This is a genomic window from Pseudomonas reactans (genome assembly GCF_013385825.1).
In the GTDB taxonomy this organism is placed as follows: domain Bacteria; phylum Pseudomonadota; class Gammaproteobacteria; order Pseudomonadales; family Pseudomonadaceae; genus Aquipseudomonas; species Aquipseudomonas reactans.
This window is the reverse complement of the sequence record NZ_JACAPG010000023.1, coordinates 160,396-218,066: the sequence shown is the minus strand read 5'-3', so window position 1 is coordinate 218,066 and position 57,671 is coordinate 160,396. Positions and strand designations below refer to the sequence as shown.

Annotated in this window: 50 protein-coding genes; 27 read left to right on the top strand and 23 right to left on the bottom strand. The window is 61.4% G+C overall.

What is annotated here, in order from left to right; genetic code table 11:
* The first annotated feature begins 32 nt into the window (after nt 1–32).
* The 7 genes from aspA (at nt 33) to HX868_RS27445 (ending at nt 12,365) form a co-directional block, all read left to right on the top strand.
* On the top strand, nt 33–1,457 hold the full coding sequence (gene aspA, locus HX868_RS27475) for an aspartate ammonia-lyase (RefSeq protein ID WP_028618519.1): 1,425 nt from the start codon (nt 33–35) through the stop codon (nt 1,455–1,457).
* Nucleotides 1,458–1,872: 415 nt separating this feature from the next.
* On the top strand, nt 1,873–3,318 hold the full coding sequence (locus HX868_RS27470) for an alanine/glycine:cation symporter family protein (RefSeq protein ID WP_177005007.1): 1,446 nt from the start codon (nt 1,873–1,875) through the stop codon (nt 3,316–3,318).
* A gap of 76 nt (nt 3,319–3,394) precedes the next feature.
* The gene (locus tag HX868_RS27465; protein WP_177005006.1) at nt 3,395–4,372 is read left to right on the top strand and encodes an asparaginase; all 978 of its coding nucleotides are present in this window, start codon (nt 3,395–3,397) and stop codon (nt 4,370–4,372) included.
* Between the two features lie 50 nt (nt 4,373–4,422).
* Nucleotides 4,423–5,415, top strand: coding sequence for an AraC family transcriptional regulator (locus HX868_RS27460; RefSeq protein ID WP_177005005.1), 993 nt, complete (start codon nt 4,423–4,425; stop codon nt 5,413–5,415).
* 153 nt (nt 5,416–5,568) lie between these two features.
* Nucleotides 5,569–6,606, top strand: a complete 1,038-nt coding sequence (locus HX868_RS27455; protein ID WP_177005004.1) for a histone deacetylase family protein — start codon at nt 5,569–5,571, stop codon at nt 6,604–6,606.
* Complete coding sequence (locus HX868_RS27450) at nt 6,603–7,694, top strand: polyamine ABC transporter substrate-binding protein (RefSeq protein WP_177005003.1); 1,092 nt, start codon at nt 6,603–6,605, stop codon at nt 7,692–7,694. The genes HX868_RS27455 and HX868_RS27450 overlap by 4 nt, the downstream gene beginning before the upstream one ends.
* A 90-nt stretch (nt 7,695–7,784) precedes the next feature.
* A complete protein-coding gene (locus tag HX868_RS27445) occupies nt 7,785–12,365 on the top strand; it encodes a dermonecrotic toxin domain-containing protein (protein WP_177005002.1) in 4,581 nt (1,526 codons plus the stop codon).
* Here the strand turns inward: HX868_RS27445 and pdxR are convergent.
* Nucleotides 12,362–13,900: a MocR-like pyridoxine biosynthesis transcription factor PdxR gene (gene pdxR, locus HX868_RS27440; protein WP_177005001.1), complete on the bottom strand. Its 1,539-nt coding sequence runs from the start codon at nt 13,898–13,900 to the stop codon at nt 12,362–12,364. The genes HX868_RS27445 and pdxR overlap by 4 nt on opposite strands.
* A gap of 87 nt (nt 13,901–13,987) precedes the next feature.
* On the opposite strand from pdxR, the gene HX868_RS27435 reads away from it, so the two are divergent.
* The 3 genes from HX868_RS27435 to HX868_RS27425 are packed head-to-tail and all read left to right on the top strand — an operon-like array spanning nt 13,988 to nt 15,751.
* Nucleotides 13,988–14,626 carry an FMN-binding negative transcriptional regulator gene (locus tag HX868_RS27435; RefSeq protein WP_177005000.1) on the top strand — a complete coding sequence of 213 codons (639 nt, stop codon included), beginning with the start codon at nt 13,988–13,990 and terminating at the stop codon, nt 14,624–14,626.
* Nucleotides 14,623–15,069, top strand: coding sequence for a GNAT family N-acetyltransferase (locus HX868_RS27430; protein ID WP_095014044.1), 447 nt, complete (start codon nt 14,623–14,625; stop codon nt 15,067–15,069). Before HX868_RS27435 ends, HX868_RS27430 begins: the two co-directional genes overlap by 4 nt.
* Before the next feature lie 10 nt (nt 15,070–15,079).
* Nucleotides 15,080–15,751 (top strand): GNAT family N-acetyltransferase, encoded by a 672-nt coding sequence (locus HX868_RS27425; RefSeq protein WP_177004999.1) that lies wholly within the window; start codon nt 15,080–15,082, stop codon nt 15,749–15,751.
* Nucleotides 15,752–15,792: 41 nt separating this feature from the next.
* Here HX868_RS27425 and HX868_RS27420 read toward each other — a convergent pair whose 3' ends face one another.
* The gene (locus tag HX868_RS27420; RefSeq protein ID WP_025854446.1) at nt 15,793–16,068 is read right to left on the bottom strand and encodes a helix-turn-helix domain-containing protein; all 276 of its coding nucleotides are present in this window, start codon (nt 16,066–16,068) and stop codon (nt 15,793–15,795) included.
* A gap of 415 nt (nt 16,069–16,483) precedes the next feature.
* Here HX868_RS27420 and HX868_RS27415 point away from each other — a divergent pair, with 415 nt between their 5' ends.
* Nucleotides 16,484–17,776 carry an autotransporter outer membrane beta-barrel domain-containing protein gene (locus HX868_RS27415; protein WP_177004998.1) on the top strand — a complete coding sequence of 431 codons (1,293 nt, stop codon included), beginning with the start codon at nt 16,484–16,486 and terminating at the stop codon, nt 17,774–17,776.
* Nucleotides 17,777–17,850: 74 nt separating this feature from the next.
* On the opposite strand, the gene oadA is transcribed toward HX868_RS27415, so the two are convergent.
* Nucleotides 17,851–19,659 carry a sodium-extruding oxaloacetate decarboxylase subunit alpha gene (gene oadA / locus HX868_RS27410; RefSeq protein ID WP_016978661.1) on the bottom strand — a complete coding sequence of 603 codons (1,809 nt, stop codon included), beginning with the start codon at nt 19,657–19,659 and terminating at the stop codon, nt 17,851–17,853.
* Between the two features lie 11 nt (nt 19,660–19,670).
* Nucleotides 19,671–21,086, bottom strand: a complete 1,416-nt coding sequence (locus HX868_RS27405) for an acetyl-CoA carboxylase biotin carboxylase subunit (RefSeq protein ID WP_016978663.1) — start codon at nt 21,084–21,086, stop codon at nt 19,671–19,673.
* Nucleotides 21,087–21,282: 196 nt separating this feature from the next.
* On the opposite strand from HX868_RS27405, the gene HX868_RS27400 reads away from it, so the two are divergent.
* A complete protein-coding gene (locus HX868_RS27400; protein WP_177004997.1) occupies nt 21,283–22,257 on the top strand; it encodes a LysR family transcriptional regulator in 975 nt (324 codons plus the stop codon).
* Here the strand turns inward: HX868_RS27400 and HX868_RS30960 are convergent.
* From HX868_RS30960 to HX868_RS27390, 3 genes are all read right to left on the bottom strand, one after another.
* Complete coding sequence (locus HX868_RS30960) at nt 22,187–22,384, bottom strand: PA3496 family putative envelope integrity protein (protein WP_246355601.1); 198 nt, start codon at nt 22,382–22,384, stop codon at nt 22,187–22,189. The genes HX868_RS27400 and HX868_RS30960 overlap by 71 nt on opposite strands.
* Before the next feature lie 250 nt (nt 22,385–22,634).
* Entirely contained in the window at nt 22,635–23,501 is an 867-nt protein-coding gene (gene hexR, locus HX868_RS27395) for a transcriptional regulator HexR (protein WP_003177007.1), read from the bottom strand.
* Between the two features lie 161 nt (nt 23,502–23,662).
* The gene (locus HX868_RS27390) at nt 23,663–26,536 is read right to left on the bottom strand and encodes an EAL domain-containing protein (RefSeq protein WP_177004996.1); all 2,874 of its coding nucleotides are present in this window, start codon (nt 26,534–26,536) and stop codon (nt 23,663–23,665) included.
* Nucleotides 26,537–26,783: 247 nt separating this feature from the next.
* Here HX868_RS27390 and uvrD point away from each other — a divergent pair, with 247 nt between their 5' ends.
* From uvrD to HX868_RS27375, 3 genes are all read left to right on the top strand, one after another.
* The gene (gene uvrD, locus HX868_RS27385) at nt 26,784–28,967 is read left to right on the top strand and encodes a DNA helicase II (protein ID WP_038845478.1); all 2,184 of its coding nucleotides are present in this window, start codon (nt 26,784–26,786) and stop codon (nt 28,965–28,967) included.
* Between the two features lie 260 nt (nt 28,968–29,227).
* Nucleotides 29,228–30,100 carry a Tim44 domain-containing protein gene (locus tag HX868_RS27380; RefSeq protein ID WP_016978669.1) on the top strand — a complete coding sequence of 291 codons (873 nt, stop codon included), beginning with the start codon at nt 29,228–29,230 and terminating at the stop codon, nt 30,098–30,100.
* Nucleotides 30,101–30,236: 136 nt separating this feature from the next.
* The gene (locus HX868_RS27375) at nt 30,237–30,644 is read left to right on the top strand and encodes an SMI1/KNR4 family protein (protein ID WP_017739032.1); all 408 of its coding nucleotides are present in this window, start codon (nt 30,237–30,239) and stop codon (nt 30,642–30,644) included.
* A gap of 101 nt (nt 30,645–30,745) precedes the next feature.
* Here the strand turns inward: HX868_RS27375 and HX868_RS27370 are convergent, their stop codons facing one another.
* Nucleotides 30,746–32,503 carry a cation:proton antiporter gene (locus HX868_RS27370; RefSeq protein WP_016978671.1) on the bottom strand — a complete coding sequence of 586 codons (1,758 nt, stop codon included), beginning with the start codon at nt 32,501–32,503 and terminating at the stop codon, nt 30,746–30,748.
* 289 nt (nt 32,504–32,792) lie between these two features.
* On the opposite strand from HX868_RS27370, the gene HX868_RS27365 reads away from it, so the two are divergent.
* Nucleotides 32,793–33,275, top strand: coding sequence for an acyl-CoA thioesterase (locus HX868_RS27365; RefSeq protein ID WP_016978672.1), 483 nt, complete (start codon nt 32,793–32,795; stop codon nt 33,273–33,275).
* On the opposite strand, the gene pdxY is transcribed toward HX868_RS27365, so the two are convergent.
* On the bottom strand, nt 33,276–34,148 hold the full coding sequence (gene pdxY / locus HX868_RS27360) for a pyridoxal kinase PdxY (protein WP_038845473.1): 873 nt from the start codon (nt 34,146–34,148) through the stop codon (nt 33,276–33,278).
* A 117-nt stretch (nt 34,149–34,265) separates the two neighbouring features.
* On the opposite strand from pdxY, the gene HX868_RS27355 reads away from it, so the two are divergent.
* On the top strand, nt 34,266–34,658 hold the full coding sequence (locus HX868_RS27355) for a DUF3301 domain-containing protein (protein ID WP_016978674.1): 393 nt from the start codon (nt 34,266–34,268) through the stop codon (nt 34,656–34,658).
* Here the strand turns inward: HX868_RS27355 and HX868_RS27350 are convergent.
* From HX868_RS27350 to dksA, 4 genes are read right to left on the bottom strand one after another with little or no spacing between them, the layout of a single operon-like run.
* Complete coding sequence (locus HX868_RS27350) at nt 34,652–35,614, bottom strand: CobW family GTP-binding protein (protein ID WP_177004995.1); 963 nt, start codon at nt 35,612–35,614, stop codon at nt 34,652–34,654. The two genes, HX868_RS27355 and HX868_RS27350, sit on opposite strands and share 7 nt — an antisense overlap.
* A 44-nt stretch (nt 35,615–35,658) precedes the next feature.
* The gene (locus HX868_RS27345; protein ID WP_095014053.1) at nt 35,659–36,303 is read right to left on the bottom strand and encodes a DUF1826 domain-containing protein; all 645 of its coding nucleotides are present in this window, start codon (nt 36,301–36,303) and stop codon (nt 35,659–35,661) included.
* Nucleotides 36,303–37,511, bottom strand: a complete 1,209-nt coding sequence (zigA, locus tag HX868_RS27340; protein ID WP_177004994.1) for a zinc metallochaperone GTPase ZigA — start codon at nt 37,509–37,511, stop codon at nt 36,303–36,305. Before zigA ends, HX868_RS27345 begins: the two co-directional genes overlap by 1 nt.
* A gap of 27 nt (nt 37,512–37,538) precedes the next feature.
* Nucleotides 37,539–37,943 (bottom strand): RNA polymerase-binding protein DksA, encoded by a 405-nt coding sequence (dksA, locus tag HX868_RS27335; RefSeq protein WP_177004993.1) that lies wholly within the window; start codon nt 37,941–37,943, stop codon nt 37,539–37,541.
* A gap of 127 nt (nt 37,944–38,070) precedes the next feature.
* Here dksA and HX868_RS27330 point away from each other — a divergent pair, with 127 nt between their 5' ends.
* Nucleotides 38,071–38,439: a glutamine synthetase gene (locus tag HX868_RS27330; RefSeq protein ID WP_177004992.1), complete on the top strand. Its 369-nt coding sequence runs from the start codon at nt 38,071–38,073 to the stop codon at nt 38,437–38,439.
* Here HX868_RS27330 and HX868_RS27325 read toward each other — a convergent pair.
* A complete protein-coding gene (locus HX868_RS27325) occupies nt 38,436–39,638 on the bottom strand; it encodes an N-acetylmuramoyl-L-alanine amidase (RefSeq protein WP_177004991.1) in 1,203 nt (400 codons plus the stop codon). The two genes, HX868_RS27330 and HX868_RS27325, sit on opposite strands and share 4 nt — an antisense overlap.
* 130 nt (nt 39,639–39,768) lie before the next feature.
* On the opposite strand from HX868_RS27325, the gene folE2 reads away from it, so the two are divergent.
* From folE2 to HX868_RS27285, 8 genes are read left to right on the top strand one after another with little or no spacing between them, the layout of a single operon-like run.
* A complete protein-coding gene (gene folE2 / locus HX868_RS27320) occupies nt 39,769–40,659 on the top strand; it encodes a GTP cyclohydrolase FolE2 (RefSeq protein WP_177004990.1) in 891 nt (296 codons plus the stop codon).
* Nucleotides 40,656–41,324, top strand: coding sequence for a metal ABC transporter ATP-binding protein (locus tag HX868_RS27315; protein ID WP_177004989.1), 669 nt, complete (start codon nt 40,656–40,658; stop codon nt 41,322–41,324). The genes folE2 and HX868_RS27315 overlap by 4 nt, the downstream gene beginning before the upstream one ends.
* On the top strand, nt 41,324–42,190 hold the full coding sequence (locus HX868_RS27310; RefSeq protein ID WP_177004988.1) for a metal ABC transporter permease: 867 nt from the start codon (nt 41,324–41,326) through the stop codon (nt 42,188–42,190). Before HX868_RS27315 ends, HX868_RS27310 begins: the two co-directional genes overlap by 1 nt.
* 11 nt (nt 42,191–42,201) lie before the next feature.
* Nucleotides 42,202–43,080 carry a metal ABC transporter substrate-binding protein gene (locus HX868_RS27305; RefSeq protein ID WP_177004987.1) on the top strand — a complete coding sequence of 293 codons (879 nt, stop codon included), beginning with the start codon at nt 42,202–42,204 and terminating at the stop codon, nt 43,078–43,080.
* A complete protein-coding gene (gene hisI, locus HX868_RS27300) occupies nt 43,077–43,490 on the top strand; it encodes a phosphoribosyl-AMP cyclohydrolase (protein WP_016978685.1) in 414 nt (137 codons plus the stop codon). The genes HX868_RS27305 and hisI overlap by 4 nt, the downstream gene beginning before the upstream one ends.
* Nucleotides 43,487–44,047, top strand: a complete 561-nt coding sequence (locus tag HX868_RS27295) for a gamma carbonic anhydrase family protein (RefSeq protein ID WP_028618554.1) — start codon at nt 43,487–43,489, stop codon at nt 44,045–44,047. Before hisI ends, HX868_RS27295 begins: the two co-directional genes overlap by 4 nt.
* Nucleotides 44,048–44,050: 3 nt before the next feature.
* Complete coding sequence (locus HX868_RS27290; RefSeq protein ID WP_177004986.1) at nt 44,051–45,388, top strand: dihydroorotase; 1,338 nt, start codon at nt 44,051–44,053, stop codon at nt 45,386–45,388.
* A gap of 11 nt (nt 45,389–45,399) precedes the next feature.
* Complete coding sequence (locus HX868_RS27285) at nt 45,400–46,218, top strand: His/Gly/Thr/Pro-type tRNA ligase C-terminal domain-containing protein (RefSeq protein WP_177004985.1); 819 nt, start codon at nt 45,400–45,402, stop codon at nt 46,216–46,218.
* On the opposite strand, the gene HX868_RS27280 is transcribed toward HX868_RS27285, so the two are convergent.
* Nucleotides 46,202–46,723, bottom strand: a complete 522-nt coding sequence (locus HX868_RS27280; RefSeq protein ID WP_016978689.1) for a DUF3617 domain-containing protein — start codon at nt 46,721–46,723, stop codon at nt 46,202–46,204. The genes HX868_RS27285 and HX868_RS27280 overlap by 17 nt on opposite strands.
* A 130-nt stretch (nt 46,724–46,853) precedes the next feature.
* Here HX868_RS27280 and cls point away from each other — a divergent pair, with 130 nt between their 5' ends.
* Nucleotides 46,854–48,293, top strand: coding sequence for a cardiolipin synthase (cls, locus tag HX868_RS27275; protein ID WP_177004984.1), 1,440 nt, complete (start codon nt 46,854–46,856; stop codon nt 48,291–48,293).
* A gap of 121 nt (nt 48,294–48,414) precedes the next feature.
* Here cls and cfaB read toward each other — a convergent pair whose 3' ends face one another.
* From cfaB to hflK (HX868_RS27235), 8 genes are all read right to left on the bottom strand, one after another.
* Nucleotides 48,415–49,599: a C17 cyclopropane fatty acid synthase CfaB gene (gene cfaB, locus HX868_RS27270; RefSeq protein ID WP_038845439.1), complete on the bottom strand. Its 1,185-nt coding sequence runs from the start codon at nt 49,597–49,599 to the stop codon at nt 48,415–48,417.
* Between the two features lie 87 nt (nt 49,600–49,686).
* Complete coding sequence (locus HX868_RS27265) at nt 49,687–50,475, bottom strand: HvfC/BufC N-terminal domain-containing protein (protein WP_177004983.1); 789 nt, start codon at nt 50,473–50,475, stop codon at nt 49,687–49,689.
* Nucleotides 50,466–51,311 (bottom strand): MNIO family bufferin maturase, encoded by an 846-nt coding sequence (bufB, locus tag HX868_RS27260; protein WP_038845437.1) that lies wholly within the window; start codon nt 51,309–51,311, stop codon nt 50,466–50,468. Before bufB ends, HX868_RS27265 begins: the two co-directional genes overlap by 10 nt.
* Before the next feature lie 65 nt (nt 51,312–51,376).
* A complete protein-coding gene (gene bufA2, locus HX868_RS27255; RefSeq protein WP_016978693.1) occupies nt 51,377–51,631 on the bottom strand; it encodes a BufA2 family periplasmic bufferin-type metallophore in 255 nt (84 codons plus the stop codon).
* A gap of 116 nt (nt 51,632–51,747) precedes the next feature.
* Nucleotides 51,748–53,634, bottom strand: a complete 1,887-nt coding sequence (locus HX868_RS27250) for a cation-translocating P-type ATPase (RefSeq protein ID WP_177004982.1) — start codon at nt 53,632–53,634, stop codon at nt 51,748–51,750.
* Complete coding sequence (hflK, locus tag HX868_RS27245) at nt 53,631–54,665, bottom strand: protease modulator HflK (protein ID WP_177004981.1); 1,035 nt, start codon at nt 54,663–54,665, stop codon at nt 53,631–53,633. Before hflK (HX868_RS27245) ends, HX868_RS27250 begins: the two co-directional genes overlap by 4 nt.
* Complete coding sequence (hflC, locus tag HX868_RS27240) at nt 54,662–55,651, bottom strand: protease modulator HflC (RefSeq protein WP_177004980.1); 990 nt, start codon at nt 55,649–55,651, stop codon at nt 54,662–54,664. The genes hflK (HX868_RS27245) and hflC overlap by 4 nt, the downstream gene beginning before the upstream one ends.
* Before the next feature lie 12 nt (nt 55,652–55,663).
* Nucleotides 55,664–57,568: a protease modulator HflK gene (gene hflK, locus HX868_RS27235; protein WP_177004979.1), complete on the bottom strand. Its 1,905-nt coding sequence runs from the start codon at nt 57,566–57,568 to the stop codon at nt 55,664–55,666.
* Nucleotides 57,569–57,671: the final 103 nt, after the last annotated feature.

Sequence of the window (57,671 nt, the reverse complement as noted above, 5' to 3'; positions counted from 1 at the left end):
AGTTCCGGGTCCCTATCGAGATGATTTCCGTCATGTCCTCTGCTGCATCATTCCGTACCGAAAAAGACCTGCTTGGCGTACTCGAAGTACCCGCTCAAGCGTATTACGGCATCCAGACCCTGCGAGCGGTGAACAACTTCCGTCTCTCGGGCGTTCCGATTTCGCATTACCCGAAATTGGTGGTCGGTCTGGCAATGGTCAAACAAGCGGCGGCTGACGCCAACCGCGAGCTGGGTCAGCTCAGCGAAGCCAAGCACGCTGCCATCAGCGAAGCCTGTGCCCGTCTGATCCGCGGCGATTTCCACGAAGAGTTCGTGGTGGACATGATTCAAGGCGGCGCCGGCACTTCAACCAACATGAATGCCAACGAAGTCATCGCCAACATCGCGTTGGAGGCCATGGGCCACAACAAGGGCGAGTACCAGTACCTGCACCCGAACAACGACGTGAACATGGCGCAGTCGACCAACGACGCCTACCCAACCGCGATCCGCCTGGGTCTGCTGCTGGGCCATGACGCGCTGCTGGCCAGCCTCGACAGCCTGATCCAGGCCTTCGCCGCCAAAGGCGTCGAGTTCGGCCACGTGCTGAAAATGGGCCGCACCCAATTGCAAGACGCCGTGCCGATGACCCTCGGCCAGGAATTCCGCGCCTTCGCCACCACCCTGAGCGAAGACCTGGCCCGCCTGAAAACCCTGGCGCCAGAGCTGTTGACCGAAGTGAACCTGGGCGGCACCGCCATCGGCACCGGCATCAACGCCGACCCACGCTACCAGGCCCTGGCCGTGCAACGCCTGGCCACTATCAGCGGTCAGCCGCTGGTGCCAGCAGCCGACCTGATCGAAGCCACCTCCGACATGGGCGCCTTCGTGCTGTTCTCCGGCATGCTCAAGCGTACCGCCGTAAAGCTGTCGAAGATCTGCAACGACCTGCGCCTGCTGTCCAGTGGCCCACGTACCGGGATCAACGAGATCAACCTGCCGGCCCGCCAGCCAGGCAGCTCGATCATGCCCGGCAAGGTCAACCCGGTGATCCCGGAAGCCGTGAACCAGGTCGCGTTCCAAGTCATCGGCAACGACCTGGCCCTGACTATGGCAGCCGAAGGCGGCCAACTGCAACTGAACGTGATGGAGCCGCTGATCGCTTTCAAGATCTTCGACTCGATCCGCCTGCTGCAACGCGCCATGGACATGCTGCGCGAGCACTGCATCGTCGGCATCACCGCCAACGAAGCGCGCTGCCGCGAACTGGTGGAGCACTCCATCGGCCTGGTCACTGCACTGAACCCGTACATCGGCTATGAAAACGCCACCCGCATCGCCCGTATCGCCCTCGAAAGCGGCCGCGGCGTGCTGGAACTGGTGCGCGAAGAAGGCTTGCTCGACGACGCCATGCTCGACGACATCCTGCGCCCCGAAAACATGATCGCTCCACGCTTGGTCCCGCTGAAGGCCTAAGCGTTTGTTGCACCGCTCACCAGGTTGAGGGACTAGACACCTCTCACCTTTTGAGGGCCTGAAGGCTCGTTCTTCAGGCCCTTTTTTTTGCTTGTAGGAGCGAGCTTGCTCGCGAAAAACGGCAAGACACCACGTCCATCCAGGAGGTACGCATTATCGTTCACGACCTTCGCGAGCAAGCTCGCTCCTACAAACCTTTAATCGACTCGGGCAGACGGATCACGTTCGCCTAGGTATAGTGCCGCCCCTCTTCGCGTCTGCGGCCGTCGGTAACGAGGCCCGGATACAGCGCGAAACCGCATGAATAACAACCCGCAAAAGGATTGGGGTCGAACTGCCGCGCACTGCCTGGTGCCATGCGGCGTGGTCGGACCGTCCTGCGTTTGCCATTAGAAAAATCAGCGAGGAACACTCCATGCTCGAAGTCATCAACGACTTCCTCTCAGGGAAAGTACTGATCGTGCTCATTGTCGGGCTCGGCGGTTATTTCACGATTCGCTCGCGTTTCGTTCAACTGCGTCACTTTTTCCACATGTTCTCGGTGTTCAAAGACAGCCTGAAGAGCAGCTCCGACCAGCTCAGTTCCTTCCAGGCGCTGATGCTCAGCCTGGCCGGCCGCGTGGGTGCCGGTAACATCGCCGGTGTCGGCATTGCCGTGACCCTGGGTGGCCCCGGTGCGGTGTTCTGGATGTGGGTCACCGCGTTGGTGGGCATGTCGTCGAGCTTCATCGAGTGCTCCCTCGGCCAGTTGTACAAGCGCACTGACGCCGAAGGCACCTACCGTGGCGGCCCGGCCTACTACATCCAGCACGGCCTGCAGAAGCGCTGGCTGGGTATGGTCATGGCGTTCCTGCTGCTGGTGACCTTTGGTTTTGCGTTCAATGGCCTGCAAGCCCACGCAGTGACTCACTCGCTGAACAACGCCTTCGGCCTCGACACCACCTACACCGGCCTTGCGCTGGCTGTATTGCTGGGCCTGGTGTTCATCGGCGGGATCAAGCGTATTGCCTCGATTGCCGACCTACTGGTGCCGGTCAAGACCCTGGTGTACATCGCCGTGACCCTGTATGTGATCGTGCTGCAATTCGACCACGTTCCGGCCATGCTCGCGACCATCGTCAAGAGTGCTTTCGGTCTCGACCAAGCCTTCGGTGGCCTGGTCGGCAGTGCAATTATCATGGGTGTAAAGCGCGGCGTATTCGCCAACGAAGCCGGTCTGGGCAGTGCGCCTAACGTGGCGGCAGTAGCTTCTGTAGAACACCCGATTGCCCAGGGCGTGGTCCAGGCGTTCAGCGTGTTCCTCGATACCTTCGTGATCTGCACCTGTACTGCGCTGCTGATCCTGCTTTCCGGCTTCTACACCCCAGGCTTTGAAGGCGACGGCATTGCCCTGACCCAGAATTCCCTGGCCGCTGTGGTCGGCGACTGGGGCCGCATGTTCATCTCCGTGGCCCTGGCGTTGTTCGTGTTCACTTCGATCATGTACAACTACTACCTCGGCGAGAGCAACCTGCGCTTCCTGGTCGGTAACAACCGCAAGGTGCTGATGGGCTACCGCGCACTGGTGCTTGTGTTGATTTTCTGGGGCTCCATCGAGAACCTGAGCACCGTGTTCGCCTTTGCTGACATCACCATGACCATGCTCGCGTTCGTCAACCTGTTCGCCCTGGCGTTCCTGTTCAAGATCGCCATGCGCATCCTGAACGACTACGACAACCAGCGCGCAGCGGGCATAAAGACCCCGGTGTTCGATTCCAGCCAGTTCCCTGACCTGGACCTGGACCGCAAGGCCTGGCCGGCCAATCCGGTAAAACCGGAAGCGGCGCCATCGGCAGAGCTGAACGCTCAAACGCAACGCTAAGCGTAGATAGATGACACGCCGCCTCGCCTTGGGCATGCTCTGGGCCCGGCGGCGTTTTTCGTTCAGGAGAATCTCAATGTCAGCATCCAACAACGTCATGGTGCTCTACACCGGCGGCACCATCGGCATGCAGGCCAGCGCCAATGGCCTGGCCCCCGCATCCGGCTTCGAAGCCCGCATGCGCGAACAGCTTGCCAACGAGCAACTGCCCAACTGGCGTTTTCGGGAAATGTCGCCACTGATCGACAGCGCCAATATGACCCCGGACTACTGGCAGCGTTTGCGCACGGCCGTGGTCGAGGCGGTGGATGAAGGCTGCGATGGCGTACTGATCCTGCATGGCACCGACACCCTGGCCTACAGCGCGGCGGCCATGAGTTTCCAATTGCTCGGCCTGCCTGCGCCAGTGGTGTTTACCGGCTCGATGTTGCCCGCCGGCGTGCCCGACAGCGATGCCTGGGAAAACGTCAGCGGCGCGTTGATTGCCCTGGGGGCAGGCCTGGCGCCCGGCGTTCACCTGTATTTCCATGGCGCACTGATGGCGCCGACCCGCTGCGCGAAGATCCGCAGTTTTGGCCGTCATCCGTTTGCCGCATTGCAACGCAACGGCGGCGTGACCCAGGCCGATGTAATCCCGGCGGCGCTGCATTTTCGCCAGCCGAAAGCGTTGGCCAATGTCGGCGTGCTGCCGCTGGTGCCTGGCATTGCTGCCGCGCAACTGGATGCGCTGATCGAAAGCGGCATCCAGGCACTGATCCTTGAATGCTTCGGCAGCGGCACCGGGCCAAGCGACAACCCCGCGTTCCTCGCCAGCCTGCAACGCGCGCAGACTGAAGGGATTGCGGTCGTAGCCATCACCCAATGCCATGAAGGCGGCGTAGAGCTGGACGTCTACGAAGCCGGTAGCCGCCTGCGCGGCGTGGGCGTATTGTCCGGCGGCGGCATGACCCGGGAAGCAGCGTTCGGCAAGCTCAATGCGCTGATCGGTGCCGGGCTCGCTACCCAGGAAGTCCGCCGCCTGGTGGAGCTGGACCTGTGCGGCGAGTTGCACTGAGCGGCATGTAACTTGCTCCTCTTCCAGCCATCCCGTGGCTGGAAGACTCTATGTTGCACTCCCACCTCACTACCCTCAACGCCGTCTCGCTGGTCATTAATGCGTTCAAGGCCGAAGGCTTGCCCGCTGAAACGTTGCTCGCGGGCAGCGGCATTTGCGCCGCGGACTTGAGCCGCGCCGACGCCTGCATCACCACCAACCAGGAGATGCGTGTATGTACCAACGCAGTCGCGCTGCGGCGGGATATTGGCCTCGAATTGGGCCGCAAGATGCATGTGTCGTCCTACGGCATGCTCGGCTATGCCCTGCTCACCAGTGCCACCTTCGGTGACGCTTTGCGCCTGGCGCTACGCTACCCGGCGCTGCTGGGAACACTTTTCGAGCTGAGCCTGGAAAACGACGGTGAGCGTATCTGGCTGACTGCCGCCGATTACCGGGAAACGCCCGCGCTGGAAATGTTCAACGTCGAATTCTGCCTGGTTTCGCTGAAACTCATCTGCGACGACCTGCTGGGCCAGTCGCTGCCGTTACTCGGTGCGAGTTTCGAATACAGCGCGCCGGACTATCACGCGCGCTACCACGAGTGCTTCGCGTGCTCGCTGCATTTTGAAGCCAGCGCCAACGCCTTTGCGTTTGATAAGCGCTGGCTCGACCAGCCGCTGCCACTGGCCGACGCCGTCACCCATCAAGCCGTGACCGATCGCTGTCGCAAGCAGAACCTGGAGTTCACGGGGCGACAGGCCTGGCTGGGTCGAATCCGCCGTCTGCTCGCCGCCCAGCTTCACGCCGCGCCCGGCATTGAAGGTTTGGCTGAGCAGATGAACTGTTCCGCGCGAACCTTGCGTCGGCATCTGCACGACTTGGGCAGCAGCTACCAAGAACTGCTCGACGAGCTGCGCTTCGACCGCGCCAAACAGTTGCTGGGGCAGGACGAGCTGCCAATCTACCGAATCGCGGAACAACTCGGTTTCAGTGAAACCGCCAGCTTTCGCCACGCATTTGTACGCTGGAGTGGCGTGGCCCCCAGTCAATTTCGCCCCTGACGCATCGCAATGGCGCGCCGATGCGCGCTAACGGGGCGAATTGCGGACACACAATTTGGCCGTATTTATCCCCTTTTGGCCGCTCTTGCCGTTCTCTTAAAACCGCCCCACCGCAAGACTGCATTGACTGACAAAGCTTGCGGAGAACAACAAATGCTGACGATCTACTCAGACGATCACCACCTGCACCACGGCCGTTGTGAACTGATGGACGGGCAACTGATGCCCTGCTTCGAAATGCCCTCGCGGGCCGATCACGTGCTGCAACGGGTAAAAGACCGCGAACTGGGCCCGGTCCACGCCCCGCAGGACTTTGGCTTGGCACCGCTGCAACGCATCCACAGCCGCGACTACCTCGACTTCTTCCAAGGCGCCTGGCAACGCTGGACCACCTACGGCCAGGACGGCGACCTGTTGCCCTACACCTGGCCCGCCCGTACCTTGCGCCGTGTGTTGCCCACCAGCCTGCACGGCCAACTCGGTTACTACAGCTTCGACGGCGGCGCGCCGATCACCGCCGGCACCTGGCAAGCAGCGTATAGCGCGGCGCAAGTGGCGCTCACGGCGCAACAGGCGATCCAGCAAGGCGCGCACAGTGCTTTCGCGCTGTGTCGCCCGCCAGGCCATCACGCTGCCAGCGATTTGATGGGCGGTTATTGCTACCTCAACAACGCCGCCATCGCCGCCCAGGCCTTTCTCGATCACGGCCACCAGAAGGTCGCGATCCTCGACGTCGACTACCACCACGGCAACGGCACGCAGTCGATCTTCTATGCGCGCAGCGACGTGCTGTTCACCTCGATCCACGGCCACCCGGAAGCAGAGTTCCCGTTTTTTCTCGGTTATGCCGATGAGTTGGGCGAAGGTGCAGGTGAAGGCTTCAACTTCAATTACCCGCTGCCGGCAGGTTCCGGCTGGGACCAGTGGAGCACAGCGCTTGAAGAGGCCTGCGCCGAGATTGAACGCTATGGCGCCGACATCATCGTCGTGTCCCTGGGCGTGGACACCTTCAAGGACGACCCTATCTCGCAGTTCAAACTCGACAGCCCGGACTACCTGGCGATGGGCGCACGTATCGCCCGCCTGGGCAAACCCACGCTGTTCGTGATGGAAGGCGGCTACGCCGTCGAAGAAATCGGCATCAACGCCGTTAACGTCCTCGAAGGTTTTGAACAAGGATCAGCACCATGAAGATGCTCAAGTACGTTGCCCTCTGCGCTGCCGTTCTCGGCGGCGCGGCCCACGCAGAAGAGAAAACCCTGCGGGTCTACAACTGGTTCGACTACATCACGCCCAAGGCGCTCGAAGACTTCAAGACACAAAACCCTACGGTCAAATTGGTGTACGACATCTTCGATACCAATGAAGCCCTGGAAGCCAAACTGCTCACCGGCAACTCCGGCTATGACGTGGTAGTGCCGTCCAATGTGTTCCTGGCCAAGCAAATCGAGGCCGGAGTTTTCCAACCGCTGGACCGCAGTCAATTGCCCAACTGGAACCACCTCGACCCCAAGCTGATGAAGCTGATCGAAGCCAATGACCCGGGCAATAAATTCGCCGTGCCCTACATGTACGGCACCATCCTGATCGGCTTCAACCCCGACAAGGTCAAGGCAGCGTTGGGCAGCGACGCACCGGTCGACAGCTGGGACCTGATATTCAAGGAAGAGAACATCAGCAAGCTCAAGCAATGTGGTGTCGCCCTGCTGGACTCGCCCTCGGAGATCCTGCCCCTGGCGCTGCAACACCTGGGCCTGAACCCCAACAGCAGCAATCCCAAGGACTATGAGAAAGCCGAAGCGCTGCTGATGAAGATCCGTCCGTACATCACTTATTTCCACTCGTCCAAGTACATGGCCGATATCGCCAACGGTGACATCTGCGTGGCCGTCGGCTATTCCGGCAGCTTCTCCCAGGCCGCCAACCGCGCCAAGGAAGCCAAGAACGGCGTGACCGTGGACATGCGCCTACCCAAGGAAGGCGCGCCGATCTGGTTCGACATGCTCGCCATTCCCAAAGGTGCGAAAAACCCGCAGGACGCCTACACCTTCATCAACTACCTGCTGCAACCGCAGGTCATCGCGCCGATCAGCGATTTTGTCGGCTACCCCAACCCGAACAAGGATGCTACCGAGCAGGTCGATGCAGCGATCCGCAACAACCCCAACCTGTATCCCACCGAGGCGGCGATGGCCACCTTGTATACCTTGAAGCCCCTGGGTCGGGACGCCGAGCGTGCCAGGACACGAGCCTGGACCAAGATTAAATCGGGTACCTAACTACCACCGCTTGATGGGGCGACGCCCTAACGTGGGCGAGGTCTTGAGCTGCATTGTGCGGCTCATCGCCTCGTCTATCAGGAGCGCCCCTTGCCCTCACTACCGTCCACGCCCAGTGGCAATGATTTGCTGGCCCAATTGACCACCGGCCCCTCGTTGCGCGAAGTCGCAGCGACCACCCTGCGTTCGGGCTTGCGTGAGCTGTACCCGGACCTCGACATCGACCCCGACCTGGCAACGCTGGTCACGCCACGCTGGTTTATCAGGGGTGAGCAGATCCTCCCCGTAGTGCCAGACTTCCATTCGCTGACCGGTGCGCTGCACCGCAGCACAAAATCCGGCACCCCGGTGACCTGGATCGACGGCGAGCATTACCTGGTCTATCAATCCATCACCGGGCCGAATATTCACCTACCGGTGAAGGTCGACGCCATCGGCCGCCTGATCAATGAGTTGGCACCGCTGCTGCTGGTCGCGTACCAAGAGCAGCAACTCGCGTTCTGGAACCAGGGCGTCAACCATAGCGGCCCGCGCTGGCGCACGCTGGCCAACTCGCTGCGCGCTATCTGGAATGTGCACAGCGTCGAAGGCTGGGACGAGGACCAGTGCGCGCTCGCCAGGACGGTTTTTCACTACCCCGATTACGCCCAGCGCCTGCCCCATGACAAGTACGGCACCAAGGTCTACTTGATCGATGTCGACATTCAACGCGGCGCACGGGTCAAACACTTCAACCTGTCGGCGCTGACGGTGCTGGTCGGCCGCCTCGGCGAGCGGGACATTATCCTCAGCTATTCGATCATCGACGGTTACGCCGCGTTCAGAACCCTGAAGGACTTTGGTGATGCCCTGAGCCTGCAGATTGGCATTGCGCCGCCCGCAGTGGTGCAATGGCGTTTGTTCGAGCCCTCGGGTGATGTTTTTGAACAACAGGCCTGCTCATTCATCTCGTTGCAGATACAGGCGCTGGGCGCCGTGTCCTTTGAGGACGGAGAACTGGCGACCAGCGCTGCACTGGAGCCGCCAAGCGACGAAGTTGACTCGTTCGAGCTGATGGACCCCGCCCGGGTCGACTGGGTGCGTGACGCCTTATCCACCTGGATGCTCGAGGCTTTACCGTCCGATCAAACAGCCTTCGGGCGCTACATGATGGACCTGGCGGCCCTGCAAATTCAGCACGCCGGTAAAAAGTTTAACGATGGCATCAAGCCCATCGGCGAATTCGCCCTGGATGCCCTGCACACGCTGATGGTCAGGGATCACCCTGGCATTGCCCGCTCCACGCTCAATAACGTGCGGATCAGCGTCACCAGCCAAGTAGTCTGGGGCACGTTGGTGGTGCCGGGAGATACCCAAACCCAAACCTTTACCCTGGCCGAACTGGCGCTGGAAAACCTGATCGCGTTGCCCTTGGGCAACAAAACCGTCAGCTTTGAAAACGGCAATGGCGTGCCCACCTGGATGACGGCAACCTACCTGGAAGGGCTGATCACCCAGGCGAATGTCGGCGAGCACTACCCGGCCTTGGTCAAACGCACTTTACTGGATGACTCTGCCGAATCATTACGCCGCCAAAAGCTCTACAGCGCCCAATTACGCCTGCAACTTCCGCTGCTGGCGTTGCAGTACAAAGTTCAGAAGGTCTACGGCCTGACCGAACAGGGTTATCGCTACGTCTGCGCCGCCATGAATGAGGACCGTACAGCTCGCGAAGTCGACGGCACGCCGATCGTCATCCGCCCACTGTCACTGCACCCCATGCGCCGCCTGACCGGCGCCGTCGACGTGGTCGACAACATGTTCATCATTGGCCCCCGGGACCGGAAAAAAGGCCCTTGCCTGCTCTATCGTCCGATGAGCAAGGAACAACTGATGGAGTTCCCCTCGCCGGCCAACCTGCTGTACGCCATCAAACAACAAACTCCGTTACGCCAATCGGTCCTGGCTTGGCTTCCCGACCGAGTGCGGACGGCTTACACGCAGTTCGTTTTTCCGGGCAGCCTGCCTTCACCCTGGGTGTTCACCAGCCTGATAAACGATCCGCTGAACGCGTTGGTGATGACAGGGCTTATCGATCTGGGCAGTGAGGTATTGCGTGACGACGACTTCGCGACCTTGTTCAAAGCCAACGCCAACGCGCTGATCACCCTGGCCGACCGCCAATCGACATCCAATGCCGAAGCACGCTGGGAAAGCCTCAAGCACGCCGGATGGCTGATCTTCAATAACGTATTGCCGTTCATGGGCGGCACCGCCGGCGCCGCGACCTGGATCTGGCAACTGATGGATGACCTCCAACAGTTGGTCGACGCCAAAGAAATCGGCGATCGTTCCGCCGGGCTCTCGGCCGTGGTGGATATCCTGCTGACGCTGGGCGTAGTGCTGGTGACGCATGTTGCCACGCGGTATCGCCCTGAATCGTCGATCGAGAAACCGACCACGCAGACAGAGTTGCCACCGGCTACGGCCGACGTCGAGGTTATTCAAAAGCCTGCTATCGACACAGCGGAACTGCCGGTCGGCCACGAGCGCACCCTGCATATCAGCGGTGCCTTAAGCCGTAACGCGCTAAGCCTGGGGGCTTACCTGGACGGTTTTGCGCTGCCCAAACCGGATCAGTTGGGCGAGCAACACAAGGTCGCCGGGGCCCATCTGAACCTCTATGCCAAAGGCGAACAGTGGTACGCCCCGGTCGGCGCGCGATGGTTTGAGGTGGTGGTCGATGCGAATGACGAAGTGTTGGTCGTTGATCCGAAACAACCGGCCCGACGCGGCCCGCCATTGGTCGGCAACCGATTGGGCCAATGGTTTGTCGACACGCGCTTGCGCCTGCGCGGCGGCGGTCTGCGTGCCCGACGTAAAAAGGGTGAAGCACTGCGGCCGCCGAAAATCGCGGATTTGCGTGAGCAACTGGCGAAATTTGATCGAGAGCACCCCCAACGACATAGGGATCTCGAAGCGTTGCATGCGGCTATCGACGGTGCGTCAAGCGATACCGCAAAAGAGGCGGCCAGAACTACCTTTCTAGAACAGGTGGACGTGCAGCTCAAAACACTGGATGTGCCGATTTCGCAGCTAAAATCCTTGAAAATTCTCGATACGGTGCCCAACTATCAGGAGGCCATGGCAGGCTATCTGAACCACCAGATACTGCTCGCGCGCTCGGCTGCCGCTGAACAGCAGATTCCATTTCGCGAGGAACTGAACACCATTCACGAGCACATCGACGTTGAGGGCGCGCAAGAAGACGCCTTGCCTGAGGCCCGCTTTCGGAGCACGTTTACATCGACCCAGGGCATGATCGATCGACTGGAATATATACGCGCACGCTTCAAGGACGCCCGCGACCTAGGTGCGCCGGGAGTCAAGCTGATCCAGCTCAACGAACCCCACCTGCGCGCCTATGACATAAATGACCTCAGGGCTTACAAGATCACCTTGGGTAACTTCCTATGCGTAAAGGCAGGCGAGTCGGTAACCCACGCTGATGCCAAGGAGGCCGTAAGCGGCATCGTCGAAGCCGCAGAACTGGCGGTACAAACGCTGAGGGAAGCCCTGCACCCAGCCAACTTAGTCCCCCAGGAGCAATTGATCGAGACCCTGGCCAGCCTGCAAGAGCAATTTGCAAGGGTTGACCAAAACCTGGTGGACCTGCCGGCGGAGTTTCCCAGCGACCTCAACAAGCCCGATCTGGAAAACCTGCGCGCACAAATCAACGAATTTGCCCAACTGGCAGAAAAACGACTGACCGAGGAGCTTCGTTCGCGAAAAACCCTGGCCCCCACGCCTGGCCCGTCTCGTCCCTCACCCAAGGCAAAAAAGAAACACATCAAAACACGCTACCAAGGAATGCTGGTCGGAGAGGAGCGTGAAAAACCTGCCGAAGACGGCAAGGCCCTGGTCGATGTGAAGGAGCCGCTGACCGGCAAAGTGATCGCCACCTTCCATGAGAAGGAGCCGGGGATTTGGGTTGAACAAGAACGTACGCCCAAGCCTGCAACCCGAGCACCGACTCGCGACGTGGCGATGAGCATCAACGCCGGCCAGGACCTGGTCGACGGCGTCGACGCCTTTATCACCGACAAGGAAGCCTGGGCCAAGGAAACCACTCAGTTGCCGGTGGAAATTGAAGAGCGCTTCCATCGCAGGGCCGCCAAACTGGAACGGGCCAGCCAAGACATCGAAGCGGCGTTGACCGCCACTAATCAGACCGAGAGCAGCACACCCTCAGCGGTGGTGACCAACCGCAATCTCGAAGAGGCCGTCAAAAAGCTCTACCGGGAGGGTAAACGCATCAAAATCGACGTACTCAAACGCCGTCCACCGCAAGCGGCGCATGTGGAATTGTTGTTGCGCGAAGGTGAAGTGACGGTCGACCCGCCCGCAGGCCCGCGCATCAAACTCAGCGGGCGCGACAAGGGTTTCCTGCAGGAATATGCGGTGGTAGACACCAAGACCAAACGTCCGTTGTGGTACGCGCACTTTCACTACACCACGCTGACCGGGGCGGAGGAAGCCTATACCGCGGCCCACCTGAAAACCCGGTCGCAACGGCTCATGAAAGGCAAGTTCGAACCCTTGAGCGACATCGCCATCTACCGCAGTGAAATCGGCCCACAACTGGCCCGCTCGTTGTTCCTCAAGGTCAGGCCGATTCGGCTCATGGGCTAGCCGATCCAGGCCTTGCGCAATCGACTCAGCGCGTGACTGATCGCCGCCTCGGGCACTGCGGCAAACCCCAGCACCAGCCCGGCACGCTGATCGGGCGGGGTGCTGGAGTCGGGTAGCCAATAGCTGCTCAGGCCATTGACCTCCACCTCCACGGCGCGGGCCTGCTCCACCAATTGGTGCTCACGGGCCAGGCTGTCCACCCGCACGGTAAGGTGCAACCCAGCAGCCGTATTTGGCAGGTTGCCCACGCCCGGCAGCTCGCTTGGCCAGCCGTTCAGCAATGCGTTACGCCGACTGAGTGCGGCTCGGCGCATACGCCGGATATGCCGCTGGAAATGCCCGGCCGCCATGAATTCGGCCATCACCGCCTGGGTACTCACTTCGGAATGGCGCATGTCCACCGCACGCCGCCGGGAGAATGCGTCCACCAGTCCCACCGGCAAAACCAGATAGCCCAGGCGCAACGCGGGAAACGCCACCTTGCCGAACGTGCCGACGTAGAGCACCCTCCCGCTACGATCCAGGGCCGCCAAGGGCGACAATGGTGCGCCGCTGTAACGGTACTCGCCGTCGTAGTCATCCTCGATGATCCAGCCACTCGTGCGCTCGGCCCAGGCGAGCAATTCCAGGCGCCGCGCCAGGCTCATCACCACCCCCAACGGGTACTGATGGGACGGCGTGACGTAAGCCACACGGCAGCCCTGCAGGGTGTTGAGCACCTGGCAATCAATGCCCTCGCCATCCACCGGCACGCCGTGCAACTTTCCGCCCGCCAGGGCGAACGCATGCCCGGCTGCGCGATAGCCAGGGTTTTCCACCGCCACGCTGTCACCGCGCTCTACCAGCAACTGTGCACAAAGGCTGATCGCCTGCTGCGCGCCACTGGTGATCACTATTTGTTCAGCCGTGCACTGCATGCCCCGTGAGCTGCGCAGGTAGGCGGCGATCAAACCGCGCAGGCGACCATCACCCGCCGGGTCGCCATAACAGAGCTGTTCCAGGTCCGGCTTGCGCCAGAACGCCCCGTTCAGCTTGGCCCATACCTCAAATGGGAATAGATCGAACGCCGGTACGCCTACCCGAAATGCCCGTGGCGGTCCCGCTGGAGGCTGGGGCAGATGGTTGGTTTTTATCTGCGCCAAGCCACCGCTGTGGATAACTTCACTGTCCAGATTCTCCGGTAAATTGGCCCATTTTGTGGATAAGGCTGGGGATAAGCCCGTGGATAACCCTGTGGATACTTTTGTGGATAGTTTTTTGGCTGCGGGCAATTGAGCTACGTAAGTACCATCACCGACCCGACTCTCAATAAACCCCTCGGCATACAGTTGGTCGTAGGCCCGCACCACGCTATTGCGGGAAATCGACAACGCCGCCGCCAAGTCACGGGTTGCCGGCAAGCGCGTGCCGCTGACCAGACGCCCGTCCAGCACGCGCTGGCGCAGGGCTTCATACAGCTGGCGCGTCAGCCCTTGGCGGCGGTCCAGCTCAATACCGGCGGGGTTGAACGACAAGGGCGGTGAGACAGGCGACATATTGGACCTATGAAATGGCTGCCAGATGGATCTTTAAACCAGCCATTAGCCTGCCTAGGATGCAAGCATTCGCCAAGGAATATTTGCATGTACACACCGCGCGCCTTTGCCCTCGATGATTTGCCCGAAATCCAGCAACTGATCCAGCACACTCGTCTGGCACAGCTGGTGACCTTTGGTGAGCAAGGCTTGCTGGCCAGCCATTTGCCGCTGCTGCTCAACCCCGATGAGGGCGCGAACGGCACGCTGTACGGGCACTTGGCCAAAGCCAACCCTCAGTGGAAGGATTTGCAGAACGGTAGCGAAGCCCTGGTCATTTTTGCCGGTGCCGAGGCCTATATCAGCCCGGCGTTTTACCCGGCCAAGGCCGAGCACGGCAAAGTGGTGCCCACCTGGAACTACATCGCGGTGCACGCCTATGGCACGCCTGAGGTGTTCAGCGACGCCGAGCGCTTGCTCAGCGTGGTCACGGCGCTGACGGATCGCCATGAATCAGGCCGCGCCCAGCCCTGGAAAGTCAGCGACGCCCCGGCCGACTACATTGACGGAATGCTCAAGGCCATCGTTGGCTTCGCCCTGCCGGTGGAGCGCCTGATCGGCAAACGCAAACTCAGCCAGAACCGCAGCCCGGCCGACATGGCCGGCGTGCGCGAAGGCCTGGCTGCCAGTGGGGACGTGCGCGACCAGACCCTCGCCCGCTTTATTCCCCAAGGAGCTTCAGAATGAGCCCGATCGACATCCGCCCCGTCACCGCCGCCGACCACGCCGCGTGGTTGCCGTTGTGGCAGGCATATTTGACGTTCTACAACACCGAACTGCCGGACGCTGTAAGCCAAAGCACCTGGCAACGCCTGATCGACGCCAACGAGCCGACCCATTCGGCACTTGCCTGGCAGGATGGCAAGGCAGTGGGCATGGTCAACTTCATCTACCATCGCTCCAACTGGAGCATCGAAAATTCCTGCTACCTGCAGGATCTGCTGGTGGACCCGGCCCAACGCGGCACTGGTGTCGGCCGCAAGCTGATCGAATTCGTCTACGCCACCGCCAAGGCCGATGGATGTGCCAAGGTGCACTGGCTGACTCACGAAACCAACGCCACTGCGATCCAGCTGTACGAACGCATCGCCGAACGCCCGGGTTTCATCCAATTTCGCAAAGGCCTTTAAGGAGCGCAGCATGTCCACTTCCCTCGCCGACTGGAAAGGCGTCCCGGCACCGACCGTGCAACTGCTTGAAGGGCGTTTTATCCGCCTGGAAAAACTCGACCCCACGCGCCATGGCGATGATTTATTTCAAGCGCTGCAAGGTCCCGATGCCGACCCGAAACTCTGGGATTACCTGCCCTACGGCCCTTTCGCGGAGCGCAGCGCCTTCAATGACTGGCTGAATAATCACGCGGCCCACAAAGACCCGTATTTTTTCAGCGTGATCGATCGCTCAACGGGCCAAGTGCAGGGCATCCTCAGCCTGATGTCCATCGTCCCCGAGCACGGTCGCATCGAAATCGGCCACGTCACCTTTGGCGCGCCGATGCAGCGCTCGCCCAAGAGCACCGAGGCGGTATACCTGCTGGCCAAATACGCGTTCGACCAAGGCAACCGCCGCCTGGAGTGGAAGTGCAACAACGCCAATGGCCGTTCCAAATACGCTGCCGAGCGATTGGGGTTCAGCTTCGAGGGCGTGTTCCGCCAGCACACAGTGGTGAAAGGCAAGAACCGGGATACCGCGTGGTACTCGATCATCGATTCGGAGTGGCCGAAGATTGAGGCGGGTTTTGAGGAGTGGTTGTCGCAGGCCAATCAGAGCGGTGACGGACAAGTGAAAAGCCTGGCACAGTGCCGGGCCTGATGACGTAGAGGATTGTTCCCACAGGGGTGGGAACAGTCGCGTCAAAGATCGCGCCGAACCTTCACCACGCCCATCCTCAACCCGAACGGCCTGAACACCGCATTCAGCGATTTCAGGGTCTGATTGCCCTCGCCATGCTCGATATGCACCAAGGTCCGCACCGAGATTTTGCACATCCTGGCAAATTGGCTTTGGTGCAGGCCAGTGACTTCGGTGCGCAGACGGCGTACGGCGTCGCCTATTTCAAGCGAACCATTGGTTAGGCCTTGTTCAATACTCTCAATGACGCGCGCCCGCTGATCAATCGAAAGGCTCATCTCAACCCCCAGGTTTTCAAGCGCTGATCAAGGTCACGCAAGCCAAAACAACACGGACTGGCGAAGCCGTTTTGCGGCTCGGCAAAATCCAAGGTCATCGCATCCTGCCAACGGCCCGTTTCAAAAACCTGGAGGGTAAGCCTGAGAGGGGTGTCTATCGGCAATTTAATGCACCTGAAAGTTAAGAGTCGCCATTTAAACTGCAATATAGTGCATAAAATTAAAGAGCGTCGCCTAAAAAGCGCAATAAAATGCAAACCCATCAACCGCTAAGCTCAGAGCGGCCAATGGCAGATGCGTTTTTAATCGCGCCGCACTAGAGACAACTCCCGCAAACCAGAGGTCGGTAGCCTGACAGTTATCGCCTCGCCATCTCGCTAAATTCCCGGCCTCATTCATCAGAGGTTGGGAATTCATGCCCTTTACACAGCACAAACTTGCATTTGTCATCGCCCTCGCCCTCAGCGCCGCCAGCCTTCAATCCGCGCAAGCGCGAGGCGATATCGGATATAACCCATACGCGTTTCAACCCTACGATGCGCTGCCGGATGAGTGGGATGACGAATCCGAAATCGAAGCCGCCCCAGTCGATAACTACCTCACCCAGAGAGCCACCTCGCACAATGGCTTGCAAGTGGCCAAGGTGCTGGAGCCTGCGCTGATTAGGTTACTGGAGTCCGGGAAGCTGACCTCCGAGCAAATCAAAGCCCTGGAAAAATTTGGCGATGGGCTGGAAAAGCAACCCGGCGGGATCGGCGCAAGCCTTGAGCAATTGGCCGGTAGCCAGAACGCCAACCTCGCTGGTGCAACGCAAAACACCACGCAGCAACTGAGTAACCAATTGCTCTCGACGCTGCGCACGCTGCCAACTGACGACAACGGTCACTTCTGGGTGCACGGCGTGGGCAACGGCGGCAGCCTCGACAAACAAGGCGGCAGCGCCGGCCTGAAACACGATACACACGGCCTGTTGTTGGGTGCCGACTGGGCAGTGGATCATGCTTGGCGGGTTGGGGTCATGGGCGCCAAATCCAGCAGCAATCTCAATGCACAACGCTTCTCCGCCGACCTGGACAGCTGGCACCTGGGTGGTTATGCCGTGCGTACGGACGGGCCACTGGCCCTACGTCTGGGAGCGATCTACAGCGACCATGCCGGCCGGAACAAACGTAATGTCAACCTGCTCGACTACAAGGAGCAGCTAAAGGGCAGCTACAACGCTCAAAGCCAAACCCTGTTCTCCGAGCTGGGCTATCAACTGGGCAGCGCCGATGTCAGCGTCGAGCCCTTCGCTGGCATCGGCTTCCAACGCTACCACCGCGACAGTTTCAAGGAAACGGGAGGTTTGACCGCGTTGAACGTGGGCGCGCAAACCCAACAAAACCTGAGCAGCACCTTCGGCCTGCGCCTGGCAACGGTGTATCGGTTCGATAGGCAGATCAGCCTCACCCCCCACCTCAGCACAGGCTGGAAGCACCTCTACGGCGAAGTCGACAGCAAAGTTCGCCATTCCTACGGTACCCTGCCAGGACTGATAGACGGCTTCACCGTCAAGGGCACCTCGCTCGACCGCAATAGCCTGGATATTCAAGCCGGCCTGGACCTCGCGTTGTCGGCACAACACACCTTAGGCCTGACCTACAGCGCCCAAGCCGGTACAAACAGCCGTAACCAAGGCTTGATGGGCCAATGGAGGATGAGCTTCTAAGCCGTCAAATTTCGGGCAAAAAAAAGGGGAGCACCTGCCCCCCCGAGGATTAAACGGTCGTGTCGAAGGCTGTATCAGCCTTCGATTTCAATCAGGATTTCGCCAGGGTTGACCCGGTCGCCCTTGGCCACATGAACGGCGGTCACCTTGCCGGCAATGGCTGCCTGCACTTCGGTTTCCATCTTCATGGCTTCGGTGATCAGCACGGCCTGGCCGGCCTTGACCACGTCGCCTTCCTTGACCAGCACGTCGACGATATTGCCCGGCATCGCGGTGCTGACATGGCCCGGCGCGGTGGCGTGTTTGCGGTTGCTGCTGCCGCCGCTGACAAACTCGTTGAGCGGTTCGAACACCACTTCTTCCGGCATGCCGTCGATGGACAGGTAGAAGTGACGCTTGCCTTCCGCCTTCACGCCGACACCGGTGATGTCCACGCGGTAGCTTTCACCGTGCACGTCGATGACAAACTCGGTCGGCACGCCTTCGCCACCGGCACGGGCCACGCCGCCGGCTTCAGGAATCGGCAACAGCACTTCCGGCGCCAGGGTGCCGGCGTCGCGTTCTTCGAGGAATTTGCGCCCGATGTCCGGGAACATGGCGTAAGTCAGCACGTCTTCTTCGGACTTGGCCAACGCACCGATTTCGCCGCGCAGCTTGGTCATTTCCGGCTTGAGCAGGTCAGCCGGGCGCACGTCGATCACTTCTTCGCTGCCGATGGCCTGGCGACGCAGTTTCTCGTTCACGGTGCCCGGCGCCTTGCCGTAGCCGCCCTGCAGGTAGAGCTTCACTTCGTTGGTGATGGTCTTGTAGCGCTCGCCGGCCAGCACATTGAAGAACGCCTGGGTGCCGACGATCTGCGAGGTCGGCGTGACCAGCGGTGGGAAGCCGAGGTCTTCACGCACGCGCGGGATTTCGGCCAGCACTTCGCTCATGCGGTTGAGGGCGCCCTGCTCTTTCAACTGGTTGGCCAGGTTGGAAATCATCCCGCCCGGCACCTGATTGACTTGCACACGGGTGTCGACAGCGGTGAATTCGCTTTCGAACTGGTGGTATTTCTTACGCACGGCGTAGAAGTACAGGCCGATTTCCTGCAGCAGTTCCAGGCTCAGGCCGGTGTCGAATTCGCTGCCTTTAAGGGCGGCGACCATCGACTCGGTCCCTGGGTGGCTGGTGCCCCAGGCGAAGCTGGAAATGGCGGTGTCGATGTGGTCGGCACCGTTTTCGATGGCCTTGAGCTGGCACATCGCGGCCAAACCCGCCGTGTCATGCGAGTGGATAAAGATCGGTAGTGTCTGCTCGGCCTTCAGCGCCTTGACCAGCTCGCCGGTGGCATACGGCGTCAGCAGACCGGCCATGTCCTTGATCGCGATGGAATCGCAACCCATGGCTTCCAGTTGCTTGGCCTGGGCCACGAACGCTTCAACGGTATGCACCGGGCTGGTGGTGTAGGCGATGGTGCCTTGGGCGTGTTTGCCGGCGGCTTTCACCGCTTCGATCGCCACGCGCAGGTTACGCACGTCGTTCATGGCGTCGAAGATGCGGAACACGTCGATGCCATTTACGGCAGCCTTGGCCACGAAGGCTTTGACCACGTCGTCGCTGTAGTGACGGTAGCCCAGCAAGTTCTGACCACGCAGCAGCATTTGCAGGCGCGTGTTGGGCAACGCGGCGCGCAGTTTGCGCAGGCGCTCCCACGGGTCTTCTTTCAGGAAGCGCACGCAGGCGTCGAAGGTCGCGCCGCCCCAGACTTCCAGGGACCAGTAGCCGACTTTGTCGAGCTTGTCGCAGATCGGCAGCATGTCGTCGGTGCGCATGCGGGTCGCGAGCAACGATTGGTGGGCGTCGCGCAGGATGGTGTCGGTGACAAAGATTTTCTTGGACATTGTTGTATTCCTCACAGGCCTGCGTGGGCGGCGATGGCGGCGGCGATGGCCAGGGCCAGCTCTTCGGGTTTGCGCTTGATCGAGTAGTTGGTCAGTTCAGGGTGGGCTTCAACGAAGCTGGTGTTGAACTGGCCGCTGCGGAATTCCGGATTGCGCAGGATTTCCTGGTAATAGGCGGCGGTGGTCTTCACGCCTTGCAGGCGCATGTCGTCCAGGGCACGCAGGCCGCGGTCCATGGCTTCTTCCCAGGTCAACGCCCACACCACCAGTTTCAGGCACATGGAGTCGTAGAACGGCGGGATGGTGTAGCCGGTGTAGATCGCCGTGTCGGTGCGCACGCCAGGACCGCCGGGCGCGTAGTAACGGGTGATCTTGCCGAAGCTCGGGAGGAAGTTGTTTTTCGGGTCTTCGGCGTTGATGCGGAACTGCAACGCGAAACCACGGTGCTGGATATCTTCCTGTTTCACCGACAACGGCAGGCCAGAAGCAATGCGGATCTGCTCACGGACGATGTCGATCCCGGTGATTTCTTCGGTGATGGTATGTTCCACCTGCACGCGGGTGTTCATCTCCATGAAGTACACCTCGCCCTCGGCGAGCAGGAACTCCACGGTGCCGGCGTTCTCGTAGCCCACCGCCTTGGCCGCGCGCACCGACAGGTCACCGATATAGGCGCGCTGTTCTGGCGTCAGTTGCGGGCTTGGAGCGATTTCAATGAGCTTCTGGTTACGACGCTGGATCGAGCAATCGCGCTCGAACAGGTGCACCACGTTGCCGAAGCTGTCACCGAGGATCTGCGCCTCGATGTGCTTGGGGTTGACGATGCACTTTTCCAGGAACACTTCCGCCGAACCGAATGCCTTGGTGGCCTCGGAGATGACGCGGGGGAAGGCTTGTTCAAGTTCTTCGCGGCTGTTGCAACGACGGATACCACGGCCGCCACCACCGGAGGTTGCCTTGAGCATCACCGGATAACCGATGCGGTCACCTTCGGTGAGTGCTTCGTGGATGTCCGCAACGTTACCTTCGGTGCCCGGCGTGACCGGCACACCGGCCTTGATCATGCTGCGGCGCGCCTCGGTCTTGTCGCCCATGCGGCGAATCACTTCCGCCGACGGGCCAATGAATTTGATGCCGCGTTCGGCACAGATGTCCGCCAGTTCGGCGTTTTCCGACAGGAAACCGTAACCGGGGTGCAGCGCATCACAGCCGGTTTCCACCGCCAGGTTCACCAGCTTGCGCGGGTTCAGGTAGCCAGCCAGCGGCTCGGCACCAATGCTGTGGGCTTCGTCGGCACGTTTGACGTGCAACGCGTGGCGGTCGGCGTCGGAGTAGACCGCGACCGAGCGAATGCCCATCTCGGCGCAGGCACGCACGATTCGTACGGCAATTTCACCACGGTTGGCGATCAGGATCTTTTTTATCACTTGGAAATTCCCTTGAGCCGATTGCTGCGTTCTTCGACCCGCTGGTTCCGGGTCGGCGCGTGACCAAATGTTTCATGACAGTCGCGAGACACACACTAAGCCCGCCGAGGGATTAACAAAAATCAATAATTATTGGGTCGTGCATAAGTAAAGACTTATAGTTGAGCCCATCAAGTTTTGTGGGAGCGTGCAAAAAATGCGTAAGTCATTGATGCGTATGACATTGCGTCAATTGCAGATCTTCAATGAAGTGTGCGATTTGCGCTCCTACAGCCGTGCTGCCGAGGAAATGTCCCTCACACAACCGGCCGTTAGCCTACAAATTCGCCAGTTGGAAGAGCTGATCGGGCAGCCGCTGTTCGATTATGTCGGCAAAAAGCTCTACATGACCGAGGCCGCCGAGGCGCTACAGCGTGCCAGCCGCGACATTTTCGGGCGCCTGGAAAACCTCGATATGCAGCTCTCGGACATGCAGGGTTCGCTGCAAGGCCAGTTGAAGCTGGCGATTGAGTCCAGCGCCAAGTACTTCGTGCCCCACCTGTTTGCCGCCTTCAAGCGCCAGCACCCGGAAGTGCAGTTACACCTCACCGTGGTGAACCGCGCCCAAGTGATCCGCAGGCTTTCGGACAACCGCGATGATCTGGTGATCATGTCCATGGTGCCTCAGGACATGGGCCTGGAATTCCTGCCGTTTCTCAACAACCCGATCGTCGCCGTAGCACCACCCGATCACCCGCTGAGCCTGCAAGGTCCACTGCGCCTGCAGGACCTGGAACCCTACACGCTGCTGCTGCGCGAACCGGGTTCCGGTACGCGACTGGCGTGCGAGGAGTATTTCAAGGAGAAACGCGTGCACTTCACCCAGACGGTGGAAGTGGCCTCGGCCGAGGCGCAGCGCGAATGCGTATGCGCGGGATTGGGCGTGGCCCTGCTGACGCGTCACGCGGTCAACATGGAACTGGCCACCGGCGGGCTCAAGGAGCTGCCGGTGGAAGAGCTGCCACTGTACCGCAGTTGGTGCCTGGTGCAGGCCAAGGCCAAGCGCCTGTCACCGGTGGCCCATGCGTTCCTGGGCTTTATCCGCAGCGAACGGGCGCAGATCAGCGCGCTGGCTGAACGTTTCGCTGGGCAGCCGCGGGTGCCTGCCAGTGGAGTTCCGGGTAGTCACTGATGCTCTGGAGCAGCTGGCGCTCCTCGCAACGGTCTTCGATTGCGCGACGGAACGCCATGCGGCGTTGGTCTTCCTGCTGACGACGGGTTTTAACGGAGCTGTTGCTGTCTTCGTAGGGCCGGGCCATTTGGAGTCTCCCAATGCGAGTGCGGGGAGTTCAGGATGGCCTTGTGGGGTTACGGTTTGGCGGCGGGCACATTACAAAAGAGTGAACATTGACCTGTGGCGAGCGGGCTTGCCCCGCGTTGGGCTGCGTAGCGGCCCCAAAACCTGCCAGCGCGGTATGCCGGATGCACTCAGGGACTTCATGGGGCGGCTTCGCCGCCCAACGGGGGACAAGCCCCCTCGCCACAACAAGCCAGGCGCGAACTTCCGCGTCAATCATCCAATGCTTTGACGGACTTGGGTGACAACCGCAGGCTGCGCAAACTGCGCTTCACGCTCTTGAGGTGGTTGACCAGGCTCGGCCCGCGCGCCATGGCCACGCCCATCGCCAGCACGTCGATCACCACCAGATGGGCGATGCGCGAAGTCAGTGGCGTGTAGATCTCGGTGTCTTCGTGCACGTCGATCGCCAGATTGACCGTGGACAGTTCCGCCAACGGCGTCTGGCTCGGGCACAGAGTGATCAGCGACGCACCGCTTTCACGCACCAGGTTGGCGGTGATCAGCAGGTCTTTGGAGCGCCCCGACTGGGAAATGCAGATGGCCACGTCGGTAGGCTTCAAAGTCACCGCCGACATCGCCTGCATATGCGGGTCGCTGTAGGCCGCGGCGGTGAGCAGCAAACGGAAAAATTTGTGCTGGGCATCGGCAGCCACCGCGCCAGAGGCGCCAAAACCATAGAACTCGACGCGCTGGGCCTGGGACATGGCGGTCACGGCTTTTTGCAACTCCACCGGGTCGAGCTTCTCGCGCACTTCCATGAGGGTGTGCAGGGTGGTGTCGAAAATTTTCAGGCTGTAGTCGGCGACGGAGTCGTCTTCATGGATCGCGAATTGGCCGAAGCTGGCACCGGCGGCCAGGCTTTGCGCCAACTTGAGCTTCAAGTCCTGGAACCCGGAGCAACCGATGGCGCGGCAAAAGCGCACGATGGTCGGCTCGCTGATGCCCACGCTGTGCGCCAGGTCGGCCATGGAACTGTGCATCACAGCCGCAGGGTCAAGCAGCACGTGATCGGCAACCTTGAGTTCCGATTTGCGTAACAGGTGGCGCGACTGGGCGATATGTTGCAACAGGTTCAAAGGGCAGGACTCTTGTTATGGGCAGGGCCAGGGATGTAGCAAGCTTGTAGTTATACTACAAGAATTGTCGTTTTGCCCGTCCGACGCATCACTAAATCGCCCTGCTCCCCTTTGAATCTAGGGGCGGCCAAGTTGTAGCCACAGGGGCGCCCCAGGCATCACTAGGGAAAATCTGCATTTTTCCGTAACAAATCTGCCAGCCCTTCGGCCTGCATCGGCCGACTGATCAGGTAGCCCTGAACCTCGTCACAACGCTCACCGCGCAGGAAATCCAACTGCTGCTGATCTTCCACGCCTTCGGCCACCACCTTGAGTGCCAGCCCATGGGCCATAGCGATAATGGCGCGGGTGATAGCGGCGTCTTCACGCCCCTGGCCCAGCCCACGGATGAAGGTCTGGTCGATCTTCACGTAGTCCACGGGAATGCGCTTGAGGTAGCTGAGGGACGAATAACCGGTGCCGAAATCGTCGATCGCCAGCTTCACGCCCAGGTCCCGCAGTTGCTGGAAGGTGGCGATGATGTGTTCGACGCTGTCGAGCAACTGGCTTTCGGTCAGCTCCAGCTCCAGGTATTGCGGGTCCAGACCGGTTTCTTCGAGCACCTGGCGCACCAGGCTGACCAGCTTGCCCTGGCGCAATTGATGCACCGACAGGTTCACCGACACCCGGATCGGCGCCAGGCCCTGGCGCTGCCATTCACACGCCTGCCAGCAAGCCTCGCGCAGCACGAACTCGCCGAGTGGCACGATCAGGCCGGTCTCCTCGGCCAGACCGATAAAATCCCCCGGCGGCACCATGCCCCACTGCGGGTGCTCCCAGCGGATCAGCGCTTCGGCGGCATTCAGCTTGCCGGTGGCCAGGCACAGTTTGGGTTGGTAGAACACCGTGAGCTGGCGCTCTTCGATGGCCTTGCGCAGATGGTTTTCCAGCTGCAAACGCTCCAGGGTGCTGGCTTGCAGGCTGTCGGTGTAGAACTGGAAATTGTTGCCGCCCAGGTGCTTGGCATGTTGCATGGCCATGTTGGATTGGCTGACCAATGCAGAAATTTCCCGCGCATTGTCCGGCAACAGACTGACGCCCATCGAGGCACTCACCACCAGCTCATGCCCGTCCACCGTCACCGGCACCCGCAGTTTGGCCAGCAACCGCGTGGCGACCCGCGCCAGGCTCGACAGGTTGCCGTAGGCGTCGAACAGCACGGCGAATTCGTCGCCGGACAGACGCGCGATGGTGTCAGCCTCAGGTAACGCGTTGATCAGGCGGCGCGCCATTTTTTGCAGCAACTGGTCGGCGACTTCATGACCCAGGCTGTCATTGAGCAGTTTGAAGCGGTCCAGATTGATGTGCAGCAGCGCCAGGCTACGCCCGCCCTGGCGGACCCGCTGGTGGGCCTCGCGCAGCCGTTCGCGGAACAGCGAGCGGTTTGCCAGGCCGGTCAATTCGTCGTAATGGGTGAGATAGCGCATGCGCTCTTCCGACTCACGCCGCGCCGAGAGATCGGCGAAGAAGCCCACGATGTGGCTGACTTTTCCCCGGATATCGCGCACCACATTCAACTGCAGCCACTGCGGGTACAGCTCGCCGTTCTTGCGCGTCTCCACCAGCTCACCCTGCCAGGTGCCGTGGCTGAGCAACGCCTGGCGGATCACCGGGAAGTGGCGGCGAGCGTCACGGCTGCTGGGCAGTTCGACCACATTGCGGCCGATCATATCGTCGGTTTCAAAGCCGGTAACACGGCTGAATGCCTGGTTGACGGCGATCAGCTTGTAGTCCGGATCGAGGATCACAATGCCTTCGCTGGCGGCCTCGAATACCGTCGACGCCAAACGCTGCTGCTCTTCCAGGGCCTTGCCGGCAGTGATATCGCGGCGTGTACCGAGCATACGCGTGACCCGCCCACTGGGCGCGCGCTCTACGGCGCGGCCACGGTCTTCGATCCACACCCAGTGCCCATCGCCGTGGCGCACGCGGTATTCCACCTGGTAGTCCTCGCTGCGGCCCTTGAGGTGTTCTACCAAGGCACGCTTGAGCAGCGGCAGGTCTTCGGGATGCAGGCGCGGCTTGAGGTGGCTGAGCATCGCCGTGACGTATTCCGGCTCCAGGCCGAACAGCTCCTTGAGCTGGGTGTGATGGACTTCGTCGGTTTGCAGGTTCCAGTCCCACAGGCCCAGCTCACTGGCTTGCAGCGCCATGGCCAGGCGCGCTTCGCTTTTATTCAGGGCCAGGCTGGCAGCGTCCAGCTCCTGACTGCGTTGGGCCACGCGGTCTTGCAGGCCGATCTGGGCTTCGCGCAGTTCTTGCTCGACCTGACGACGTTGTTCAACTTCGCGCACCAGCTCCTGATTGAGTTGCTCGCTGCGCTGTTGTGCCTGCTGCAGATGCTCGATCAACGCCTGGTTCTGGAAGCGACGTAGCAGCCCGCGCTGGATCAGGCGGTTGACCTGCCACGCCACCAGACTCAAGGACGCCAGCAGGATCAGGCCAAGCACGCCCCAACCGCGCTGCTGCGGATCGCCCGTCCAGAACAAATAGACGATAGCCGGCACCAGGCACGGCAAGGCAAACGACAAGAACGCCGGCAAGCTCACGGCATAGGCCACGCTGGCCGACAGCGTGGCCGCGCCGATCAGGCCGAACACCCAGGCCTGTTGCATGAAGCTGTCCACCGGCACCAGCGCGATGGCGGCCGTAGCCAAGGTCAGGCCGCTGACGGCCGAGCCAAGCATGAACATACGCCGCCACACCGGTTGGGCCTGGCGACTGGGCATAGCCGAATCGAACGCCGCCACTTGGATCACGCGCATCGCCACCAAGGCCAGCAGCCAGACCAGCCAGATGCTGTCCAACAGGTATTGCTTGGGGTTCCACAACAGCCAGGCGCAGACCAGGCCATTGACCAACATCAATAGGGTCGGCAGCAGCGAGCCTTGATACAGCAGGCGCGTGCGCTCGACCGCCATTTCCGTGGCGTAGTGTTTGCGAAGAACCTGCGCGGGGGCCGTCGAGGGGCCGAGCAGGTCGGGGCTGAGGGTCATAGGCAGTGTTCTTATAATGGTGAGCCCGAAACGTCGACGGAGCATACACAAGCAAGCGCCTGGGCCAAACTGCTCTGCGTCATAAAAACTGCACGGTCGCGCAGCGCAAACTTCCGAGCCAGACGGCTTGAGCGAGACGCCGCGCGGGCTGTGGCCATTGACCGACCGGTCATCACCCTGAAGGTTTTCCGTCGACCACCCGGCATTGGTATTTGCCCCACTCACCCGGGCACCCTAGAATGCGCCGATGCGCGATGATCTCTCCCTTTTGCTGAACTCCCTCAACGATGCCCAACGCCAGGCCGTAGCGGCCCCCGTTGGCCGTCAGTTGGTCCTGGCCGGTGCTGGCTCCGGTAAAACCCGAGTGCTGGTGCACCGTATCGCCTGGTTGATCCAGGTCGAAAACGCGTCCCCGCATTCCATCCTGTCCGTGACCTTCACCAACAAGGCCGCTGCCGAGATGCGCCACCGCATTGAGCAGTTGATGGGCATCAGCCCGGCCGGCATGTGGGTAGGCACCTTCCACGGCCTGGCGCACCGCCTGTTGCGGGCGCACTGGCAGGAGGCGGGCCTGGCTCAGACCTTCCAGATCCTCGACAGCGATGACCAGCAACGCCTGGTCAAGCGGGTGATCCGCGAGTTGGGCCTCGACGAGCAGCGCTGGCCGGCACGGCAGGCGCAATGGTTCATCAACGGCCAGAAAGACGAAGGCCTGCGCCCGCAACATATCCAGGCCAGCGGTGATTTGTTCCTCGCCACCATGCGCAGCATTTATGAAGCCTATGAGGCCGCCTGCGCGCGCGCCGGGGTCATCGACTTCTCCGAACTGCTGTTGCGCGCCCTCGACCTGTGGCGCGACAACCCAGGCTTGCTGGCCCATTACCAGAAACGCTTCCGCCATATCCTGGTGGACGAGTTCCAGGACACCAACGCCGTGCAGTACGCCTGGTTGCGCCTGCTGGCCAAGGGCGGCGACAGCCTGATGGTGGTGGGCGACGACGACCAGTCGATCTACGGCTGGCGTGGCGCGAAAATCGAGAACATCTATCAGTATTCCGAAGACTTCCCGGACGCGGTGACCATCCGTCTGGAACAGAACTATCGCTCCACCGCCGGGATTCTCAAAGCGGCCAACGCCTTGATCGCCAACAACACCGGGCGCCTGGGCAAAGAGCTGTGGACCGACGGCGGCGAAGGCGAGGCGATCAACCTGTACGCGGCGTTCAACGAGCACGATGAAGCGCGCTACGTGGTGGAAACCATCGAAAGCGCGCTGAAAACCGGCCTGGCGCGCAGTGATATCGCGATCCTGTACCGCTCCAACGCCCAATCGCGGGTCTTGGAAGAAGCCTTGCTGCGCGAACGCATCCCGTACCGCATCTATGGCGGCCAGCGCTTCTTCGAGCGTGCCGAAATCAAGAACGCCATGGCTTACCTGCGCTTGCTGGAAGGCCGTGGCAACGATGCGGCGCTGGAACGGGTGATCAACATCCCGGCGCGTGGCATCGGTGAGAAAACCGTCGAGGCGATTCGCGACCACGCGCGCCATGCCGATGTGTCGATGTGGGAAGCCATGCGCTTGCTTATCGTCAATAAAGGCCTGACCGGCCGCGCAGCCGGTGCTTTGGGCGTGTTTGTCGAGCTGATCGAGAACTTGGCGGCCAAGTGCGCCGAAATGCCCCTGCATTTGATGACCCAGACCGTGATCGAACAGTCCGGGCTCATCGCCTACCACGAAGCGGAAAAAGGCGAGAAAGGCCAGGCCCGGGTAGAAAACCTTGAGGAACTGGTGAGCGCCGCCCGTGCGTTCGAAAACACCGAGGAAGACGAAGAACTGACGCCGCTGGCCGCGTTCCTCGGCCATGCATCGCTGGAAGCCGGCGATACCCAGGCGGATGAGCATGAAGACAGCATCCAGCTGATGACCTTGCACAGCGCCAAGGGCCTGGAATTCCCGTATGTGTTCCTGGTGGGCATGGAAGAAGGCCTGTTCCCGCACAAGATGAGCCTGGAAGAACCCGGCCGTCTTGAGGAAGAACGCCGCCTGGCCTACGTGGGCATCACGCGCGCCATGCAGAACCTGGTGATGACCTACGCCGAGACCCGACGCCTGTACGGCAGCGAGACCTACAACAAGGTGTCGCGCTTCGTACGTGAAGTACCGAAGGGTCTGATCCAGGAAGTGCGCCTGTCCAACAGCGTCAGCCGCCCGTTCGGCGGCGGGCAGCAGCAGAACTCCAGCAGTATGTTCGCGGGCTCCGAGATTCCGGAAACCCAGTTCAGCCTTGGCCAGCAGGTCAGGCATTCGGTGTTCGGCGAAGGCGTGATCCTCAACTTCGAAGGCGCGGGTGCACAGGCCCGGGTGCAGGTGAACTTCGCCGAAGGCAGCAAGTGGCTGATGATGGGCTACGCGAAGCTCGAAGCCATCTGAAACACTGAACCCTTATTGTAGGAGCCGGCTTGCCGGCGATAGCGGCCTTAAGATTGCTATCGCCGGCAAGCCGGGCTCCTACAGGTGAAGAATCGCGCCCCTCCCTTGTTTTTCACCCGCTCGGGCCAATATCTGTAATAAGTCCTACAGACCATTCTGAATCGGTCTTACGCAAAAGCCCGAAACATTATGTCGCTAGCCACTGCCGCTGCACCTGTGCAACATGGCGCGCGTGCAATCCACAAATGGGAATTCCCTTTATGAAACGTTTTCTTAGCATCGCCATGGCGTTGTGCATCGGCCTGACGATGAGCATCGACGCCAACGCCAAACGCTTCGGTGGCGGCAAAAGTTCCGGTGCAGCACCGACTCACCAGACCAGCCAAATGGCTCCATCCGCCGGCGGCATGGGCGGTGCAGCCGCGACCGCAGGCGCAGCCGGTGCTGCCGGCGCCGCTGCCAAGGCCGGCGGTGCTTCGCGTTGGTTGGGCCCTCTGGCCGGTATCGCTGCCGGTGGCCTGCTCGCTTCCATGTTCATGGGCGGCGGCTTCCAGGGCATGCAGATCTTCGACATGCTGATCCTCGCGGTCATCGCCTTCGTGATCTTCCGCTTTATCGCCGCCCGTCGCCGCAAGCAGCAGGAGCACCTGGCTCCAGCCGGCGCGCCGATGCAGCGTGAAGTGTTCGAGCAAAAACCAGCCATGGGTTCGATCTTCGGTGGTTCGGCAGCGCCTGCTGCAGCCCGTCCGGTGATCAACGCGCCGGCCTGGTTCAACGAAGAGCGTTTCGTCGAAGCGGCCCGTAGCCACTTCCAGTCCCTGCAGCAGCACTGGGACGCCAACGAAATGGACAAGATCGCCGAGTTCGTGACCCCGCAATTGCTGGAGTTCCTCAAGCGCGAACGTGCCGAGATCGGCGATGCGTTCCAGTCGACCTACATCGACGACCTGCGCGTCCAGCTGGAAGGTGTGGATGACCGCGCCGACAAGACCATCGCCACCCTGACGTTCAGCGGTGTGTCGAAGTCCTCGCGTTTCGACCAGGGCGAAGTGTTCAGCGAAAGCTGGAACATGGAGCGTCCACAAGGCGAGAACCAGCCTTGGCTGGTCGCCGGTATCCGCCAGAACGGCTGATACCCATGCGGTTAAGCATGCAGTAACAAAAACCCCGGACATGTTCCGGGGTTTTCTATTTCACGGTTGCACTTATAGCGAGCTACTGTATAAAACGCCCCTATAAACCGCGCCATCTAGCAAGAGGATCCCGGCCGTGGAAGAAATCATCGAACAATTGCGTGAAGCCAACGAACCGGTCCCGGTTCCGCTGGAGCTGCCTGACGAAGACCAATTGGTGGAAATCGAGGAACAACTGTTCATCGATATCCCGTTTGTCTTTCGTGAATTTCTGCTGACCGTCAGTGACGTGGTGTATGGCAGCCTGGAGCCGGTGACCGTCACCGACCCGCAATCCCATACCTACTTGCCCGACGTGGCTGCCAATGCCTGGGATGCCGGTGTTGATCGCAGCATGATCCCAATCTGCCAGGACGGTGACGACTACTACTGCGTCGAAGAAGACGGCACCGTGGTGCTGTGGTCCGGCGAAGAAGAACTCGTTACCGAAGAAACCTGGGAATCGGTGTGGCACTGGGCGCGGGACGTCTGGCTGGAAAGCTGAGCCTCCTGTAGGAGCGAGCTTGCTCGCGAGAAACCCGAGAGCACCACTGCACGTCAGGTTTCCCGCGTTATCGTTAACGACCTTCGCGAGCAAGCTCGCTCCTACAGCGTGTCCTTGTGGTTATCCAGCGTCTCCAACAAGGCGACCTGCATCCGCGTATGCACGCGGATGAACCACCGCCATAGCACGGCCGCCACTGCCGCCGTGACCACGGCGATCAGCACCAGCAACTTGTTGGTCGGCAGAATACTGGCCGACAAGGCTGCCAATAGTAGGAAGATCACCAGCAGCGACAGGATCGGGATCAGCTCCGCGATCACCCTTCGTACGCGCTGGGTGTGCCGCCCGGCCATTTCCGGCTTCACACTCATCTCTGCCAACAGCATCGACAGTGCTTTGAGCTTGCGATACGCCGCAATCAAAAACGGCAGCGACAACAGCAACGCCCCACCCCAGATCAACGCCTTCTGCCAGCTCGGATCACTGATCCAGCCCTCCAGATACCCTCCGATACGCGCTGCGAAAAAGCTGCCGGCAAAGAAGATCGCCACCACCAGCGCCAGATTCACCCCGACTTGCAGGATGATCTTGCGGATCATCGACGCCAGCATCGCGCCTTCGCCCTGGGGCTGGATACTGCGCAGCCATTCACCGTACATGCCAAACACCCGGCTCAATCGCTTGGGCATGACCGCCGCAATCTTCAAGGACAGTGGGTCGGCACCACGAATCAGGTACGGCGTGAGCAGTGTGGTAATCGCTGAAACTGCTACCGCGACAGGGTAAAGGAAGTCGCTGGTCACCTGCAGCGTCATCCCCAACGCCGCGATGATGAAGGAAAACTCACCAATCTGTGACAGCCCCATGCCCACGCGCAGTGAGGTACGGCCGTCATTGCCGGCGATAAACGCCCCCAGGCCACAGGACAACATCTTGCCCAGCACCACGGCCACGGTGATCACCGCGATCGGCCAAGCGTATTGCAGCAGGATCTGCGGGTCGATCATCAAGCCGATGGCCACGAAGAAGATGGCGCTGAACATGTCGCGAACCGGCTCGATCAGGCGCTCGATCTTAATCAATTGCTTGGATTCGGCCATGATCGCGCCAATCAGGAACGCGCCCAGCACCATGCTGTATTCCAGCTTGACCACCAGCAGGCAGAAACCGAAACACAGTCCCAGTACAGTGATCAGCAGCATCTCGTTGCTTTCGAACTTGGCCACGTAGGCCAGCAAACGCGGCACCAGCAAAATGCCGATGACCAGCGCGACGATCATGAACAGCGACAACTTGCCGACCGTGGAAAACACCTCGCCGGAGCTGACCGTGCCGCTGACGGCGATGCTCGACAGCAAGGCGATGATGCCGATGCCGAGGATGTCCTCGACAATCAGCACGCCGAAAATAAGCTGGGCGAAGCGCTGGTTCTTCATCTTCAGGTCATTGAGCGCCTTGACGATGATGGTGGTGGAGGAAATCGCCAGGATCGCGCCGAGGAACAGCGAGTCCATGGTGTTCCAGTCGAACCAGCGGCCGATCTCGTAGCCGATCCAGATCATCAGGATGATTTCCAGAAAGGCCGCGATGAAGGCAGTGGCGCCGACCTTGAACAGCTTGCGCAGGCTGAATTCCAGACCCAGGCAGAACATCAGGAAGATCACCCCCAACTCGGCGAGGGTCTTGATCGTGTCTTCGTCGTGGATCAGGCCGAATGGCGGGGTGTGGGGGCCGATGATGAATCCGGCGACGATGTAACCCAGCACCACCGGCTGCTTGAGGCGGTGAAACAGGATGGTGACAACCCCTGCCACCAGCATGATCACGGCCAGGTCCTGGATAAAGCTGATGGCGTGCATGGCGAGGGGCTCCTTGAGGGTACTGGCGCTTTTCCCACTTCCGCGCGCGCATTTGAACTGTCGCAAAGCGGAAGGAAAAGTCGACATTGATCGTAAGAAATGCCCTGAGGCGGGCTTTTGAAGGTTAACACCGCGACTTCCGGCAGAAAGCCGGTGCAATATATGGAAACAGATCGGTACGCGCGTGACGGCAAGCCGCCCGCTGGCGTCCCGTTAAGGAAGGCGCAGCAAAGATTCCAGCACCCGCAGAGGTGCCCCCCAACCAATGCCTACAACCCGTGAGTGTGCTATGGAACCCGGAAACGCCCAGCTGTCGATGACGGTATTGATGACCCCTGACATGGCCAACTTCTCAGGCAATGTCCACGGCGGCACCCTGCTCAAGTACCTCGACGAAGTGGCCTACGCCTGCGCGAGCCGTTATGCCGGCCGTTATGTCGTGACGTTGTCGGTGGACCAAGTGATTTTCCGCGAGCCAATTCATGTCGGCGAGCTGGTGACCTTCCTCGCGTCGGTCAACTACACCGGCAACACCTCGATGGAGGTGGGCATCAAGGTGGTGACCGAAAACATCCGTGAACGCTCGGTGCGCCACACCAACAGTTGCTTCTTCACTATGGTGGCCGTGGACGACCAGCGCAAACCGGCCGCCGTACCGCCGTTGCAGCCGCAGAACAGCGAAGATAAGCGCCGCTTTGTACAGGCCCAGCAGCGCCGGCAGATTCGTCAGGAGCTGGAAAAGCGCTACCAGGAAATCAAGGCAGACGCGTAATCACAGGCCGATCGGCGTCGCCTCGAACCGCACGCGGGGATGGGCGATACGGTCCTGAGCACGCACCAGCTCCAGTTCATAACTGGCGCAAGCCTGGGTTTCCAGCAGCACCTCATGCACCGCTGCGGCCGTGAACTCGAACGCCGCCAACAGGCTGTCGCCCAACAGTACCCGCGCCAGGAACAACCCCGAGGTCAGGTCGCCCACGCCCACGGGCTGACGCGGAAACGCCAGCAGCGGCCGGCGCAGGTGCCAACTGCCCTCGGCGGTCACCAGCAGCATTTCGAAACCGTCCGGCAGCTTGCCGGGGTAATCCAGGTGCTTAACCAATACCGCCTTCGGCCCGCGTGCCAGCAGCGCCTTGGCCATGGCCAGGCAATCGAACAGCGATTGCGGCTTGCGCCCGGCAAAGCTGTCCAGCTCCAGCTGGTTAGGGCACAGGAAGTCGGCCATGGCGGCGGCTTCGTCCAGTAGGAAGTCGCTGACTTCCTGGGGCACGATACAGCCCTTTTCCGGATGGCCCATCACCGGGTCGCACAAATACAGGGCCTTGGGGTTAATGGCCTTGATGCGCGCCACACCGCTGAGAATCGCCCGGCCCTGGTCCGCACTACCCAGGTAGCCGGACAGCACGGCGTCGCAGTTGCCCAGCTCGCCGATCGCGGCGATGCCTTCCACCAGCGCCGGAATCTGCTGCGGCGCCAACACTTCGCCCGCCCATTGGCCATACTGGGTGTGGTTGGAAAACTGCACCGTGTTCAACGGCCAGACGTTCACCCCGACCCGCTGCATGGGGAATACGGCGGCGCTGTTTCCGGCGTGGCCAAAGACCACATGAGACTGGATCGCAAGCAGATGAGGTGTGCGTTTCATGCGCGGGATTTCCGTAAAGCCATTGAAATTCTGGCCGCGCAGTATGCGACTAAACGCAGCCTGTACGACAGACCGGCGACACAGTTAAGCTGCTCTCACTTTGTTGGAGTCTTTCGCATGCTGACCCTGGGAAACATCTTCGTGTTGATGCTGCTGGCGACCGGTGCCGCCTGGGTGTGGCACAACCACGGCCTGCGTGAGCGGGCGCTGGAGCGGGTCAAGCAGCATTGCGCCAAACTCGACATCGAACTGCTGGACGGCGCGGTGGCGCTCAAGCGTATCGGGTTTGTGAAAGATGCCAACGGGCGGCGGCGCCTGGCGCGTATCTACAACTTTGAATTCACCGTGACCGGCGAAACTCGCCATCCGGGGACCATCACCCAATTCGGCGCCCACAGCGCGCAAATCGAACTGGCGCCCTACCCGTTCGAGATCAAGACGCCGCTGCCCAGCGCCGAAGTGATCGAGCTGAGCCAGTGGCGCCAGGACCACGCCAAGAACCGTCAGTAACGGCAGGCCTTTAGTGCGGCCTGCAAAGCAGCCAGGTCCTGTGGCTCGCTGAAAATCAATTCGATACGTGAATCGCGCCGCCACTCGCTGGCCTGCCAAATCAGCTCGCTGTTATCCACCGCGTTGGTCGAAACCCATCCTTCGGCGCTGTGGATAACCAGTTTGGCGCGGCGCCATTCAAGGCTTGTCAGCCACTGGTCGAGGCGGCGGGTATCGAACTGCTGGCTCGGGTGCCAGCGCCAGCCGACACTCCAACCACCCTCTTGGGCCTGACTCAGGCAGATCGGTTGAGTGGGATCGCTCCACACCGCCGGCATTTGCGCGAGGCCTTCGGGCAGTTCGACGTTATCCACAGCGGCTGAAGCCTGCGCGTTCAGGCCGGGTAATTGTTGCAGGGGTAATTGCGCATGGCGAGTCCAGTAGAGCGGGCATTCGGGCAACTGCAGTTCGATCGCTCGGCGCTGCCCAGTGTCCACCCCTTCATCCTTGTTCAACACCAGCAACCCTGCACTTGTCAGAGCCTCTTGCTGCGCTGGCGGCAATGGTTTTCCCGCGGCCAGTGCCTGGGCATCCAGCACCAGCACACAGGGCTGGACGGCCAGCACGCCCTGCCATGGCGCCTGTCGCAACTGCTTGAGCAACTGCGCCGGATGCCCCAGGCCCGACGGTTCGATAAACAGCCGGTCGGGCTTGGCCTTACGTAACAGACGACCCAGTCCTACTTGGAACGGTGCGCCATTCACACAACACAGACAGCCTCCGGCGACTTCGCCCAGGGCAATGCCGTCGTCATCCTGGGTGAGCAAGGCCGCGTCCAGGCCGATCTGCCCGAACTCGTTGATCAGCACGGCCCAGCGCTCGTTGGCCGGGCGCTGGGCGAGCAGGTGCTTGATGAGGCTGGTCTTGCCGGCGCCCAAAGGCCCGGCAATCACGTGGGTGGGAATGTTCTGCAGCATGAAGGGCATCGTTCGGACCGTGTAGAGCGTTTGATCCTACGCGGTTATGCGAGCCAATCCAGTGTCAGGATCAATCGGCGCTCATCGGCCTTGAGCGCCGGTGACCGGTGGATCAGGCCGTAATTCTCATTACCGTGCCATTTGGTGCCCTTGAGCAGGGCGACTTCGCCGCAATGGATCTGTTCGACACGCTCGTTGGGTTCGGCCTCCGGCTGGCTCAGCCTGCGCCGGTCCATCACGCCTTCGCGCAACCACTGGCTGCCGATCCCGGCATAGGTGGTGATCAGCCGCACTGGCACATGGTCGACGTGAAACCGTGGGCACATCGCCCTATCCAGCAACCTCAAACGCACACCAATACGCTTGGCGCCCAGCAAGCAGGCGAATGCGCTGACCAGCCACGACACGTCGGCAATAAAGCCTTCGTAGCCTTCAAGATCACGGCAACTGGACGCCAGTCCCTGCAAGTTGGGTACGGCGTCTTCGTTGTTGAGCTCGATCACCATGGAATCGGCCAACGGCTCGTTGAGCGCCACCAGCAAGGCGCCGAACTCGGCGATGTGCAACGGCAACTGCCGCTCCCACACGGCCAGGTTGACGCCATCTTCCAGGATGTCGGACAGCGCCAGCGGGGTTTCGCCACGGGTCTGGCGTATCACGGGACGCAGGGGAATCACCGGGGCCAGCATCAGGCGGCTGCCTCCTCATACCAAGGGCCAAAAGGATCGGCCAGCAGGCGCCAACCGTCGACGCCCAGGGCCATTTCTTCATCGTTGAGCAGACACGCGTCCAGCTCGGCACGCAGTTGGGTGAAGTCGATGTTCTGCCCGATAAACACCAGTTCCTGGCGGCAATCACCGGTGCTCAGTTGCCAGTTGCCCATGATCGCCGCAATGCTGTCTTCGTCCTGAGGCCACTGGCTTTTTGGCACAAAGCGCCACCAGCGTCCGGCAAAACCATGGCGCATCAAACCGCCGGCCTGGGACCAACTGCCCGCATCCTGGTGCTTGCTGGCCAGCCAGAAAAAACCCTTGGAGCGCAGCAGTTTGCCGTTGACCCAGGGACGGTCGATAAAATCAAAAAAACGCTGGGGATGGAACGGCCGGCGTGCACGGTAAGCGGTGGATGCGATGCCGTATTCCTCAGTTTCCGGCACATGTTCACCGCGCAGCTCCTGCAACCAGCCTGGCGCTTGGGAGGCGCGTTCAAAGTCGAAACGGCCGGTGTTGAGGATCTTGTTCAGCGGCACTTCGCCCATGACCATCGGGATGATTTCAGCCTGGGCATTGAGGCGCTCAAGGATCGCCATCAACTCTTCGCGTTCGCGGCTGCTGATCAAGTCGATTTTGCTGATGAGGATCACGTCGGCGAATTCGATCTGCTCGATCAGCAGGTCGGTGATGGAGCGCTCGTCTTCTTCACCGAGGGTTTCACCACGTGACGCCAGGCTTTCGGCGGCCTGGTAGTCGAGCAGGAAGTTCATGCCGTCGACCACGGTGACCATGGTGTCCAGGCGTGCGATGTCGGCCAGGCTTTGCTCGTTTTCATCGCGGAAGGTGAAGGTCTCGGCCACGGGCAAGGGTTCGGAGATGCCGGTGGACTCGATCAGCAGGTAATCGAAGCGACCTTCCTTGGCGAGTTTTCCCACTTCAAGCAACAAGTCTTCGCGCAAGGTGCAGCAGATGCAGCCGTTGCTCATCTCCACCAGTTTTTCTTCGGCGCGGTTGAGCGTGACGTCGCGCTGGACTTCGCTGCCGTCGATGTTGATTTCGCTCATGTCGTTGACGATCACCGCCACCCGCAGGTTTTCGCGGTTGCGCAGGACGTAGTTGAGCAGCGTGCTTTTACCGGCGCCGAGAAATCCGGACAACACAGTAACGGGGAGACGATTGGGCATCAGGTATTCCTCATCAGGGTTGGCCGGTCAAATCGCCCGTTTGTGGCGTTCGCGCAGCTCTTCACGTTCTTTGGCTTCGATACACAGGGTGGCGGTAGGACGCAGCAACAAGCGCTGTAGGCCGATGGGCTCGCCGGTTTCACGGCACCAGCCGTATGCGCCGCGCGCCAGCAAGTCGAGGGCGTCGTCGATCTTGTCCAACAGCTTCTTTTCCCGCTCCAGCAGGCGCAGCTGCCATTGGCGCTGTTCTTCGGCGCTGCCGACATCGGCGGGGTCGCTGTTGGTTTCCTGCTCGCGCAGTACCAGGAACTCGGCGTCAATGCGGGTTTGCAATTCACTGCGTTGGCTCAGCAGCAACTCACGGAAGAACCCTTGCTGGGCTTCATTCATGTAGTTGGCGGAAGGCTGGGCCAGGAGGTCTTGTTCGGTCATGGGGAGCGGTTCACGGGTCAGGCTGTTTTTTAATGTTATAGTATAACAATACAAATAAGCCAATCCCCTCTTGCTCGCCACGACGAAGGGCGCAATGCTTGAATACTTCCCGACCTCGAGAAACCCGATGAAACGCTTGGTGTGCGCCCTGTTATTGGTTGCCGCGGGACCTGTCTGCGCCCAGGTGCCGAGCCTGCTGGCCCATTGCACGCGCAGCGCCAACCTGCTCGCTTGCGTTGACCCTTTAGGCAACGCCTACAGCGTGGCGACGGTCGGCAGCACCACGTATTTGCGCGGGTACGAGGTGATCGGCAAACGCTATTGGGCACAGACCAACAGCCGCTACGGGCAACTGACGTTCTTTACCGGGTTGGCGTCGGATGGTGAGGCGTGGGTCGGCTACACGCGGCGCGTGGGCTGGACCACCCTCAACCGGTTTTCCAGTTCGGGTGGCGCCAGCGCCAAATTCACCTGTAGCCGTATAACCGGCTGTTAGACCTGGCCGTTCTTCTGCTCCTGCACCCATGCCATGTAGCTGTTCATGGGTGGGTTCTTCTGGAAGTATTTTTTCAGGCCTTCAAACAGGCCATCGGCAACCGCCTGTTGATGACGCGCGGTGACCAGCCGCGCACTGTCCCGCGCGTTGGAAATAAACCCGGTTTCCACCAGGATCGACGGCACGTCCGGTGACTTGAGCACCGCGAATCCGGCTTGTTCCACGCGCTTCTGATGCAGGCTGGTGATGCCTTCCAGGCTGCCCAGGATCGAGCTGCCCAGTTGCAGGCTGGACGCGATGGTGGCGTTCATCGACATATCCAGGATCACCCCGGCGAGCATCGGGTCCTTGTCCTTCAGATTGAGCAGGCTGGTGGCGCCGAGCAGGTCGGCGCCGTTTTCCCGCTGCGCCATGAAGCGTGCGGTGGCTGAAGTCGCGCCGCCTTCGGACAAGGCATACACCGAAGCGCCCGACGCAGTGACCCTCGGCGCCGCATCTGCATGTACCGAGATAAACATGTCGGCATTGTGCTTGCGGGCGATTTCCACGCGTTTGCGCAACGGTACGAAGAAGTCGTCGTTGCGTACCAACTTCACGGCAAAACCCTTCTCGCGTTTCAAGCGCTTGGCCAATAGTTGGGCAATCGACAGCACCACATCTTTTTCGCGCTGGCCCTTGGAACCGACGGCGCCCGGGTCTTTGCCGCCGTGTCCGGGGTCAACCACCACGATGATGTCACGCTTGGGGTGGGCCTTATCCACACGTGGGGCGGGTTCGGCAGCGATCTGACGAGGCGCCTGGGTAGCGCTGGTCAGATCAAGCACCAGTCGATGACCCTGCCCGTCCTGCGGCGGCAGCACAAAACTGTTGAGCTGCATTGGGGCGGACAAATCCAGCACGATTCGCGTATCGCCTTTGCCGAAATGCCCGGAGCGGATCGAAGTAATCCCACTGTTCTTCAGCGCCAACTGAGAGAAATCACCACTGAGCCCGGCGCCGCTGAGGTCGATGATCAAGCGTTCCGGCGCGCTCAGGGTAAACGTCTTGTATTGGACCGGACCGCTGAGGTCGAACACCAGGCGCAGCTTGTCGTCCGAGCGCCACAAGCGGGCGTTGTTGATCTGCGTGGCGTGGGCGGTAAACGGCAAGGTGAACAGCGGGCTGGCCAGAAGCAGGTTTAGGAGCTGACGTCTGTGCATGAAAAAATTACCGCAAATAAAGGAGCGTCCTTACTCGACATGACTGAAAAAAGGCTGGAGCAGAAAAATCATCGTCGACCCAATAGTTATAATATAACATGTCTTTTTATTTCCAACGATGGACCTGCTCATGAATGCGCTGACTCTGCCGGATATCGCCGCGCAGGCTTCACGCCAAGCCTTGCCACTCGACTGGGTCGGCATGTGCGGCATCGCCCTACCCATCCTCATCGACGGCCAGCGCCTGACCGCCACCGCCGATGCAGGTGTGAGCCTGGACGATGGCGCCGCCCGTGGCATTCATATGTCACGCCTGTACCTGGCCCTGGAGATGCTCGACCAGCAGCCGCTTACGCCTGCACTTCTGCGTAATGTACTGCAGCGTTTTCTCGACAGTCATGAAGGTTTATCTAATAACGCCTACCTGCGCATCCACACCGATTTGCTGCTCAAACGCCCGGCGCTGGTCAGCCCGCTGGCCGGCTGGAAAGGCTACCCGGTGAGCATCGAAGCGCGTCTGGAAAACCAGATGTTCCACGTGGAACTAAAAATTGACGTTACTTATTCCTCAACGTGCCCTTGCTCCGCTGCCCTCGCCAGGCAGTTGATTCAGCAACAATTTCTCGACGACTTCGCCAACTCGCCTTTGCAGCATGAAGACGTATTGACCTGGCTCGGCAGCGCCAACGGTATCGTCGCCACGCCTCATAGCCAGCGCAGCAGTGCGCAGTTGCATGTCGAGCTGCAAGGCGAGCAACTGCCTCTCACAGCGTTGATCGACACCGTCGAAACCGCCCTGGGCACCGCCGTACAAACCGCCGTAAAACGAGCAGACGAACAAGCCTTCGCCCTGGCCAACGGGCAGAACCTGATGTTCTGCGAAGACGCCGCCCGCCGCCTGAACCTCGCCTTGAAACGCTCGGATGCCGTCAAAGCCTTCCACCTGAAAGTGGTCCATGCCGAAAGCCTGCACGCGCACGATGCCGTGGCTGAAAGCCGCTGGACGAGAAACCCTGCATGATCACCTGCACCGCTTTGCGCTGGGGCGCGCCCGGCCAACCGCTGACACCCGCCATCGACCTTACCCTGGAAAAAGGCAGCCTCACCGGCATCATCGGCGCCAACGGCACCGGCAAAAGCAGCTTGCTCAAAGTCATCGCCGGCCTGCAGAAACCCCTGGCGGGTAAAGTCACGGTGGATGTTCCACGCCGTGGCGGGCTGTCGTTTCTGCCCCAGCAGCAACACTTGGATCGACAGTTCCCCATCAGCTTGCAGGAACTGGTCGCTGCCGGTTTCTGGGGCACGCAACTGTCCCCGCAACAGCGCAATCAGCGGCTTGAAGCAGTACTGGAAGACTGGTGCCTCAGCGGCCTTGAGCATCGCCCGTTGATGGCACTGTCCGGTGGCGAGCTGCAACGCGCCCTCCTTGCCCGCATGAGCCTGGCCGAAGCGCCCGTTCTGCTACTCGACGAGCCCCACGCCGCCCTCGATGAAGAAGGCCAGGCGCTATGCTGGAAACACATCCACGCCTGGCATGAGCAAGGCCGCACGCTGATCGTGGTCTGCCATGACCTCGCCTCCGTGCGCCACCACACCCAGCAAGTGGTGCAGATCAAAAGCACCGGCTGCGTGTTCGGCCCGAGCAAAGAGCTGATCCGCCCGCAACCACAGATGCAGGTGGCCTGATGCATTTCGCCGCCCACCTGTGGTTGCCCTTCGTCGACTTCGTGTTCATGCGCCGCGCCCTCATCGGCGGCTTGGTGCTCGCCTGCAGCACCGCGCCGCTGGGAGTGTTCCTGATCCTGCGGCGCATGAGCCTGATCGGTGACGCTGTCGCCCACGGCATCCTGCCCGGCGCAGCCCTCGGCTTCTGGTTCGCCGGCCTCAGCCTGCCCGCCCTGACCATCGGCGGCCTCGGCGCGGGCCTGAGCATGGCTGGCCTGTCCGCTTGGATCACTCGCCGCACCGGCCTGCGCGAAGACGCCAGCCTCGCCGCCATCTATCCCATCTCCCTGGCCGCGGGCGTGTTGATCCTCGGTATCGCCGGCAAACGCCTCGACCTGCTGCACCTGCTGTTTGGCTCCGCCCTGGCCGTGGATGAAACCACCCTCACCGGCATGCTGTGGGTTTCCAGCTTCAGCCTGATCGCCATGGCCGTGATCTACAAACCGCTGCTGCTGGACACCCTCGACCCGTTGTTCCTGCAGACAGTCAGCCGCCTCGGCCCGCTGGCCCACGGCTTGTTCCTGACCCTGGTGGTGCTGAACCTGGTGATCGGCTTCCAGGCCATCGGCGCCTTGATGGTGGTGGGCCTGATGATGTTGCCGGCCATCGCTTCACGTTTCTGGAGCCGGCGTCTGCCGGTGTTGATCGCGGTATCGGCAGTGCTGGGATGCCTGTCGGTGTGGCTGGGTTTGTTGCTGTCGTTCTACTACTCGTTGCCCAGCGGCCCGGCCATCGTGCTGGTGGCCGGCGCCGGGTATCTGCTGTCCGTGGTCTTCGGTCCGGTGCACGGCTTACTGCGCCGCCCGCCTTTGCTGTCATCCCAATGAGGTGTTTCCCGATGCGCGCTCTACTCGTGCTGTTCAGTCTCGTCCTGTCGTTGTCGACGGCCCAGGCCGCCGTCAAGCTTCAGGTGGTTACCAGCTTCAGCATCCTCGATGACATCACTCACCAGATTGGTGGTGATCACATCCAGATCAGCAACATGGTCGGCCCCGACGCCGACGCCCATACCTACGAGCCCACTCCCGACGATGCCAAGGCATTGCTCAAGGCCAAGGTGATCATCAAGAACGGCCTGGGCTTCGAACCCTGGCTGGACCGCCTGGTGACCAGCACCGAAACCAAAGCCACAGTGGTGACCGCCAGCAAAGGCGTGATCTCCCACACCATGGAAGAGGACGGCGAAACCATCCCCGACCCGCACGCCTGGCACAACCTGGCCAATGCCGAAATCTATGTAAACAACATCACCAAGGCATTGATCGCTGCCGACCCGGCCAACAAAGCCGACTACCAGCACAATAGCCAAACCTACCTGAAAGAAATCTATCGCCTGCTGGCCGAAGCCAAGACCAAGTTCGGCGCTCTACCCGCCGGGAACCGTCGCATCGTCACCTCCCACGACGCCTTCGGTTACCTGGGCCAGGCTTACGGCATCGAGTTCCTCGCGCCACAGGGCCTGTCTACCGAACGCGAGCCGTCCGCCGCCGAAGTGGCCGCGCTGATCACCCAGATCCGCAAAGACAAAGTCAAAGCCGTGTTCATGGAAAACATAAAGGATTCGCGCCTGCTCAAGCAGATTGCTGACGAAAGCGGCGCGCAGATCGGCGGCACGCTGTACTCCGACGCCCTCGCCGCGGAAGGCCCGGCCAGCACCTTTACCGGGCTGTTCGAATACAACCTCAATACCTTGTGCGCCGCCCTGAGCAAGCCATGACCCTGAGCATGCTCGACCTGGAAGGGGCTGCCGTCGGCAGCCGCTTTCCCCTCGAACCCGTGCTCGACGCCCTGCCATGGAACAGCGACGGCCTGATCGCCGCCATCGCCCAACAACACGGCAGCGGCGAGGTATTAATGCTGGCCTGGATGAACCGCCAGGCCCTCAAGGAAACCCTGGGCACCGGGCAAGTCTGCTACTGGTCGCGCTCACGCCAGCGGTTATGGCGCAAGGGCGAAAGCTCCGGTCACTGGCAACAACTGGTGGAAGCACGCCTGGATTGCGACGGCGACGCGGTCTTGCTGATCGTCGACCAGCAAGGTCCGGCCTGCCACACCGGTCGGCCGACCTGCTTCTACAACGCCATCGACGGCGACTACGTCCACATCATTACGGAGCCCTTAGCATGATCCGCAAAAACCCGTCCGGCGATCTGCCCGTGATTGCCGAGTCGGCCTACGTCGACAAGACCGCCATCATCTGCGGCAAGGTCATCATTGGCGAAAACGTTTTCGTCGGCCCCTACGCCGTGATCCGCGCCGACGAAGTCGACGCCAGCGGCGGCATGGACCCGATCATCATCGGCGCCAACTCCAACATTCAGGACGGCGTGGTCATCCACTCCAAATCCGGCGCGGCGGTGACCATCGGAGAGTTCACCTCGATTGCACACCGCTCCATCGTCCACGGCCCCTGCACCGTCGGCGACCGCGTGTTCATAGGCTTCAACAGCGTGCTGTTCAACTGCGCCGTGGGCGACGGCTGCGTGGTGCGCCACAACTCGGTGGTCGACGGCCGCGACTTGCCCGCCGCGTTCTACGTGCCCTCCACCACCCGTATCGGACCGAACACCGACCTCTCGCAATTCCCGCCGGTGAGCGTGAGCGCCTCGGAGTTTTCCGAAGACGTGGCGCGCACCAACGTTGATTTGGTGCGCGGCTATAAAGCCCTGCAAAACGAGTTCTGAACCATGAGCCGCCTGCTGATCCGCAACGCCCGCCTGGTGAACGAAGGCCAGGTATTCGACGCCGATGTGTTGGTTGCCAATGGTCGTATCGAAAAGATCGCCAGCAGCATCCAGGACAGCAACGCGCCTGTCGCCATCGACGCCCAAGGCCAATGGCTGCTACCCGGCATGATCGATGACCAAGTGCACTTTCGCGAACCTGGCGCGCCGGACAAAGGCAGTTTCTACAGCGAATCTCGCGCAGCGGTCGCCGGTGGTATCACCAGTTTCATGGACATGCCCAACACCCACCCGGCCACCCTCGACCTGGACGCCCTGGCCGACAAGAAACGCCGCGCCGCCCTGCACTCGGTGGCCAACTATGGCTTTCACTTCGGCGTGAGCAACGACAACCTCGATACCGTCGCCGCCCTCGACCCACGTGAGGTGGCCGGGGTCAAAGTGTTCATGGGCGCTTCAACCGGCAATATGCTGGTGGACGATCCACGGATCCTGGAACGCCTGTTCGCCGAAGTGCCCACCATCCTGCTGGCTCATTGCGAACACACGCCAAGTATCCAGGCCAACGAACTGCGCCTGCGCGAACGTTTCGGCGAGCACATCCCCGCCGTCGCGCACCCGCTGATCCGCGATGCCGAGGCGTGCTATCGCTCGTCATCCTTTGCCGTGGAATTGGCCAAGCGCCATGGCACCCGCCTGCATGTGCTGCATCTGACCAGCGCCCGCGAACTGGCGCTGTTCGAAGACAAGCCGCTAGCCGAAAAACGCATCACCGCCGAGGTCTGCCTGCACCACCTGCTGTTCGATGACCGCGACTATCACCGCCTCGGCCACCAGATCAAATGCAACCCGGCGATCAAGACCCGCGCCGACCGCGACGCCTTGCGCCTGGCGTTGCTGAGCGACCGCCTGGACGTGATCGGCAGCGATCACGCGCCGCATACCTGGGCACAGAAGCAGTTGGCCTATCGTGAAGCACCGTCCGGCTTGCCATTGGTCCAACACGCTCTGCCGGCGCTGTTGGAGTTGGTGGCCGATGGGCTGCTGCCGCTGACCACGCTGGCCGCAAAAACCAGCCACCGCGTGGCCGACCTGTTCGCCATCCCGGATCGAGGTTATCTACGTGAGGGTTATTGGGCCGACCTGGTGCTGATCAAACCGGAGCCCGAAGGCAAGCCCGTCAGCAGCCAGCCGATCCTGGCCCGCTGCGGCTGGACGCCCTTCGCCGAACGCAGTTTTCGTCACAGCGTCAGCACCACCCTGGTTTCCGGCCACTTGGCTTTTCATAACGGTCAGGTAATCGACAGCTGCCAAGGATTACCTTTGCATTTCCAGCGCTAGAGACGACGGCGATGATCCGGATCACCCTGCCAGACGGCACCCAACGCGAGTACGACGAGGCGCTGTCGGTTTACGAGGTAGCCGCCAGTATCGGCTTGGGGCTGGCCAAAACCTCGGTCGCCGGTCGCGTTGACGGTGTGCTGGTGGGTTGCGAACACCTGCTGGAACAGGACGCCCGACTCCAGATCATCACCACCCAGGATCCCGAGGGGCTGGAGATACTGCGTCGCTCCTGCGCAAGTCTGTTGGCGATGGCCACTCAGCAACTGTTTCCCATCGCTCAACTGACAGCCGGGTCGCCCATCGACGATGGTTTTTTCTACGACTTAGCCTACGAACGCGCCTTCACACCGGTCGACCTTGAACAGATCGAAGCACGCATGCGCCACTTGGCGAACACCAATCATTCGGTGCGGCGCCTGGGCGATTTTGAAGCCCTGTGCCACGGCCTTCATGTGCCCAGCACCGGTGTGATCCGGGCCTTCAAGCTGACCAAGGTCACCATCAACGCGTCGCAGCAACGCATTTACGGCACCTGTTGGGCCAGCCAGCAGGCTGCGGTGCTCACCCTGAGTGAAAGCCAGGCCGACTTCGGCCAGCAGGTCTGTGAAGCATTGAGACGTGTGGGTATACGGGCGGTGGTGGACCGACGCAACGAGAAGGTCAGTTACAAGATGCGCGAGCACAGCCTGCACCAAGTGCCGTATCTGGTGATTGTTGGCGAGAGGGAAAAAGCCGGCGGCTACGTCAGCCTGCGTAGCCGCCTGGGGGAAGACCTCGGTCAGATGAGTGTCGAAGCCCTGTGCGAAAGGCTCAAGCGCGAGGCTTGACCGTCCCGCAATCGTTGCCCAGCCACTGGGCATGGCTGTCCAGGCTGCCCTTCTGCTGAATGCCGGTGGCATTGAAAGTGCCGTTGACGGTGGTGGTGAATTCTTTCTGGCTCTGGAAGGTTGCTACACCCGTGCCTTGGGCTTTCGGGCAACTGAAGCGGAATTTCCACTGGTTACCGGTCTTGTCGGTCACTTCCTGCTTGCAGCCCGATTGCGGGTCGGTCAGCGGGATCGAATCAGAGGCGACCTGCGCCGGGGTGAGGCACACTTGCACGCCTTTGCCGGCCATGGTGATGCCTTGTTTTTCGAGCATGGCGCGTTGTTCCGGGGTCATTTGTTGCTTGAGCTGACCGAGGATCAGTGACAGGTCCGGCAAGTCCTGGTTATCGACTTTCATATTGCTGGTGGTCAGTTCCCACAAGCCCGGCGCCAGCATCTGCGCCTGCGCCGCCACCGGCAGCGACACACCAATCATCATGGCCAAAGACAGCAGACGAGCATTCATCGGGTAACTCCAAGGTAATGTTGGGCGTTAGACGCCGCAAAGGTGCCAGGGTTGCACGGCAAATAAAATAGCGACATTCCTGACCAGACATGGTCTGTTAGGCACTGGATTGCCTAGAGTAACGTCGTTCATGGATTTCTTTGGCCCGCACCTGCTCGCCTACTTCATCGCCACGCTGCATTTTCTCGGGACCCTCGCCGCGATCCACGCGGTGCTGACCGTCAGGACCGCCCAGGGCTCAATCGCCTGGGCCTTGTCGTTGATGTTCATGCCTTACCTCACGCTCATCCCCTATCTGATTTTTGGCCGCAGCACCTTCGACGCCTACATCCAGGCCCGTCGCCAAGCCAACCAGGAAATGCACACCGCCATCACCGAGCTGAACTGGCGCCCATGGGTCGAAGAAGCCCTGGCCGCGCGCAACTCCAGCGCCTACGCCTCGCTGCGCGCCATGCCCAAGCTGGGCCGCATGCCGTGCCTGGCCAACAATGAAGTGCGTTTGCTGATCAATGGCGACGCCACCTTCAGCGCAATCTTCGCGGCGATCCGCACTGCCAAGACGGCGGTGTTGTTCCAGTTTTTCATCATTCATGACGACGAGCTTGGCCGCCAACTGCACGCCTTGCTGAAGGAAAAGGCCGCAGAAGGCGTCGCCATCTACGTGCTGTACGACCGCATCGGCAGCCACGCCCTGCCCCATCGTTATGTGCAATCGCTGCGCGACGCCGGGGTGAATGTCAAAGCCTTCGCCACCCGCAGCGGCTGGCTCAATCGCTTTCAGGTCAACTTCCGCAACCACCGCAAGATCGTGGTGGTGGACGGCATCACCGGGTTTGTCGGCGGGCATAACGTCGGTGATGAATACCTGGGCAAGAAGCCGCCGCTGGCGCCGTGGCGCGATACCCATGTGCAGGTGACCGGCCCGGTGGTGGCATGCTTGCAAGAGTCGTTTGCCGAGGACTGGTTCTGGGCTGCGCGAGAACTACCGCCGCTGATATTGCCGGACGCCTACCCCGAAGACGGCGTGCTCTGCCAATTGCTCGCCAGCGGTCCGGCCGACCCCTATGAAACCTGCTCACTGTTCTTCGTCGAAGCCATTCACGCGGCGACCGAACGCGTATGGATCACCAGCCCCTACTTCATCCCCGACGAAGCAGTGTTCTCCGCCTTGCGCCTGGCCGTGCTGCGCGGTGTCGACGTGCGCCTGCTGCTGCCCTCACGACCTGATCACCGTATCGTCTACGCGGCGTCCAGCCTGTACGCGATCGAAGCCGTGCGCGCCGGCGTGCGGGTATTCCGCTATACGCCGGGCTTCCTGCATCAGAAGGTGGTGTTGGTAGACGACGAAATCGCCGCCATCGGCAGTGCGAACATGGACAACCGTTCGTTCCGGCTGAATTTCGAAGTGATGTTGCTGACGGTCGACGAGGCCTTCGCCAAGGAAGTCGAGCACATGCTGCTGGACGACTTCGCCCTGGCCCATGAAGTCAGCCAGGAAGAAAGCCGCGAAACCCGCCGCCTTCAGCAACTGGGCATGCGGATCGCGCGGCTTATTTCACCGATTCTCTAACAAACAACCCAATACCCACTGTAGGAGCTGGCTTGCCAGCGATGGCGGTGTATCAGTACCGAATCAGTCGGCTGACACCACGCAATCGCCGGCAAGCCAGCTCCTACAGTGTTTTCAATAATCAGCGGTAGATATCTTCCCGTGTCCACGGCAGATCATGGCTGCCATCGGCATGGGGTTTCACCGCCAGAATCTGGTGCAGGTTGATCCAGCCCCGCGCAAACGCATAGGCGCAACCGGCCAGGTACAGCCGCCAGATACGCAACGCTTGCTCCGGCACCATCTTGGCCGCCGCTTCCAGGTTGTCTTCCAGGCGCTCGCTCCAATGGTCCAGGGTGCGTGCGTAGTGCAGGCGCAGGCTTTCGACGTCGACCACTTCCAGCCCGACTTCGCTGATCTCCGCCGTCATCATCGCCAGGTGTGGCAGCTCGCCGTTGGGGAACACGTAACGCTCGATGAACTCCCCGGCGCCGCGCCCCACAGGGCGACCATCGGTATGCTTGGCGGTGATGCCGTGGTTCATCACCAGGCCGCCTTCGCGTACCGCGCCGAACAGGGTCTTGCAGTATTCCGCCAGGTTGGCGTGGCCGACGTGTTCGAACATGCCCACGCTGACCACTTTGTCGAAACGGCCGTCCTGCGGCAGGTCACGGTAGTCGAGCAGTTGCAGGTCCACCTGGTCTTCCAGGCCTTCGGCTTTCACCCGTTCCCGGGCCAGCGCCAACTGCTCCTTGCTCAGGGTGATGCCAAACACCTTGACCCCGAACTCCCGCGCGGCAAACCGTGCGAGTCCGCCCCAACCACAGCCGACATCCAGCAAGTACTCGCCAGGCTGCAGCCGCAACTTGCGACACAGGTGGCGGAATTTGTCTTGTTGGGCCTGGTCGATGGATTCGCTGCCGGTTTCGAAATAACCGCAGGAATACGCCATGTCCTGGTCCAGCCACAGCTGGTAGAACTCGTTGGACAGGTCGTAATGGTAGGAAATGGCCGCTGCGTCAGTGGCCTTGTCGTGGATCGAGCGCACCGGACGACTCCCCTCGTCGTCCTCGATCAGGGCGTGACTCAATTCGTCACACACCCGTATGACCTCGGCGATGGAGCCTTCCAGCTCCAATTTCCCCTCGACGAAGGCTTCGCCCAGTGAATCGAGCGTTGGATGAGTCAGCTTGGTCACGACCGTGGGGTCCTTCACCACGATGGTCACACTGGGCTCGGGGCCCAAGTTGAATTCATGGCCGTCCCAGAGTCGAAGACGCAGCGGTAGCTGAAGATTCTGTAAGGCCGGTGGAAGTTGCGCGAGCATGAGTAGTCCCCCCTTGTTTCAGACGTCTGCTGAGAGGTTAGACCATCCGAAGACAAAGTAGGAGGCTATCGATTTGATAGCGCTCCTCTATGGGGCTCGACGCTCGAGCAACCCGTCTTGGACCCACTGCTTCAGCCACGTGACGGCCTGCAGTGGCGCACCCTCTGCATGAGTGAATGCCAACTCGGCGCACAGTTCGGCAAAATTCCAACCGGTGGTCGCCATGCCTGCCAGGGCGCTGGCTTCGGCGGGTTCCAGGCTGCGGTAGTGGCAGACATTCTGATGGCGCCACACCAGACACGTCTGCGCCGGGGCCAGCGCGTGGCTGTCGGGGAAGTCGGATTCGTCCTTGCTGGCACGCCAGATCGCTACGCTGTTGAACTGACACAGCAGCGGTTGCACCGTCGGCGCCAGGGAAACCTGCAACACCGGCCACGCCTCTGGCGGCAACGACGCCATGTCGTTCAGCGTCAGCGGTTCGCACTGCGGCGCATCAAATGCCAGAGTAAATGCCCACTCCAACCGCGCCAGCTCCGCCAATGGCGCACTCTGCTGCGCCACCAGATGCTCAAGGATAAACACCGGGAAACGCTCGCCCAGCCAGCGCAGGCTGTAGTGGGCCGAGGGGTAGCGCCGCAGGTAGGCTTCGGTCAGCGCGGCAAACTCGTCATCGCCCAGCCAATAAAGGATGGCGCTGAAGTCATGCCGCAAGACTTCCTGCAACCGTGAGAGGTAGGCGTTGTGGTAAATCGCCAGGCCCGTGTCCACATCCAGCGTCGGTCCGCCCAGCAACGTGGCGGCGAAGTCACTGCGGGCACTCGGTGTGTCGGCTAACAGATGCTGTTCGAAGGCCAACTGCCAATCGGTCAGGCGCATAGCTGTCTCCTGGCCAGGGCGGTCGCGCCCAGTTCACGGGCCTTGCTCAGCTCGGTGAGCAGCTCTTCAAAAGGTGGGAAATGGTCGTCCCGCTCCAGCAGCGTCGACACAGGCCCCAGATGCTCAAGCGTCTGTTGATAAAGCGCCCACACCGGATCACACACCGGATGGTCGTGGGTGTCGACCACGTAATCGCCGTAGTCCATATGCCCCGCCAGGTGCAGCTGGCGGATGCTTTCCGGCGGCAAGTTACGGATAAACGTCCAGGCATCAAAGCCATGATTGCGCGAGCTGACGTACACGTTGTTAACGTCGAGCAAAAGCTGGCAGCCCGACAGGTGGGCCAGGGCATTGAGGAATTCCCATTCGGTGAATTCGTCCGCTTTCGAACGCACGTAACTGGAGACGTTTTCCAGCACCAACGGGCGTTGCAACACGTCCTGCACTTGGCGCACACGGGCGGCCACGTGGTAGAGGCTTTCTTCGGTGTAAGGCAGCGGCAGCAGGTCATGCAACTGGTGGGCGCTGCCGCGGCTCCAGCACAGGTGATCGGAAACCCACGCCGGCTGGATACGCTCGGCGAGCTGTTTGATCTGCTTCAGGTAATCGGTATCAAGGGCATGCGGCCCGCCGATGGACAGGGACACCCCGTGCATGACCAGGGGATAACGCTCGGCTATCGCATCCAGGTAATACAAGGCTTTACCGCCCTGGACCAGGTAATTCTCGGAGATCACTTCGAACCAATCCACCGCCGGCGATTGTTCAAGGATCTGCTGGTAGTACTCACTGCGTAAACCCAGGCCGTAACCAAGGCTCGGAAGAGAGGTAGGCATAAGACACTCCTGGGAAAGTGTCCGCAGCGGTGGGGGCGACCGCTGCGGGTGCACTTGGCGGTCGGTTATTCGCCGACTTTGCCGCCAGCCTTGGTGCAGGCATCGGCACTGGCCATTGCCTTGAAGCCCTGGCCTTTGCAAGAACCCTGGCCTTTGCAGGCATGGTCCTTGGTTTTGCAGTCGTTCTGGCCTTTGCACGCGTTGATGCCGTAGCAGTGAACGGCGGTGTCAGCGGCTTGAGCCTGAGTGACAACACCGGCAAACATAGTGGCAGCGGCCATTGCGAGAGCGGCACCAGCAGCAGCGGATTTGATGTTCATTGTTGTATTCCTCATGATCGTAGGGGTGTCGGTCTGAACGGATTGTTCAGTCTCGACACACCACTAGAGTGAGGTCCCTCAGCCGCGTTACAGCCGTGTGCAAATATTTCTGAAAATTATTCTTCGAGCTTTAAAAGGGGCTCCTGGAAGCGTAGCAAACGTCCGGCATTCCCCAGTACCAGCAAGGTACTGAGGTTATGCAACACCGCTGCAATCATGGCGCCCGCCGCCCCCAACCAGCCAAACGCGGCAAACACGACAATGGCCAAGGTCCAACCCAGGCCGATGATCACGTTGACCTGCAAGGTCTGCCGGCACTGGCGGCTCAAGCGCACACAGGTGCCCAGGCGCCGCAGGTCGCTGCCGATCAGCACCACGTCCGCCGACGCCAGGGCAATATCCGCCCCGCCCGCGCCCATGGCCACACCGACCACACCGGCCTTGAGCGCCAGGGAATCGTTGATGCCATCCCCCACCACCATCGGGCGAAAGCCGCTGCCGATCTCACCCAGCACGCGGTTGAGCTTGTCTTCCGGGAGGGCCTGGGCTTCGACGTCGCTGATGCCTACCTCCAGCGCCAGGCTGTTGGCCACGCTTTGCCGGTCGCCGGTGAGCAGCAGTTGGCGGCCGAGACCGAGGTCACGCAGTTCTTGCAGGGCCTGGCGTGCCTCCGGCTTGACGCTGTCGGCCAGCAGCAACCAGGCGAGGAACTGCCCATTCAGCGCCAGCCCGGCGATGGGGCCATCGTGGTTCGGCACGGCGGTGGTGACGATGCCCAGTTGCTCAAACAACTCCGGCCGACCCAAGGCCGCTTCACCCTGATCGGTCTGCGCCACGACGCCCAGCCCCTGGCGTTCGCGAATATCCGTCAACGCCAGCAACTGTTCCTGCGTCGCCAAGCTCGCTAATGCCCGGCTGACCGGATGGCTGCTGGCCGAGCCCAGGCTGGCCGCCAGATTCAGCAGCACCTGCCGATCCGGTGCGGTGGTTTCGATGGATTGCAGGCGCAGGGTACCGAAGGTCAGCGTCCCGGTCTTGTCGACTACCAACGAGGTCAGGTCCGCCAGCTCCTCCAGAAACGCCGAGCTGCGAATCAAAATCCCATGCCGCGCCGCGACCGCGATCCCGGCAATCGCCGTGGCCGGCGCCGACAGCACCAACGCGCACGGGCACGCCGCCACCAGCACCGCGAGCATCGCCTGGGCGTCGTTGGTTACGAACCAGGTCACCGCCGCCAGCAACAACACCAGCACCATATAGCTGCCGGCATAGCGCTCCAGCAGCCGCGTGATCGGCGGCTTGGACCGCTCGGCGTTCTGCATCAACGCGATGACTTTGCCCAAGGTGGATTCATTGCCCGTGCGCGTCACTTGCAGGCGCAGTAAGCCATCCAGGTTGATCGCCCCGCCAAACACCTGCACGCCCACACTGGCCTCCAACGGCACCGACTCACCGGTAATCGGCGCGGTGTCCAGGCTCGCCTGGCCCGACAGCACCACACCGTCAGCCGGCACCCGATCACCGGCGCGCACCTCGACCACATCGCCGGTGTTCAGCGTACCGTTATCCACTTCAACAATGCTGCCGTCAGCCTGCACCAAACGCGCGTGGCTGCGCGTCAGCTTGCCCAACGCATGGATCGCTTCCTGGGAACCGATCACGCTGCGCTCTTCCAACACATGGCCGAAGATCATGATGATCGGCAGCAACGCCGCCGTCAGCAGATCCCCTGTGGCCCAAGCACCGAGCATCGCCAGGGCGATCAGTTGATCGGTGATGCCATGCAAACTCGGAAACCGCAGGCTGTACCAGGCCGAACGCATCACCGGCACCGCCACCAACAACGACGCCACACCCAGCAGCAGTTGGCTCACGCCGGTCTGGTCCGGCGCCAGCCAGCGCCAAACCAGGCCCAGCACCAGCAAACCCAAGGCCAGCATGGCCAGGGTCAATTGCCGGGCAGCGCTGCGCTGTTCGGCGGAGGTCAGCATGGGTGCGCTCATTGTTCGGCTCCCTGGATGATCAAGCGGGAGTCGTCTTTCGGATCGACCGTGGTCACGGAGCCGGCCTGGCCGAGAATTTTCGGCAAGCGCTCGCGGTACAGACGCAGCAGCAAACCCGGGTCTTTCACCTGGGCCAGGCTGGCCACCGTCGCGGTTTGCGCCTGGGCATTGGCCAGGCGTTCGCTGGCCTGGGCGTGGGCGACTTGCACCAAGCGGTCGGCCTGCTGGGTTGCGGTCTGGGTAAGTTTTTCCGCGTCGGTGCGGGCGTTGGCCACGGCTTTGTCGGCTTGCTGGCTGGCGGTCAGCACGGCGTTGAACGCATTGACGGCCGGGCCCGGCAGGCTGGATTGCACATCGACACGGGTCACTTGGATACCCAATCCCAAGCCTGTGGAAGCCAATTCCACCAGGCGCTTGTTGATGCCTTGCACCAAGTCACCACGCAACCGCTCACGGCGCTCGGCGGCGCCGTTGTCGGTGCCGATCAATTCAGGTCGCGCCACCAGAATCGTGTCCAGGTCCCGCGCCGCGGTGAGGGCCACCGCGCTGCGCGTCACCAGTCGATCCAGGGCCGGCAGCACATGATCGCCCTGCAACACAAAGGCATAGGGTTCGGTGACTTTGTAGAACACCCGCACATCCAGTTGCACCACGCCAGCATCGCCAGTCAGCAGGTAACCGGAACCCGCCAGCGCATCACTCAAGGGCGTGGCGAAGCTGGCCACACGGTCGGCCTGGATAGCCGCGTCGGAGCGCAGCAGGTTCTCCACCCGGCGTTCGATCACGCGGTCAGCCGCCGGTAGCAACACCACCTGCTCGAACGGCTGCGGCCACGCCAGCAACAGCCCGGCGTTCTGAATACGGTCGAGCGCGCCGAAATGCAGGACCACCGCACGGTTCTGCGGGTCGATCTGGCGCACATTGGAAAACGCCCAGGCCAACGCCGCCAATACCGTCACCGCGTACAACGCCAGGAAGGTCAGGCGCCCGGCCTGGATCCAGGGGCTGTCCGGGCTGTCACGCATCGTCATGGCTGGACGTCCTTCGGCCCGTCCACCAAGGCGCGGAACGGCGCCGCGTCGGTGCGCAGGATGATCTTGGTGCCTGGCGTGACAACGGTGCCCAAGGTGTCCAGAGAGCGCAGCAGGTTGTACAGCTGTGGATTACCCGCGTAGGCGCGGCCATAAATCTGCGCCGCTTCGACCCGCGACTGGGCCTCGATATCGGCAGCCTTCACCGTGGCATCGGCCTGCACGATGCGCGCATCACGCTCGGCGGCGGAGCGGATCTGCGCGGCCTCGCGCTTGCCCACGGCGGTGCGTTCGGTGGCGATGGTTTCACGCTCGGCGCGCATGCGGTCGACGGTGGCGGTTAGCGTGACCGACGGCAAGGTCAGGCGTTCAACGCCGACCTGGGCCACGCGCACGCCGTAGGTGGTGAGCAATTGTTGATCAATCTGCTGGCGCAACTGTGCTTCGAAATCAGCGATGCGCACCTGGCTGGCGTCGGTGTTGATCAGGCTGGATAGGTCGAAGCTGGCGGCCGTGGTTTCCAGCGCCGAACCCACGAAGGTACGAATCTGCCGCGCCGCTTCATCCGGCTGGTTCTGCACAGCGCGCATGAAACGCTGCACGTTGTCCGCGTCGCCCTGCACCTGCCAGGCCACATAGGCCTGCACGATAATCCGCAGGCCGTCGCGGGTGCCCACATCCTGCAAACCGCTGGAGGTGGTGCGCAGGCGCAAATCCACCGGGATCGCCGCTTCGAACGGTGCTGGCCAACGCCAGCCCAGGCCCGGCTCCAACAACACCCGCGACGGATTACCGAAACGGGTAATCACCGTGGCCTCGCCGGAACGCACCTGCACCAGGCTGGCGGCGGCAACCGCAAACAGCACCAGCAACAGCGCCCAGGCCATACGCCGCCAGGGGAACGGGCCGGCCGCTTGTTCGTCACCGTGATGATGGTGGTGGTGATGGCCGTGATGATGACCGTGATCGTGAGAATGAGCGCTCAACAGACAGACTCCTTATTGAACGGCTTTACGCGGCACCGAAGGATCGGCCGGCAAGGTAAAAGAACGCAGATCGATCGTCGGCGCGCCGTCGGCACCCAGGCGATGATCCAGAATCAGCAGCTTGGCGTGAGCCAGGCCCTGGCTGAGTTGGCCGAGGTACTGTTCCAACACGAACGCCTGGCCGGCGGTGGCATAGGCCTTTTGTTCGGCGGCAAAACGCAGGTTGGCCGCCTGGGCGCCCGCGTTCACTTCGCGGGCGGTGGCGGTGGCCTGGTCGCGAGCGGTGCTGGCTTGCAGCAACGCCTGGTTGGTTTGCTCACTGGCCGCACCGCGTTCGCGGGAGATCAGGGCTTGGGCGCCGATCTGCGCGGCTTGCACACCGTGGTAAGCGTTGGCGGCGCCTGCCGGCGGGTGGATCGCCTCCACCACCGTGGCGAGAATTTCCACGCCGCTGTCGAGCTTTTGCAGGTCGGCCTGCACGGCGCGGCCGATTTCGTCGGCCAGGCGGGTGCGTTGTTCGCCGAGCAATTCGTCGAGGGTGCGCGAGGCAAAATCATGCACAAGGATGCGGCTGGCGGTGCTGCGGATCAGGGTCGGCACGTCCGCGCTGTTATAGGTGGCGGCGAGCGCGGCCTGGTCGGTGAGGCCGATGCGGTAGACGAACCGCACATCCATATTGACGATCTGGAAGCTCTGTTTGTCGCCGCTGCTGCTGGCGATCACCTGGGACTTGTCATTCACATGGCTGGCGTCCCACAAACGGTTGGCGATCAGCGGCGCCGGGCCTTCGGCAGGCGCCAGCTCCGGTGTGGCGGCTTCGCTGACGCTGGTGGCCAGTTCATGCACCACGCCGTTTTCAACACTGATCACGCGGCCCAGTGGCCACGGCAATCCGGCATGCAGGCCAGGGCCGAGGACCTGCACCGGCTTGCCGAAACGTTCATAGATCCCACGGCCTTGCAGGGGCACTTCGTGCACCCCCGTGAGCGCCCAGCCTACCGCCAGCACCACCAGTAACACCGGCAGGAACGCCCGGCGCATGTAGGTAAATGCCCAGATCTGGCGCAAGTCGATGCCAAAGCGGTTGTGCAATTCATGTTGCAATGCGAGCAAGGGTTGCGGCGGCCAGCGTAACAATCCGGCGATAAAGCTTTGCGCCATCAGGCGCGGCTCGAGGCGTGGCTGGCGTGGGCTGAACAGGGACAGCACGGCTCTTAATAGACATTCAAGCGAGACAAGGGCCGGCAGCAAACCGATCAACACAGCCAACCTCAGTGGCCAGACTGAGTTAGCCCCGGCAAACAGCAGACACACCGCACTGACCACCAGGCAAATAATCGCTACTCGGCTCAACTGCGCCAGTTGCGAGGCTTCCGGCCATTGCGCGGCGGTCTCCTGGGCCAGACGGCGTTCAAACACCAGCAGACCAAACGCCAATCCCAACCCCAGCGCGGCGCCGATGCTCGCCGACTGACCTACCGGTGCGGCGGGCAAAGCCAGGTTACAGAACTCGACAATGCTGACCAGCGCCAGCAACGACCAGCCGCCGAGCCACAACACCGGAGCGCCAATCTGTTGGCCAAAACGCTGCACAAGGCGCGCGTAGCGGCTTGCGTCTTCAACCGGCACATCAACCGTCGGTTCTTCCAACGCCTGGGCACGCCAATCCGCCACCCACCACGCCGACTGCAACCCGGCCACCAACAGAAGCAACGCCGACGCACAATTGATCAACACCACTGGCCAGATCGACAGCGGCGCAAACAACGCGACAAACAGCGCCAGCACCCAGCCGGCAACGGCCAACACCGTCAGACTGATACCGGCCTGACGCAATCGCCGAGCATGAAACAGCCCCTGTTGAAAACGCGGAAGGCCTTCCACCGAAGCGCCGTCAGCTTCCAGATCCACTCGCATCCACTCAACGCCCGCCTGTACATGATTCGTTACGATATAACACGGAGCGTGAAATTTTTGTTCGAATACAACGCAAATCCCCTGTGGGAGCGGGCTTGCTCGC

Excerpts from the sequence above, each read along its gene's own strand:
- HX868_RS27355 (WP_016978674.1), top strand. The coding sequence starts at position 34,266 with ATGCTGACCCTGGGAAACATCTTCGTGTTGATGCTGCTGGCGACCGGT.
- HX868_RS27350 (WP_177004995.1), bottom strand. The coding sequence starts at position 35,614 with ATGCTGCAGAACATTCCCACCCACGTGATTGCCGGGCCTTTGGGCGCC.
- bufB (WP_038845437.1), bottom strand. The coding sequence starts at position 51,311 with ATGCCTACCTCTCTTCCGAGCCTTGGTTACGGCCTGGGTTTACGCAGT.
- HX868_RS27390 (WP_177004996.1), bottom strand. The coding sequence starts at position 26,536 with ATGACCCTCAGCCCCGACCTGCTCGGCCCCTCGACGGCCCCCGCGCAG.
- dksA (WP_177004993.1), bottom strand. The coding sequence starts at position 37,943 with ATGACCGAACAAGACCTCCTGGCCCAGCCTTCCGCCAACTACATGAAT.
- HX868_RS27425 (WP_177004999.1), top strand. The coding sequence starts at position 15,080 with ATGTCCACTTCCCTCGCCGACTGGAAAGGCGTCCCGGCACCGACCGTG.
- folE2 (WP_177004990.1), top strand. The coding sequence starts at position 39,769 with ATGAATGCGCTGACTCTGCCGGATATCGCCGCGCAGGCTTCACGCCAA.
- HX868_RS27325 (WP_177004991.1), bottom strand. The coding sequence starts at position 39,638 with ATGCACAGACGTCAGCTCCTAAACCTGCTTCTGGCCAGCCCGCTGTTC.
- HX868_RS27310 (WP_177004988.1), top strand. The coding sequence starts at position 41,324 with ATGCATTTCGCCGCCCACCTGTGGTTGCCCTTCGTCGACTTCGTGTTC.
- hisI (WP_016978685.1), top strand. The coding sequence starts at position 43,077 with ATGACCCTGAGCATGCTCGACCTGGAAGGGGCTGCCGTCGGCAGCCGC.
- hflK (WP_177004981.1), bottom strand. The coding sequence starts at position 54,665 with ATGACGATGCGTGACAGCCCGGACAGCCCCTGGATCCAGGCCGGGCGC.
- HX868_RS27285 (WP_177004985.1), top strand. The coding sequence starts at position 45,400 with ATGATCCGGATCACCCTGCCAGACGGCACCCAACGCGAGTACGACGAG.
- uvrD (WP_038845478.1), top strand. The coding sequence starts at position 26,784 with ATGCGCGATGATCTCTCCCTTTTGCTGAACTCCCTCAACGATGCCCAA.
- HX868_RS27470 (WP_177005007.1), top strand. The coding sequence starts at position 1,873 with ATGCTCGAAGTCATCAACGACTTCCTCTCAGGGAAAGTACTGATCGTG.
- HX868_RS30960 (WP_246355601.1), bottom strand. The coding sequence starts at position 22,384 with ATGGCCCGGCCCTACGAAGACAGCAACAGCTCCGTTAAAACCCGTCGT.
- HX868_RS27460 (WP_177005005.1), top strand. The coding sequence starts at position 4,423 with ATGTTGCACTCCCACCTCACTACCCTCAACGCCGTCTCGCTGGTCATT.
- pdxY (WP_038845473.1), bottom strand. The coding sequence starts at position 34,148 with ATGAAACGCACACCTCATCTGCTTGCGATCCAGTCTCATGTGGTCTTT.
- HX868_RS27280 (WP_016978689.1), bottom strand. The coding sequence starts at position 46,723 with ATGAATGCTCGTCTGCTGTCTTTGGCCATGATGATTGGTGTGTCGCTG.
- zigA (WP_177004994.1), bottom strand. The coding sequence starts at position 37,511 with ATGCCCAATCGTCTCCCCGTTACTGTGTTGTCCGGATTTCTCGGCGCC.
- oadA (WP_016978661.1), bottom strand. The coding sequence starts at position 19,659 with ATGTCCAAGAAAATCTTTGTCACCGACACCATCCTGCGCGACGCCCAC.
- HX868_RS27435 (WP_177005000.1), top strand. The coding sequence starts at position 13,988 with ATGTACACACCGCGCGCCTTTGCCCTCGATGATTTGCCCGAAATCCAG.
- cfaB (WP_038845439.1), bottom strand. The coding sequence starts at position 49,599 with ATGCTCGCGCAACTTCCACCGGCCTTACAGAATCTTCAGCTACCGCTG.
- HX868_RS27295 (WP_028618554.1), top strand. The coding sequence starts at position 43,487 with ATGATCCGCAAAAACCCGTCCGGCGATCTGCCCGTGATTGCCGAGTCG.
- HX868_RS27400 (WP_177004997.1), top strand. The coding sequence starts at position 21,283 with ATGCGTAAGTCATTGATGCGTATGACATTGCGTCAATTGCAGATCTTC.
- HX868_RS27345 (WP_095014053.1), bottom strand. The coding sequence starts at position 36,303 with ATGCTGGCCCCGGTGATTCCCCTGCGTCCCGTGATACGCCAGACCCGT.
- HX868_RS27380 (WP_016978669.1), top strand. The coding sequence starts at position 29,228 with ATGAAACGTTTTCTTAGCATCGCCATGGCGTTGTGCATCGGCCTGACG.
- HX868_RS27315 (WP_177004989.1), top strand. The coding sequence starts at position 40,656 with ATGATCACCTGCACCGCTTTGCGCTGGGGCGCGCCCGGCCAACCGCTG.
- HX868_RS27415 (WP_177004998.1), top strand. The coding sequence starts at position 16,484 with ATGCCCTTTACACAGCACAAACTTGCATTTGTCATCGCCCTCGCCCTC.
- HX868_RS27290 (WP_177004986.1), top strand. The coding sequence starts at position 44,051 with ATGAGCCGCCTGCTGATCCGCAACGCCCGCCTGGTGAACGAAGGCCAG.
- HX868_RS27455 (WP_177005004.1), top strand. The coding sequence starts at position 5,569 with ATGCTGACGATCTACTCAGACGATCACCACCTGCACCACGGCCGTTGT.
- HX868_RS27330 (WP_177004992.1), top strand. The coding sequence starts at position 38,071 with ATGAAACGCTTGGTGTGCGCCCTGTTATTGGTTGCCGCGGGACCTGTC.
- HX868_RS27365 (WP_016978672.1), top strand. The coding sequence starts at position 32,793 with ATGGAACCCGGAAACGCCCAGCTGTCGATGACGGTATTGATGACCCCT.
- pdxR (WP_177005001.1), bottom strand. The coding sequence starts at position 13,900 with ATGTCGCCTGTCTCACCGCCCTTGTCGTTCAACCCCGCCGGTATTGAG.
- cls (WP_177004984.1), top strand. The coding sequence starts at position 46,854 with ATGGATTTCTTTGGCCCGCACCTGCTCGCCTACTTCATCGCCACGCTG.
- aspA (WP_028618519.1), top strand. The coding sequence starts at position 33 with ATGTCCTCTGCTGCATCATTCCGTACCGAAAAAGACCTGCTTGGCGTA.
- HX868_RS27265 (WP_177004983.1), bottom strand. The coding sequence starts at position 50,475 with ATGCGCCTGACCGATTGGCAGTTGGCCTTCGAACAGCATCTGTTAGCC.
- hflK (WP_177004979.1), bottom strand. The coding sequence starts at position 57,568 with ATGCGAGTGGATCTGGAAGCTGACGGCGCTTCGGTGGAAGGCCTTCCG.
- HX868_RS27250 (WP_177004982.1), bottom strand. The coding sequence starts at position 53,634 with ATGAGCGCACCCATGCTGACCTCCGCCGAACAGCGCAGCGCTGCCCGG.
- bufA2 (WP_016978693.1), bottom strand. The coding sequence starts at position 51,631 with ATGAACATCAAATCCGCTGCTGCTGGTGCCGCTCTCGCAATGGCCGCT.
- HX868_RS27370 (WP_016978671.1), bottom strand. The coding sequence starts at position 32,503 with ATGCACGCCATCAGCTTTATCCAGGACCTGGCCGTGATCATGCTGGTG.
- HX868_RS27465 (WP_177005006.1), top strand. The coding sequence starts at position 3,395 with ATGTCAGCATCCAACAACGTCATGGTGCTCTACACCGGCGGCACCATC.
- HX868_RS27430 (WP_095014044.1), top strand. The coding sequence starts at position 14,623 with ATGAGCCCGATCGACATCCGCCCCGTCACCGCCGCCGACCACGCCGCG.
- HX868_RS27305 (WP_177004987.1), top strand. The coding sequence starts at position 42,202 with ATGCGCGCTCTACTCGTGCTGTTCAGTCTCGTCCTGTCGTTGTCGACG.
- HX868_RS27450 (WP_177005003.1), top strand. The coding sequence starts at position 6,603 with ATGAAGATGCTCAAGTACGTTGCCCTCTGCGCTGCCGTTCTCGGCGGC.
- HX868_RS27420 (WP_025854446.1), bottom strand. The coding sequence starts at position 16,068 with ATGAGCCTTTCGATTGATCAGCGGGCGCGCGTCATTGAGAGTATTGAA.